This is a genomic window from Achromobacter sp. 46006 (assembly GCF_059761975.1).
Genome location: NZ_JCBANN010000030.1, coordinates 1 through 55,039, shown reverse-complemented (window position 1 = coordinate 55,039; position 55,039 = coordinate 1). Strand labels below are relative to the sequence as shown.

At 65.9% G+C, this 55,039-nt stretch carries 55 protein-coding genes, 1 tRNA gene and 1 pseudogene (1 of these 57 cut by a window edge); 31 read left to right on the top strand and 26 right to left on the bottom strand.

The annotated features are described in order from the left end of the window. Window positions 1-230, top strand: partial view of an antibiotic biosynthesis monooxygenase family protein gene (locus AC6LKG_RS15730; protein ID WP_175134831.1) — the 3' portion only. Its footprint begins 61 nt before the window's first position; the window shows 230 of its 291 coding nt (coding positions 62-291); the start codon falls outside the window, past its left edge; it ends in the stop codon at window positions 228-230. 3 nt (window positions 231-233) lie between these two features. Here the strand turns inward: AC6LKG_RS15730 and AC6LKG_RS15725 are convergent, their stop codons facing one another. The 4 genes from AC6LKG_RS15725 to AC6LKG_RS15710 all read right to left on the bottom strand — a co-directional run bounded on the left by AC6LKG_RS15725 (window position 234) and on the right by AC6LKG_RS15710 (window position 4,121). Further along, window positions 234-851: a 3'-5' exonuclease gene (locus AC6LKG_RS15725; RefSeq protein ID WP_498165683.1), complete on the bottom strand. Its 618-nt coding sequence runs from the start codon at window positions 849-851 to the stop codon at window positions 234-236. A 6-nt stretch (window positions 852-857) separates the two neighbouring features. Then, a complete protein-coding gene (locus tag AC6LKG_RS15720) occupies window positions 858-1,079 on the bottom strand; it encodes a DUF1653 domain-containing protein (protein ID WP_498165681.1) in 222 nt (73 codons plus the stop codon). 109 nt (window positions 1,080-1,188) lie between these two features. After that, window positions 1,189-2,658 (bottom strand): PAS domain-containing protein, encoded by a 1,470-nt coding sequence (locus AC6LKG_RS15715; protein WP_498165700.1) that lies wholly within the window; start codon window positions 2,656-2,658, stop codon window positions 1,189-1,191. Between the two features lie 380 nt (window positions 2,659-3,038). After that, on the bottom strand, window positions 3,039-4,121 hold the full coding sequence (locus AC6LKG_RS15710) for a GlxA family transcriptional regulator (protein WP_498165679.1): 1,083 nt from the start codon (window positions 4,119-4,121) through the stop codon (window positions 3,039-3,041). 124 nt (window positions 4,122-4,245) lie between these two features. Here AC6LKG_RS15710 and AC6LKG_RS15705 point away from each other — a divergent pair, with 124 nt between their 5' ends. From AC6LKG_RS15705 to AC6LKG_RS15685, 5 genes are read left to right on the top strand one after another with little or no spacing between them, the layout of a single operon-like run. Continuing rightward, window positions 4,246-5,301, top strand: coding sequence for an ABC transporter substrate-binding protein (locus AC6LKG_RS15705; protein ID WP_498165677.1), 1,056 nt, complete (start codon window positions 4,246-4,248; stop codon window positions 5,299-5,301). A 16-nt stretch (window positions 5,302-5,317) separates the two neighbouring features. Further along, on the top strand, window positions 5,318-6,367 hold the full coding sequence (locus AC6LKG_RS15700; RefSeq protein ID WP_498165675.1) for an ABC transporter ATP-binding protein: 1,050 nt from the start codon (window positions 5,318-5,320) through the stop codon (window positions 6,365-6,367). Further along, entirely contained in the window at window positions 6,364-7,212 is an 849-nt protein-coding gene (locus AC6LKG_RS15695; protein WP_498165674.1) for an ABC transporter permease, read from the top strand. Before AC6LKG_RS15700 ends, AC6LKG_RS15695 begins: the two co-directional genes overlap by 4 nt. Next, window positions 7,209-8,000, top strand: coding sequence for an ABC transporter permease (locus tag AC6LKG_RS15690; RefSeq protein ID WP_498165672.1), 792 nt, complete (start codon window positions 7,209-7,211; stop codon window positions 7,998-8,000). The genes AC6LKG_RS15695 and AC6LKG_RS15690 overlap by 4 nt, the downstream gene beginning before the upstream one ends. Window positions 8,001-8,039: 39 nt before the next feature. Next, a complete protein-coding gene (locus tag AC6LKG_RS15685) occupies window positions 8,040-9,053 on the top strand; it encodes a proline racemase family protein (RefSeq protein WP_498165671.1) in 1,014 nt (337 codons plus the stop codon). 88 nt (window positions 9,054-9,141) lie between these two features. On the opposite strand, the gene AC6LKG_RS15680 is transcribed toward AC6LKG_RS15685, so the two are convergent. Both AC6LKG_RS15680 and AC6LKG_RS15675 read right to left on the bottom strand, forming a co-directional pair. After that, window positions 9,142-9,483 carry an addiction module antidote protein gene (locus tag AC6LKG_RS15680; RefSeq protein ID WP_498165669.1) on the bottom strand — a complete coding sequence of 114 codons (342 nt, stop codon included), beginning with the start codon at window positions 9,481-9,483 and terminating at the stop codon, window positions 9,142-9,144. Further along, the gene (locus AC6LKG_RS15675; protein WP_498165699.1) at window positions 9,480-9,623 is read right to left on the bottom strand and encodes a hypothetical protein; all 144 of its coding nucleotides are present in this window, start codon (window positions 9,621-9,623) and stop codon (window positions 9,480-9,482) included. The genes AC6LKG_RS15680 and AC6LKG_RS15675 overlap by 4 nt, the downstream gene beginning before the upstream one ends. Between AC6LKG_RS15675 and AC6LKG_RS15670 the strand changes: the two genes are divergently transcribed. Together AC6LKG_RS15670 and AC6LKG_RS15665 are read left to right on the top strand one after the other, a co-directional pair. After that, the gene (locus AC6LKG_RS15670) at window positions 9,588-9,866 is read left to right on the top strand and encodes a hypothetical protein (RefSeq protein WP_498165667.1); all 279 of its coding nucleotides are present in this window, start codon (window positions 9,588-9,590) and stop codon (window positions 9,864-9,866) included. The two genes, AC6LKG_RS15675 and AC6LKG_RS15670, sit on opposite strands and share 36 nt — an antisense overlap. A gap of 222 nt (window positions 9,867-10,088) precedes the next feature. Then, on the top strand, window positions 10,089-10,529 hold the full coding sequence (locus AC6LKG_RS15665; RefSeq protein ID WP_054418651.1) for a CBS domain-containing protein: 441 nt from the start codon (window positions 10,089-10,091) through the stop codon (window positions 10,527-10,529). A gap of 33 nt (window positions 10,530-10,562) precedes the next feature. Here the strand turns inward: AC6LKG_RS15665 and AC6LKG_RS15660 are convergent, their stop codons facing one another. Next, a complete protein-coding gene (locus AC6LKG_RS15660; RefSeq protein ID WP_498165665.1) occupies window positions 10,563-11,327 on the bottom strand; it encodes a TSUP family transporter in 765 nt (254 codons plus the stop codon). Between the two features lie 289 nt (window positions 11,328-11,616). Between AC6LKG_RS15660 and AC6LKG_RS15655 the strand changes: the two genes are divergently transcribed. From AC6LKG_RS15655 to AC6LKG_RS15640, 4 genes are all read left to right on the top strand, one after another. Next, window positions 11,617-12,501: an FxLYD domain-containing protein gene (locus AC6LKG_RS15655; protein WP_498165663.1), complete on the top strand. Its 885-nt coding sequence runs from the start codon at window positions 11,617-11,619 to the stop codon at window positions 12,499-12,501. Continuing rightward, window positions 12,491-13,393, top strand: a complete 903-nt coding sequence (locus tag AC6LKG_RS15650; RefSeq protein WP_498165661.1) for an FxLYD domain-containing protein — start codon at window positions 12,491-12,493, stop codon at window positions 13,391-13,393. The genes AC6LKG_RS15655 and AC6LKG_RS15650 overlap by 11 nt, the downstream gene beginning before the upstream one ends. A gap of 331 nt (window positions 13,394-13,724) precedes the next feature. Next, on the top strand, window positions 13,725-16,316 hold the full coding sequence (acnB, locus tag AC6LKG_RS15645) for a bifunctional aconitate hydratase 2/2-methylisocitrate dehydratase (RefSeq protein WP_498165659.1): 2,592 nt from the start codon (window positions 13,725-13,727) through the stop codon (window positions 16,314-16,316). Window positions 16,317-16,543: 227 nt separating this feature from the next. Continuing rightward, entirely contained in the window at window positions 16,544-17,143 is a 600-nt protein-coding gene (locus AC6LKG_RS15640; RefSeq protein ID WP_498165657.1) for a transglycosylase SLT domain-containing protein, read from the top strand. Between the two features lie 60 nt (window positions 17,144-17,203). Here the strand turns inward: AC6LKG_RS15640 and AC6LKG_RS15635 are convergent, their stop codons facing one another. Then, the gene (locus AC6LKG_RS15635) at window positions 17,204-17,863 is read right to left on the bottom strand and encodes a thiopurine S-methyltransferase (RefSeq protein ID WP_498165655.1); all 660 of its coding nucleotides are present in this window, start codon (window positions 17,861-17,863) and stop codon (window positions 17,204-17,206) included. A gap of 341 nt (window positions 17,864-18,204) precedes the next feature. Between AC6LKG_RS15635 and AC6LKG_RS15630 the strand changes: the two genes are divergently transcribed. Next, window positions 18,205-18,750, top strand: coding sequence for a fasciclin domain-containing protein (locus tag AC6LKG_RS15630; RefSeq protein WP_498165653.1), 546 nt, complete (start codon window positions 18,205-18,207; stop codon window positions 18,748-18,750). A gap of 198 nt (window positions 18,751-18,948) precedes the next feature. Continuing rightward, window positions 18,949-19,743, top strand: coding sequence for a hypothetical protein (locus AC6LKG_RS15625; protein WP_498165651.1), 795 nt, complete (start codon window positions 18,949-18,951; stop codon window positions 19,741-19,743). Here AC6LKG_RS15625 and AC6LKG_RS15620 read toward each other — a convergent pair. Beyond that, window positions 19,741-20,524: pseudogene (locus AC6LKG_RS15620) on the bottom strand (YoaK family protein); the annotation flags it as partial. The gene AC6LKG_RS15625 and the pseudogene AC6LKG_RS15620 sit on opposite strands and share 3 nt — an antisense overlap. A gap of 183 nt (window positions 20,525-20,707) precedes the next feature. Next, entirely contained in the window at window positions 20,708-21,754 is a 1,047-nt protein-coding gene (locus tag AC6LKG_RS15615) for an aldo/keto reductase (RefSeq protein ID WP_498165650.1), read from the bottom strand. A gap of 319 nt (window positions 21,755-22,073) precedes the next feature. Between AC6LKG_RS15615 and AC6LKG_RS15610 the strand changes: the two genes are divergently transcribed. The 4 genes from AC6LKG_RS15610 (at window position 22,074) to AC6LKG_RS15595 (ending at window position 25,130) form a co-directional block, all read left to right on the top strand. Continuing rightward, window positions 22,074-23,018, top strand: a complete 945-nt coding sequence (locus AC6LKG_RS15610) for an AraC family transcriptional regulator (protein ID WP_498165649.1) — start codon at window positions 22,074-22,076, stop codon at window positions 23,016-23,018. 164 nt (window positions 23,019-23,182) lie between these two features. Then, window positions 23,183-23,746, top strand: coding sequence for a DUF3455 domain-containing protein (locus AC6LKG_RS15605; protein ID WP_498165648.1), 564 nt, complete (start codon window positions 23,183-23,185; stop codon window positions 23,744-23,746). An 89-nt stretch (window positions 23,747-23,835) separates the two neighbouring features. After that, window positions 23,836-24,405: a sigma-70 family RNA polymerase sigma factor gene (locus AC6LKG_RS15600; RefSeq protein ID WP_498165646.1), complete on the top strand. Its 570-nt coding sequence runs from the start codon at window positions 23,836-23,838 to the stop codon at window positions 24,403-24,405. Next, the gene (locus tag AC6LKG_RS15595) at window positions 24,402-25,130 is read left to right on the top strand and encodes an anti-sigma factor (RefSeq protein ID WP_498165644.1); all 729 of its coding nucleotides are present in this window, start codon (window positions 24,402-24,404) and stop codon (window positions 25,128-25,130) included. Before AC6LKG_RS15600 ends, AC6LKG_RS15595 begins: the two co-directional genes overlap by 4 nt. A 17-nt stretch (window positions 25,131-25,147) precedes the next feature. Here AC6LKG_RS15595 and AC6LKG_RS15590 read toward each other — a convergent pair whose 3' ends face one another. Then, on the bottom strand, window positions 25,148-26,293 hold the full coding sequence (locus AC6LKG_RS15590; RefSeq protein WP_498165643.1) for a sterol desaturase family protein: 1,146 nt from the start codon (window positions 26,291-26,293) through the stop codon (window positions 25,148-25,150). 259 nt (window positions 26,294-26,552) lie between these two features. Between AC6LKG_RS15590 and AC6LKG_RS15585 the strand changes: the two genes are divergently transcribed. The 3 genes from AC6LKG_RS15585 to AC6LKG_RS15575 all read left to right on the top strand — a co-directional run bounded on the left by AC6LKG_RS15585 (window position 26,553) and on the right by AC6LKG_RS15575 (window position 28,006). After that, a complete protein-coding gene (locus AC6LKG_RS15585) occupies window positions 26,553-26,777 on the top strand; it encodes an HP1242/YdcH family protein (protein WP_049075356.1) in 225 nt (74 codons plus the stop codon). Between the two features lie 263 nt (window positions 26,778-27,040). Continuing rightward, window positions 27,041-27,292: a BssS family protein gene (locus tag AC6LKG_RS15580; protein WP_498165641.1), complete on the top strand. Its 252-nt coding sequence runs from the start codon at window positions 27,041-27,043 to the stop codon at window positions 27,290-27,292. Window positions 27,293-27,403: 111 nt separating this feature from the next. Further along, window positions 27,404-28,006 carry a LysE/ArgO family amino acid transporter gene (locus tag AC6LKG_RS15575; protein WP_498165640.1) on the top strand — a complete coding sequence of 201 codons (603 nt, stop codon included), beginning with the start codon at window positions 27,404-27,406 and terminating at the stop codon, window positions 28,004-28,006. 22 nt (window positions 28,007-28,028) lie between these two features. On the opposite strand, the gene AC6LKG_RS15570 is transcribed toward AC6LKG_RS15575, so the two are convergent. Then, window positions 28,029-28,493, bottom strand: a complete 465-nt coding sequence (locus AC6LKG_RS15570) for a carboxymuconolactone decarboxylase family protein (RefSeq protein WP_498165638.1) — start codon at window positions 28,491-28,493, stop codon at window positions 28,029-28,031. Window positions 28,494-28,653: 160 nt separating this feature from the next. Further along, window positions 28,654-28,730: transfer RNA gene (locus tag AC6LKG_RS15565), tRNA-Pro, on the bottom strand. 101 nt (window positions 28,731-28,831) lie between these two features. Here AC6LKG_RS15565 and AC6LKG_RS15560 point away from each other — a divergent pair. Further along, window positions 28,832-29,194, top strand: a complete 363-nt coding sequence (locus AC6LKG_RS15560) for a hypothetical protein (RefSeq protein WP_498165637.1) — start codon at window positions 28,832-28,834, stop codon at window positions 29,192-29,194. On the opposite strand, the gene pstB is transcribed toward AC6LKG_RS15560, so the two are convergent. The 5 genes from pstB to ppk1 all read right to left on the bottom strand — a co-directional run bounded on the left by pstB (window position 29,170) and on the right by ppk1 (window position 35,658). After that, window positions 29,170-29,946 (bottom strand): phosphate ABC transporter ATP-binding protein PstB, encoded by a 777-nt coding sequence (gene pstB, locus AC6LKG_RS15555; protein ID WP_498165636.1) that lies wholly within the window; start codon window positions 29,944-29,946, stop codon window positions 29,170-29,172. The genes AC6LKG_RS15560 and pstB overlap by 25 nt on opposite strands. Before the next feature lie 47 nt (window positions 29,947-29,993). Continuing rightward, the gene (gene pstA, locus AC6LKG_RS15550) at window positions 29,994-30,851 is read right to left on the bottom strand and encodes a phosphate ABC transporter permease PstA (RefSeq protein ID WP_498165635.1); all 858 of its coding nucleotides are present in this window, start codon (window positions 30,849-30,851) and stop codon (window positions 29,994-29,996) included. Window positions 30,852-30,875: 24 nt separating this feature from the next. Continuing rightward, window positions 30,876-31,892 (bottom strand): phosphate ABC transporter permease subunit PstC, encoded by a 1,017-nt coding sequence (pstC, locus tag AC6LKG_RS15545; protein WP_498165634.1) that lies wholly within the window; start codon window positions 31,890-31,892, stop codon window positions 30,876-30,878. 140 nt (window positions 31,893-32,032) lie between these two features. Further along, a complete protein-coding gene (gene pstS / locus AC6LKG_RS15540; protein WP_498165632.1) occupies window positions 32,033-33,073 on the bottom strand; it encodes a phosphate ABC transporter substrate-binding protein PstS in 1,041 nt (346 codons plus the stop codon). A 509-nt stretch (window positions 33,074-33,582) separates the two neighbouring features. Continuing rightward, window positions 33,583-35,658 (bottom strand): polyphosphate kinase 1, encoded by a 2,076-nt coding sequence (gene ppk1, locus AC6LKG_RS15535; RefSeq protein ID WP_498165631.1) that lies wholly within the window; start codon window positions 35,656-35,658, stop codon window positions 33,583-33,585. A gap of 218 nt (window positions 35,659-35,876) precedes the next feature. Between ppk1 and ppx the strand changes: the two genes are divergently transcribed. Continuing rightward, entirely contained in the window at window positions 35,877-37,364 is a 1,488-nt protein-coding gene (gene ppx, locus AC6LKG_RS15530; RefSeq protein WP_498165629.1) for an exopolyphosphatase, read from the top strand. 164 nt (window positions 37,365-37,528) lie between these two features. Here ppx and AC6LKG_RS15525 read toward each other — a convergent pair whose 3' ends face one another. From AC6LKG_RS15525 to AC6LKG_RS15505, 5 genes are all read right to left on the bottom strand, one after another. Next, a complete protein-coding gene (locus AC6LKG_RS15525; protein ID WP_498165628.1) occupies window positions 37,529-38,332 on the bottom strand; it encodes a GNAT family N-acetyltransferase in 804 nt (267 codons plus the stop codon). A 217-nt stretch (window positions 38,333-38,549) separates the two neighbouring features. Then, window positions 38,550-39,893, bottom strand: coding sequence for a phosphoglucosamine mutase (gene glmM / locus AC6LKG_RS15520; protein ID WP_498165626.1), 1,344 nt, complete (start codon window positions 39,891-39,893; stop codon window positions 38,550-38,552). Next, window positions 39,890-40,735, bottom strand: coding sequence for a dihydropteroate synthase (gene folP / locus AC6LKG_RS15515; RefSeq protein WP_498165625.1), 846 nt, complete (start codon window positions 40,733-40,735; stop codon window positions 39,890-39,892). Before folP ends, glmM begins: the two co-directional genes overlap by 4 nt. Before the next feature lie 18 nt (window positions 40,736-40,753). Continuing rightward, a complete protein-coding gene (ftsH, locus tag AC6LKG_RS15510; RefSeq protein ID WP_498165624.1) occupies window positions 40,754-42,652 on the bottom strand; it encodes an ATP-dependent zinc metalloprotease FtsH in 1,899 nt (632 codons plus the stop codon). A gap of 228 nt (window positions 42,653-42,880) precedes the next feature. Continuing rightward, window positions 42,881-43,513, bottom strand: a complete 633-nt coding sequence (locus AC6LKG_RS15505) for an RlmE family RNA methyltransferase (protein WP_498165623.1) — start codon at window positions 43,511-43,513, stop codon at window positions 42,881-42,883. An 18-nt stretch (window positions 43,514-43,531) separates the two neighbouring features. Here AC6LKG_RS15505 and AC6LKG_RS15500 point away from each other — a divergent pair, with 18 nt between their 5' ends. Then, on the top strand, window positions 43,532-44,134 hold the full coding sequence (locus AC6LKG_RS15500; RefSeq protein WP_498165621.1) for a YhbY family RNA-binding protein: 603 nt from the start codon (window positions 43,532-43,534) through the stop codon (window positions 44,132-44,134). Between the two features lie 139 nt (window positions 44,135-44,273). On the opposite strand, the gene greA is transcribed toward AC6LKG_RS15500, so the two are convergent. Together greA and AC6LKG_RS15490 are read right to left on the bottom strand one after the other, a co-directional pair. Further along, the gene (greA, locus tag AC6LKG_RS15495; protein WP_498165619.1) at window positions 44,274-44,750 is read right to left on the bottom strand and encodes a transcription elongation factor GreA; all 477 of its coding nucleotides are present in this window, start codon (window positions 44,748-44,750) and stop codon (window positions 44,274-44,276) included. 260 nt (window positions 44,751-45,010) lie between these two features. Beyond that, the gene (locus tag AC6LKG_RS15490; RefSeq protein ID WP_498165618.1) at window positions 45,011-45,367 is read right to left on the bottom strand and encodes a hypothetical protein; all 357 of its coding nucleotides are present in this window, start codon (window positions 45,365-45,367) and stop codon (window positions 45,011-45,013) included. 96 nt (window positions 45,368-45,463) lie between these two features. Here AC6LKG_RS15490 and AC6LKG_RS15485 point away from each other — a divergent pair, with 96 nt between their 5' ends. Then, a complete protein-coding gene (locus AC6LKG_RS15485) occupies window positions 45,464-47,074 on the top strand; it encodes a methyl-accepting chemotaxis protein (RefSeq protein ID WP_498165617.1) in 1,611 nt (536 codons plus the stop codon). Window positions 47,075-47,149: 75 nt separating this feature from the next. On the opposite strand, the gene AC6LKG_RS15480 is transcribed toward AC6LKG_RS15485, so the two are convergent. Next, window positions 47,150-48,460 carry a solute carrier family 23 protein gene (locus AC6LKG_RS15480; RefSeq protein ID WP_498165615.1) on the bottom strand — a complete coding sequence of 437 codons (1,311 nt, stop codon included), beginning with the start codon at window positions 48,458-48,460 and terminating at the stop codon, window positions 47,150-47,152. 131 nt (window positions 48,461-48,591) lie between these two features. Between AC6LKG_RS15480 and AC6LKG_RS15475 the strand changes: the two genes are divergently transcribed. The 6 genes from AC6LKG_RS15475 (at window position 48,592) to AC6LKG_RS15450 (ending at window position 55,010) form a co-directional block, all read left to right on the top strand. Continuing rightward, window positions 48,592-49,014, top strand: coding sequence for a FlxA-like family protein (locus tag AC6LKG_RS15475; protein ID WP_498165614.1), 423 nt, complete (start codon window positions 48,592-48,594; stop codon window positions 49,012-49,014). A 144-nt stretch (window positions 49,015-49,158) separates the two neighbouring features. After that, window positions 49,159-50,484 (top strand): ABC transporter substrate-binding protein, encoded by a 1,326-nt coding sequence (locus AC6LKG_RS15470; protein ID WP_498165613.1) that lies wholly within the window; start codon window positions 49,159-49,161, stop codon window positions 50,482-50,484. 88 nt (window positions 50,485-50,572) lie between these two features. Further along, window positions 50,573-52,282: an ABC transporter permease gene (locus AC6LKG_RS15465; RefSeq protein ID WP_498165611.1), complete on the top strand. Its 1,710-nt coding sequence runs from the start codon at window positions 50,573-50,575 to the stop codon at window positions 52,280-52,282. A 16-nt stretch (window positions 52,283-52,298) separates the two neighbouring features. Beyond that, window positions 52,299-53,384: an ABC transporter ATP-binding protein gene (locus tag AC6LKG_RS15460; RefSeq protein ID WP_006385482.1), complete on the top strand. Its 1,086-nt coding sequence runs from the start codon at window positions 52,299-52,301 to the stop codon at window positions 53,382-53,384. 24 nt (window positions 53,385-53,408) lie between these two features. Further along, entirely contained in the window at window positions 53,409-54,317 is a 909-nt protein-coding gene (locus AC6LKG_RS15455) for a LysR family transcriptional regulator (RefSeq protein WP_498165610.1), read from the top strand. A 48-nt stretch (window positions 54,318-54,365) separates the two neighbouring features. After that, the gene (locus AC6LKG_RS15450) at window positions 54,366-55,010 is read left to right on the top strand and encodes a histidine phosphatase family protein (RefSeq protein ID WP_498165609.1); all 645 of its coding nucleotides are present in this window, start codon (window positions 54,366-54,368) and stop codon (window positions 55,008-55,010) included. Window positions 55,011-55,039 lie beyond the last annotated feature (29 nt).

Below are 55,039 nucleotides of genomic sequence, written 5' to 3'. Positions count from 1 at the left end.
GCGTGGCCCAGGCCCGGCCGCTGTTCCTGCGGGCCCGCGGCTGCCACGGCATGGAGTTGTACCGCAGCATCGAACAGCCGCAGCGCTATACCCTGGTGGTGGATTGGGAAACCGTCGAAAACCACATGGTGGATTTCCGGGAGTCCGTCGATTTCCAGGAATGGCGCAAGCTGGTGGCGGGCTTCTTCGTCGAGCCGCCCCAGGTTCACCACGAGCAAAAGGTGCTCTGAGGTTCAGACTGGCGCCAGCCGAGAGCTGGCCGCGAGCGCAACCGCCACGGTGGTGCGCACGTCGGCCAGGGCGCGGTGGGTGGGCTCGGAGGCGCCGACGTGCCTCGCCAGGACATCCAGTTTGTGCGACGGCAATTCAGGCCAGGCGCGCCGGGCCAGCGCCAGCGTGCAATGCGTGGCATTGGCGAACGGCAGGCCGGTCTGGCTGGCGGCCGCGGCCAGGAATCGGCGGTCGAACGAGGCATTGTGGAAAAACACCGGCAGGTCTTCGACAAAATCCAGGAAGGCCGCGAATGCCTGCGCCACGGGCACGCCCTGGCGGTCCACCTCGGCCTGCGTGATGCCGGTCAGGCGCGTGATGAAAGACGGCACGGCGGCGCGCGTGCGCACCACCTGCGCATACTCCCGCTGCGCCGCCCCCTCGGGCCCGACCCGGACCGCGGCGAATTCCAGGATTTCACATGATGCGGTGGAGAGTCCGGTGGTTTCCAGGTCGGCCACGATGAACGGGCCGCGCAGCGCGGCCAGCGCCGCCGACAGGGCGGCCGTGGATTTGGCCGCGCCACCAGTCGGTCCGGTCGCGCCTGCGGCCGGACGGGTACGGCGGTAATAGTAGGCCATGATCCGTCAAGCCGGCTGCAGCGCGGCGAAGCGCGGCGAGCCGTCGGCCAATTGGCCGAAGAACAACTCTGCTGGCCGCACCCACAGGCCGCGGGCATGCGGCCACAGATGCTCATAGACCACCATGGACGCGTCGGTCTCGGAATGGCGGGCCGTGTCGATATAGCGGTACAGGCCGCCCTTGTAATGGCGGTGGGTGGCAAGCGCCAACGCTTCGGATTCGGTCATGGGGGGCTATGAAAAACGCGGCCCGGGCCGGTAGGTTCCGACCCGGGCCGACGGGTTCTGACAAGACCGTATTTATAGCGCACTCGGACAGCGCGCGCCGCGCCGCCGTTCAATACCGCACATACTCCAATGCGGGCTTGGGAGGCATCGGCGTATTGGCCGCCGCCCGCGCCCGCACCGCTGGCGCCACGGGCTTGACCGCTGGCCGCAGGACCGGCGCGGCGCCATGCGCTTCGTGGGCGGCCTGCAAGGCAGCGGCGGCTTCGGCGGTCATCTGGGTAATATCCTCGGTCACTTCGCCCAGCTTGCCGGACTGCGCCAGCGACACTTCCACCACCTCACCCATGATCTCCGTGACCCGGCGCGACGAGGCCACGATGTCCTCCATGGTGGCGCCGGCCGACTGCACCTGCCCGGCGCCGCTCTCGATCTGCTCGACCGACATGGTTATCAGCCCTTTGATTTCCTTGGCCGCGGCGGCGCTGTTCTGTGCCAGGCTGCGCACTTCCGCCGCCACGACCGCGAAACCCTTGCCGTGCGCGCCAGCGCGAGCCGCCTCGACCGCGGCATTCAAGGCCAGGATATTGGTCTGGAAAGCGATGCCGTCCATCACGCCGATAATCTCGGAAATGCGCTTGGAACTGTCGGTGATCGCGCCCATGGTGCGCACCACGCCCCGCACGGTCTTGCCGCCCTCTTCGGCGACACGACAGGCATCCTGCGCCAGGGTATTGGCCTGCCCGGCGCGCTCGGCATTTTCCGTCAGGCCCTGCACCGCCACCCGCAGGGTCTGGGCGGCGGTAAAACGCCTGGTAATGTCGGTGGCGAACTTCACCACTTTGAATGGCCGGCCTTCGGCGTCGAAAATCGGGTTATAGCTGGCCTCGATCCAGACGTGGCGGCCGTTCTTGCCGATGCGCAGATACTGGCCGGTGTCGTGCTCGCCGCTGCGCAGTTTGCGCCAGAACTCCGCATAGGCCGCGCTGCGCGCTTCTTCGGGTAGCACGAACATGCTGTGGTGCCGCCCGAGGATTTCATCTTCGCGGTATCCCACCGCCTTCAAAAACAGGTCGTTGGCGCGGATAATGGTGCCATCCAACTCGAACTCGATAATCGCCTGCACTTTGGATATGGCCTCCAACTGACCCTCGGTGTCGGCCTGGCGATGCTGCTGCTCGGTAATGTCGGTGGCGTACTTGACCACCTTGAAGGCGCGCCCGTGCTTATCGAAAATCGGGTTATAGCTGGCCTGCAGCCAAACGTCGCTACCGTCCTTGCGCATGCGGCGATAACGCCCCGTGTCATGCGCTCCCTGGCCCAGCTTTTCCCAGAAAGCCAGGTAATCGGCGGCCTGGCGTTCTTCCGGCGCCACGAACATGCGGTGGTGCTGCCCCAGCACCTCGTCCAGTTCGTAGCCCATTGTGTCGAGGAAATTCTGATTGGCCATAAGGACATGGCCTTCGAGATCGAATTCGATCACGGCTTGGGCCTTGTGGATGGCCGCTATCTGTCCGTATAGATCCGCTTTCTGCATGCCACGCTCGGCGCGCAGCAGCCGTTTGAGGGTAAGCCATTGCATGTTGACGTCTCCCGCTGGGAATGGGACGAATTTGCTGAAACCGATGAAGAAACCAGTTGGCTTATCTGAAGCAGACTGCTGGCGCGTACTGGAAATCACGCCGTGCATGCCACGCCGCATGCACGCTTTGGCCTGCGATTCCGTCACCCCGTGGCGGCGGCAGGTCGACAATTGCAAAAAGAGAAAAATGTATCCAGTCGAAATTATTTAATCCCAAAAACGAGCTGCTCTCAATATTTTCCGTATCCGCTTTTCAAAAAAAAATCGAAGGCATGCCGTGCCCGGGCAATTCAGCAAAGATTCAACGACAGCATGAAGCCCGCTTCATGGCGAAAACCAGGGTTAATACGAATTAGGCCGAGCGCCAGATGGCGGCAGCGCTATGCGGGGAAAACGCTGATCTCGCCTTCGTGCCGCGCAGCGCGGCGCCCGTGGCTTTGTTGGTACTGGCGCGGCGATTGCCCGAAATGCGCGCGGAAATCACGCGAAAAATGCGCGCCGTCGGCAAATCCGCAGTCCAGCGCGATTTGCGTGATACTGCAGGCATTATTAAGCAATAGCCAACTGCCATATTCCAGCCGCAATTGGCGCTGGAAGGCCATGGGCGACATGCCCGTCGCCAGGCGGAAGGCTCTTTCGAGCTGGCGCCGTCCCACTCCGACGTAACGGGCAATGGCGTCCAGCGGCGGAGGGTTATCGATGCGCTGCTCGATGAAATGCGCCGCCTGGCGCACACGCAGGTCCTGAATTCCGGACAGATCGGTACGGAAATGTGCCTGCGGCACGCGTCCTGGTCGCGCGCCCTGCAGCATCATGTGGCGCATGGCCTGTTGCGCCTTGTCGCGACCGCAATGGCGCGCCACCAGATACAGCGCCAGATCGATGGCGGCGGTGGAGCCGGCGCAGGAAATCAGGTCGCCCTCGTCGACAAACAGCCGGTCGACCACCGCGCGGGTATGCGGAAAGCGTTCGCGGAATGCCTCCAGCACGTTCCAGTGGACGCAGACCGTGCGCGGCCCGATCACATCGGCCTGCGCCAGCGCGAAGGTGCCCGTGCAAATGCCCAGCAGCCGTACCCGCAGCGCCGCCGCCAGCCGCAGCCAGTCGCGCAAACGCTCGGGCATGCGGCCGCTGGAATAGTCATTGCCGCCGCAGACCGCGATGTAGTCGAACTGCGCCGGATCGTCGGGCAGGCCGGCTTCCACCTCGATCGCCAGTCCGGCGCTGGCGCAGCGCGGTTTGCCATCCCAGCTCATTACGCGCCAAGCGGTATGGATCTGGCGGCTGCGGCCGCCGTGGTCGCCAGCCAGCCGCAGGACGTCGACAAAACCGGCGAACGCGGCCAGCGTGAACTGGTCCAGCAGCACGATGCCGACGGTCAGGGCGGGTTTTCCCTGAGGCGGCAACACATCGCCGTCGTCATAGGAGAGCGGCGCGGACAGGGGGAGCGCGGCGGCGGTCATGACGCAATTATTCAAGTTTATGTCCCGCGCCTTCAAGCTCGTTTTCCCGAGCATCGCCCAAGATGCGCCTGTGGTACTTGAGTCAATGAATCGCGGATCGACAAATCTACAAGGGGAATCCGACATGGCAACAAACACCCGCAGCGCGCTGGGCGCGGCGGCGCTGGGCGCGGGGCTGCTCCTGGCTTCGCACGCGGCGCTGGCGCAGCAGCAGAAAATCACCGTCGCCTGGTACGGCGGCAACTGGGGCGACGCGTTCCGCGCTTGCGTCGCCGAGCCCTTCACCAAAGCCACCGGCGTCACCGTGGTGCCGGAGGTCGGCACCTCCACCACCACGCTGGCAAAGCTGCAGCAGCAGAAAACCGCGCCGACCATCGACGTCGCCTGGATGGACGGCGGCATCAGCGAACTGGCGCAGCAGGCCGGCGTGCTGGATGCGCTGGACCCGGCCGCCATTCCCCATCTGCAGAATGTCATCGACCAGGGCATCTACCGTGACGGCAATGCCGTGTTCGCGGTCAGCACCGGTTATTACTCGCTGGGCATCACCTACAACACCAAGGAAGTGACGCAGCCGCCGACCAGTTGGAAGGACCTTTGGAAACCCGAGTACGCCGGCGCGGTGGCGGTGCCTTCGCCCGCCAACTCGTCGGGCGTGCCATTCATCTTTTTCCTGGCGCGGGTCTGGGCGGTCGATCCGTCGAATCTGGCGCCGCTCTATGCCAAGCTGGCTTCGCTCGACACGGCGCTGTTCTTCGACAGCTCGGGCGCGGCCACCAACGCCTTCCAGAGCGGCGAAGCGGTGATCGGCGCGCATTTCAACGTCGGAGCCTGGGACTTGATCGACAAAGGCCTGCCTATCGGCTTCTCGGTCCCCAAGGAGGGAGTCTGGGCCACCGATGCCCGGCTGCACCTGGTCAAGGGCGCTCCCAACAAGGACGCGGCGCAGAAATTCATCGATACCGCCATGACCGCCGACGCCGCCGCCTGCCTGGCAAGCAAGCTGTATCTGGGCCCGGCGGTCAAGGATGTGCAAGTATCCAAGGAGGTCGCGCGCAAGCTGCCGTGGGGCGCGGAGGGCTCGGTCAAGAACCTCAGCCTGTTCGACTGGAACCTCATCAACGCCCGCCGCGCCGAGGTCACCGACGCGTGGAACCGGCAGGTTGCCCGCCAGCGCTGAGCAAGGTCCGCTTCCCATGTCCGCTTTGCTCACCATCGAAGGCGTGTCGATGCGCTTCGGCGCCTACCAGGCGCTGGATCGCATCGACCTGGCGATCCAGCAGGGAGAGTTCGTGGCGCTGCTGGGCCCCAGCGGCTGCGGCAAGACCACGCTGCTCAAGTCGATCGCCGGTTTCCTGCAGCCGGAATCGGGCCGCATCCTGATCGACGGCCAGGACGTCGGCCGGTTGCCGGCGCATCGCCGCCCGCTCAATACCGTGTTCCAGAACTATGCGCTGTTCCCGCACATGACGGTGCTGGAGAACGTCGCCTATGGTCCGCGGCGCCAGGGCGCCTCGAAGGCGCAGGCGGCCGAACGCGCCCGGGATGCGCTGGACATGGTCGGCCTGGCCGACTTCGGTCCGCGTTATCCACGCGAAATGTCCGGCGGCCAGCAGCAGCGCGTGGCGCTGGCGCGCGCCATCGTCAACCAGCCCAAGCTGCTGTTGCTGGACGAGCCGCTGTCGGCGCTGGACCTGAAGCTGCGCAAGCGCATGCAGCTCGAACTCAAGCATCTGCAGGCCCGTCTCGGCATCGCCTTCATCTTCGTCACCCACGACCAGGAAGAAGCGATGACCATGGCGGATCGCGTCGTGGTCATGCACGCCGGCCGCATCGAGCAGGTCGGCGCCGGCAGCGATATCTACCGCCAGCCGGCCACGCGTTTCGTCGCCGAGTTCATCGGCGATGCCAACTTCATCGCCTACACGGTGGCCGATGACGGCGCCTTGATGCTGGATACCCAGGGCCTGCGCGTGCCGCTCGCCCAACGCCCGGTGATGGCGCGCGGCCTGGCCGTGCTGCGGCCCGAAGACCTGAAGTTGTGCGGGCGCGCGGACGCCATGCTGACCGGCACCGTAAGCGACGTGATCAATGTGGGCAGCCACAGCATGATCCACGTCGACATCGGCGGCCAGACGCTGGTGGCGCGGCACGGCGGCCTCGCGCCGGGCGGCCTGCATGCCGGCGGCGAGGTGACGCTGGCGTTCGCGCCCGAACACCTGCACCTGATCGGCGGCCAGCCATGACGCGGCGCGCCTGGCTCTCTCCCGGCCTGTTGCTGGCGGCCCCGGTGCTGTTCTTTGCGGCCTTCTTCCTGGCGCCCCTGGCGGTGGTAGCGCTGGCCAGCGCCACTGGCGGTGCGGACGGCCTGACGCCGACGCTCGCGCAGTACACCAAGGTGCTGGCCGACCAGTACCACTGGGATGTGATCCTGGTGACGTTCCGGCTGGCCCTGTTCACCACCCTCGCCTGTCTGGTGCTGGGCTATCCGCTGGCCTGGTACCTGGTGCGCGTGGTGCGCTGGCAGGCCTGGCGCCGCGCCTGCGTGATCCTGCTGGTGGTGCCGCTGTTCACCAGCAATATCGTGCGCGCCTTCGGTTGGATGGTGCTGCTGGGCCGCAATGGGCTGGTCAATCAGGGCCTGCTGGCCACGGGCGCGCTCGACCGACCGATGCGCTTCATCGGCACCGAGCTGGGCATCCTGATCGGCATGGTCTACGTGCTGCTGCCGTTCGTGGTGCTGGCGGTCGGCAATGCGCTGGCGCGGGTCGATCCGGCCTGCGAGCAGGCCTCTGCCGACCTGGGCGCCAGCCCCGCAGCGACCTTCTGGCACGTGACCTGGCCGCTGACGCTGCCCGGCGTGGTGTCGGGCGCCATCATCGTCTTCACGCTGGCGGTCAGCGCCTACGTGACGCCGGCGCTGCTGTCGGGCGGCCGCGTCACGGTGCTGTCGATGCTGATCTTCCAGCAGTACAGCACGGTGTTCGATTTCCACTACGGCGGCGCGCTGAGCATGGTGCTGCTGGTCTTCACCCTGATCCTGGTGGCGCTGGCCAATCGCGCCGCCACCTTGCCGGGAGCCGCGCGATGATCGCCCGCCACCTGATCCGCCTGACCGCGCTGGCCGTGCTGGCCTATCTGGCGCTGCCGCTCGTGGTGATCCTGGGCGCGTCGTTCAGCGCCACGCCGTACCTGGCGTTCCCGCCGCAAGGCTGGACGCTGGAGTGGTACCGCACCTTGCTGGTCGAGGCCGGCTACATGGCCGCGTTCGCCACCAGCACGGTGCTGGCGCTGGCCGCCACGGTGGCCGCGGTGCTGCTGACGGTGCCGGCGGCGCTGGCGCTGGCGCGCTATGAATTCCCGGGCAAGGCCGCGCTGACCTCGGTGCTGATGTCGCCGCTGGTGCTGCCGCACATCGTGCTGGGCGCCGCGCTGCTGCAGTTCGGCGCGTACTTCGGCCTGACCCGCAGCTTCCTGTCGCTCCTGATCGGCCACGTCGTGATCATCGCGCCGTTCGTGCTGCGCTCCACCCTGACGCTGCTCACGCCGGAACAGCGCGCGCTGGAGGAAGCCTCGGCCGACCTGGGCGCCAACCCCTGGACCACATTCTTCCTGGTGGTGCTGCCGCAGATCCGGCCAGGCATCGTGACCGGTTCGATCTTCGCCTTCATCTCGTCGTGGATCAACGTGGAACTGTCGATTTTCAACACCACGGCGGACCTGAACACCATCCCCGTGAAGCTTTTCAATTACGTGCAATACACGATCGATCCGACCATCGCAGCCATATCGGGCGCCACGATCGTGGCCGCGGTCGTCGCCATCGTGATCCTGGATTTGACCGTCGGGCTGGACATGCTGTCCGAACGCGGCAAATAACTTTCCTCTTCCCCATATCTACCGCCTGGAGTCACTGTCATGCGCAAGCAAGACGCGTTCGATGTCATCTATACCCATACGGAAGGCGAGCCCCTGTGCATCGTCCACAGCGGCATTCCGTACCCCGCCGGTTCCACCATCCTGGAAAAGCGCGCGTTCCTGGAACAGCGCTACGACTGGCTGCGCAAGGCGCTGATGCGCGAGCCGCGCGGCCACAAGGACATGTTCGGCGTGTTTCTGACGCCGCCGTCCAGTCCTGAATACGACGCAGGCCTGATCTACATCGACGGCACCGAGTACTCGCACATGTGCGGCCACGGCACCATCGCGGTCAGCATGGCCATGGTGGCCAACGGCCTGGTGCCGCGCGGCAAGGACGGCATCACTCGCATCCGCTTCGAAACCACCGCCGGCCTGGTGGTATCGGAAGTGGCCTCGGAAGGCGACAACGTGCTGTGGACGCGCTTCGAGAACGTGCCGGCCTACGTTGCCGCGCAGGACATCCCGGTGGAGCTGCCCGGCTACGGCAAGCTGTCGGCCGACATCGTGTGGGGCGGCAATTACTTCGGCATCGTCGACCTGTCGAACTGCGACCTGCGCATTTCGCCGGACAACGGTACCGAGCTGTCGCGCATGGGCCTGATCGTGCGCGACCAGCTCAACGCGCGCCAGCGCATCCAGCACCCGACCGAATCGCACATCAACAACCTGAACTTCATTACGTTCTGGCACCAGCCGACGATCGAGGGCGCGTTCTACAAGAACGTGCACGTGTTCAGCGCCGGTCAGCTCGACCGCTCGCCCGGCGGCACCGGCACCAGCGCGATGATGGCCATGTTCGAGGCGCGCGGCAAGATGGGCCTGAACCAGCCGATCAAGTCCGAAGGCCTGCTGGGCAGCGGCACCTTCGAAGGCTGCCTGCTGGGCGAGGTCGACCTGAACGGCACCCGCGCGGTGCGGCCGACGGTGAAGGGCACGGCCAGCATCCTGGGCACGGCGCGCTGGGTCATCGACAAGAACGATCCGGTGGGCGCAGGGTTCCTGATCCGCTGAAGACACGGAGCGGCCGGCGCGGGCCGGCCGCTCACCCCGCGTTCGTCGAAAGACAGGGCCAGAGGAATGGCTCAAAGGCCTTGTGGTATCAGGCCTTCAGCGGGGTGCCCGCCGGCACCACGGACAGCCGCATGCCCACGGCATGCAGCACGGCCAACAATGTCTTGAGCGTTGGATTTCCCTGAGGCGAAAGCGCACGGTACAGGGCCTCGCGCGAGATGCCCGCCGCCGCCGCGACGGCGGCGACGCCGCCATAGGCTTGCGCCACGTCGCGCAACGCCAGCAGGCCGGCGGCGCGATGATCCGGATGGTCCAGTTCTTCCAGCGCCGCCTTCAGGTATTCGACCGCGAAATCGTGGTCCGCGCGCAATTCAGCGATGGTCTCCGCAGCATGGGAAACCGATGCGATGTCAGTGTGGCGATTGTTCATGCCTGTCTCTGCTTCCAGTCCGCCCAATAACGCCAGGCCAGTTCGATGTCACGCCGCTGCGTGGCTTTCGCGCCCCCGGCCAGCAACACGATCAAGCGAGCGCCATGCCTGCCGGCATAGACGCGATAACCCGGACCGATATCCAGACGAAACTCGATGACGCCGTGGCCGACAGCCCGTCAATCACCCAGGAGCCCGGCGCCGATCCGCTTCAGGCGCACTTCGATCCACGCGCGCGACCTGGCGTCACCGAGTTCGCGCAACCACACGCCGAATGGCGATATGCCTTGCACAGTCACGTAGCGCCGCAACTCAATTGTCGCAACGGTCAAGGTGTAGCTTATAAACTACAGAAAAATTCCCAGGCAGGCAATCGGCTTTGACCATGAACGGAAAATATCGGAATCAAATGACATGGCGCGATGATCCCGCCCTCGGCCCCGTCCACGCTATTGTGGCTGACCGCAACGGTGAGGCACGCGAACTTGCGGCAATCCCGTCGCCGGGCTTAGGATGGAGCTACGGCCAGACCGTGCGCCGGCGCCAGGCGTCCGGCGCGGGCTCGGGCCGGCGCTTGAACCTTGCCAGCGATTCGGGAGCACATCGTGAAGAAAGTTGCTGAGATTCTCAGGGAAAAGGCCAACCCGCCCGTCGTGACCGTCTCGCCGGACTCGTCCGTGTACGACGCCATCAAGACCATGGCCGAACGCAGCATCGGCGCCGTGGTGGTGGCGGACGGCGACGAGGTGCTGGGCATGCTCACCGAGCGCGACTACGCCCGCAAGATCGTGCTGCAGGATCGCTCCTCGCGCACCACCAAGGTCCGCGAGATCATGACCGACTCGGTCTTCTACGTGCGCCCGGAAGACACACGTGAACACTGCATGGCGCTGATGACCGAGCGCCACTTCCGCCACCTTCCCGTCATCCAGGACAAGAAACTGGTGGGTCTGGTGTCCATCGGCGACCTGGTCAAGGACGTCATGAGCGAACAGAAGTTCATCATCACCGAACTCGAGCGCTACATCTCGGGCGAACACGGCTGAGCGCCCGCGCCAGCGGCGGCGGATTCCTCGCGGCTAACCCACCGCGAGGAGCCGCGATGCAGGCACGACCAATCCCAATCCAGCCGCCAGCAGCAGCACGAACACCATCCGCTTGACGGTCTTCATCGACCCGGCGGTGGCATAGCGGCGCGCCACCCAGGTGACGCCCACGACGACCGGCAGGGCCTGCAGGCTGAGCCAGAACGAAGTCGACATGAAAGTGCCCTGCCCCGTTACCAGCGCCAGCCGTACCACGGCATTCAGCGAAAACAGCACCAGCAGGCTGTTGCGGATGGATGCCAGCGGCAGTGGCTGACGATACAGGTGGTAGACCATGGGCGGCCCGGCGCTGGAAAACAGGCCGCCCAGCACGCCCGACACCCCACCGAAGAACAGGAATGACGCGCGCGACGACAGCCGCGCCAAGGGCTGGGTGCGCGCCACCAACAGCACGGCGCAGGCCATGATGGTGATACCCAGCAGCAACTGCAGCAACACCGCCATGGCGCCGCTGATCCAGGCCAGCGCGGCCACGCCCAGCGTCACGCCGGCCAGGCTGCTCGCCACGGCCGGCGCCATCAATGGCCAATTCACCTGCGGCTTGGCACGGGCCAGGGTGACCCCCGCATTGACCAGCGACAGGACGCTGACCACGTTGGCCACGTCGGACACCGACGCCAGTTGGAACACCCCCGACAGGCCCAGCAGCACCAGGCCGAAAGCGAAACCCGTCATGGTCTGGGCGTAGGTCGCCAGCGCCACGCAGGCGAGGAACAACACGTGTTGGAAGATACTCATGCTGAAGGCTGAGCCTGACCTGCCTCGGCTCGGCCCCGCCGCGGCAGAGGGCGGCCAGGAGCGGAACGACTGGGGAACGGCGTATTCAAGGGGCATTCGACGCCGGCGATGATAGCATCGGCGGGGCGGCGACCGGTCGATCTGATATACATTCTGTAATAATCAGAAGCGCTCATGCACCCCATGGTCAGCGCCCCGCCGCTATCCTTGCCGCCCAGTATGCCCGCCGCGCCCGGCCAGGCCGCGCCATCCCGGCGCCACCTCGCAAGCGGGCTGTCCGTCCCCACGCATGACGCCCAAACAGACCACGATCAATACGGTGACGCTGACCTGCTCGACCTGCGGCAGCGCCCAGTTCACCAAGCTCGACACCAACGAATACCAGTGCAGCCATTGCCACGCCGTCACGCTGGTCGAGGACAACGTGGCCCAGCGCCTGGAGAAGATCCTGCGAGGCATGCAGCAGCCCGCGCCTGCCGCCAAGCTGCAGCCGGGCGCCGTCATCGCAATCGTTCTGGTGGTGCTTGCAGCCATCCTTGTGCCGATCACCGCCTCGCTGTTCAACAGTGGTTCCTCGACGCGCTCGCCTTCGCGCCCGGCGCCGCCTCCCATCGATGCCGCGCTGGTCAAGCTGACCGACGTGCAGGAAGTGCGTGCGCGCGGCCGCAGCCAGTTGGTGATGCTGATGCGCAACGAGACCGGCAAGAAGATCGACGCGCCGCGCGTCACCGCCACGTTCTACCAGGACGAGCTGACGCTGTCCTCCGCCTCGGGTTCGCCGATGGCGCGCACCCTGCTGCCCGGTGAATACACGCCGGTGACGATTTCCCTGCCCGATACCGCCTACAGCCGCTACACCCTGAAACCGGCCACGCCCTCGCTGGCGCACAGCAGCGCCCGCGAGGTCGCCGCCGACAAGGTGCAGTTGGTGCGCAACGACGGCGCCTACCGCTTGGTGGGCCTGCTGCGCAACAAGGGCAGTATCGCCGCCAGCAGCACCCAGGTGACAGTGATGCTGTACGACGAGGACGGCAAGCTGATCGGCACCGGCAATGGCTACGGTTCGGCCAGCCCGCTCGCCCCCGGCGCGCTGACCTCGTTCGACGTGCGCTGCGACATGCTGGCCGAAGGCAAGGTCGGCTCCTACGATTACATGGTGCAAAGTGAAGGCTGACCGCTCCCCCGCGCGCGCCCTGTCGCGGCCGGCCCGGGCCGGGCTGGTGCTGATCATCGTCGCCGCTGGCGGCTACGCCCTGGCCAAGTACAACGGGCTGCTGCCCTGGGACGCGCCCAAGGCCGTGCAGGCCGCGCCGGCGCCTGCCGCCTCGGCCCCGGTTCCCGCAGGCCCCGCCAGCAGCCGCATCGTGCGTGTCAGCCCCGCCACCCCCCGCATCATCGACGGCGTGCGATTGAGCACGGCCGAACTGCTCGATCCGGACTTCGCCTTCTTCGATCCGGCGGCACTGACCTTGTCGCCGCCACGCCGCCTGCTGGACGAGATCGAGCGCCCGTTGCTGCTGGCCGAGGTGGTCAACCGCAGCGACAAGTATGTGGCGCTGTCGCCCGGAATGGAAATCTCCGTGTTCGACGGCTCGCGCCCCCTGCGGCTGCGTCAGGAATGGTCGCTGCCGGCCATGCTGTACCCCGGCGAGCGCATTCCGGTGCTGCTGAACGGCGAGAACTTCGAACGCTTTACCGAGGTCAAGACCGACTGGAAGCCGGCCAAGCGCGCGGCCCTGCCCGGCACCCGGCCAACGCTGGACATCAGCGTCGAGAACACCGAGGCCGGCATCGGCACCGGCACGCTGAATTTCACCTATCGCTATCGCTACAAGTACGTTACGGTGCACGGCCGGGTACGCAACACCGACAGCGCCGAAATCGACAACGTGAAGGTCTGGGTCAGCCTCTACGACGCCCAGGACAGGCTGACCGGCGCGCGCTATTCGGAGCTGCGCCTGCCCAAGCTCAAGCCGGGCGAAAGCGCCCCATTCCAGCTCGATGTCAAGCAGTACGGCGCCAACTTCGCCCGCGTGGGCGTGGCGTACGACGCCAAGGCCAACTGATCCCGCGCCCGGCGGTCCGCCCGGCCGCCCGCCGGCGCCTTCTCATTTATCTGCGCGGGCCTGCGTCAGCCAGGCGCGAACGGCGGGCCGGCAGCCGCGCCCGCGACAGCCCCGCAGCAGCCTCGCAACGGCGAACCGGGCCTTGAATCGACCCCGTTTCTGTCCTAGTGAAGCGCCCCGCTCCTCGCCCGCCCTCGCACGGCGTGGCCCGCAGGCAACGCCTATCGACACAAGTCTTATATAAGATATAAGACATTTGCTAGCGGCCCCCTCTTCCCTCTACAATTCCGGCCACAACCCTTCTTCCAACCCGACTTTGAGCAGGCCTCACATGCTGGATACTTATCGCCAACACGTTGCCGAACGCGCGGCCCTGGGGATTCCCCCGCTGCCCCTGACGGCAAAACAAACCGCTGAACTGATCGAACTGCTGAAGAACCCGCCCGCGGGCGAAGAGCAGAACCTGGTCGATCTGCTGACCCACCGTGTTCCGGCCGGCGTGGACGATGCCGCCAAGGTCAAGGCCTCGTACCTGGCCGCCGTGGCCCTGGGCAGCGAGGCTTGTGCCCTGATCAGCCGCGCCAAGGCGACCGAACTGCTCGGCACCATGCTGGGCGGCTACAACATTGGCCCGCTGATCCAACTGCTCGACGACCAGGAAATCGGCACCATCGCCGCCGACGCCCTGAAAAAGACCCTGCTGATGTTCGACGCCTTCCATGACGTGAAGGAAAAGGCCGACAAGGGCAACGCCAACGCCAAGTCCGTGCTGCAGAGCTGGGCCGACGCCGAATGGTTCACCAGCCGCCCCGAGCTGCCCGAAAGCCTGACCATCACGGTCTTCAAGGTGCCGGGCGAAACCAACACCGACGACCTGTCGCCGGCCCCGGATGCCACCACCCGCCCCGACATCCCGATGCACGCCCTGGCGATGCTCAAGAACAAGCGCGACGGCGCCGCCTTCGAGCCGGAAGAAGACGGCAAGCGCGGCCCGGTCAAGTTCATCGAATCGCTCAAGGAAAAGGGCCACCTGGTCGCCTACGTCGGCGACGTGGTCGGCACCGGCTCCTCGCGCAAGTCGGCCACCAACTCGGTGCTGTGGTTCACCGGCGAAGACATCCCCTTCGTGCCGAACAAGCGTTTCGGCGGCGTGTGCCTGGGCAACAAGATCGCCCCGATCTTCTACAACACCATGGAAGACGCCGGTGCCCTGCCGATCGAACTCGACGTTTCCAAGATGGAAATGGGCGACGTGGTCGAACTGCGCCCCTATGAAGGCAAGGCGATCAAGAACGGTGAAGTCATCGCCGAATTCGAAGTCAAATCCGACGTGCTGTTCGACGAAGTGCGCGCCGGCGGCCGCATTCCGCTGATCATCGGCCGTGGCCTGACCGCCAAGGCGCGCGAAGCGCTGGGCCTGGCCCCGTCGACGCTGTTCCGCCTGCCCAAGGACCCGGCCGACACCGGCAAGGGCTTCTCGCTGGCCCAGAAGATGGTCGGCCGCGCCTGCGGCCTGCCGGAAGGCCGCGGCATCCGCCCGGGCACCTACTGCGAACCGAAGATGACCTCGGTCGGCAGCCAGGACACCACCGGCCCCATGACCCGCGACGAACTCAAGGACCTGGCCTGCCTGGGCTTCTCGGCCGACCTGGTGATGCAGTCGTTCTGCCACACCGCCGCCTACCCCAAGCCCGTGGACGTCAAGACGCACCACACGCTGCCCGAGTTCATCAGCACCCGCGGCGGCGTCTCGCTGCGTCCGGGCGACGGCGTGATCCACTCGTGGCTGAACCGCATGCTGCTGCCCGACACCGTCGGCACCGGCGGCGACTCGCACACCCGCTTCCCCATCGGCATCTCGTTCCCGGCCGGCTCGGGCCTGGTCGCCTTCGCCGCCGCCACCGGCGTGATGCCGCTGGACATGCCGGAATCGGTGCTGGTGCGCTTCAAGGGCAAGCTGCAGCCCGGCGTCACGCTGCGTGACCTGGTCAACGCCATCCCGCTGTACGCCATCAAGCAGGGCCTGCTGACGGTCGCCAAGCAAGGCAAGAAGAACATCTTCTCCGGCCGCATCCTCGAAATCGAAGGCCTGCCCGACCTGAAGGTCGAGCAAGCCTTCGAACTGTCGGACGCCTCGGCCGAGCGTTCGGCCGCCGGCTGCTCGGTGCGCCTGAACAAGGAACCGATCATCGAGTACATCAACAGCAACATCGTGATGCTCAAGTGGATGATCGCCAACGGCTACGAAGACGAGCGCACGCTGGGCCGCCGCATCAAGGCGATGGAAGCCTGGCTGGCCAATCCCCAGTTGCTGGAACCGGACGCCGACGCCGAGTACGCCGCCGTCATCGAGATCGACCTGGCCGACGTGCACGAGCCCATCGTGGCCTGCCCGAACGACCCGGACGACGTCAAGACGCTGTCGGAAGTCGCCGGCGCCAAGATCGACGAAGTGTTCATCGGCAGCTGCATGACCAACATCGGCCACTTCCGCGCGGCGTCCAAGCTGCTCGAAGGCAAGCGCGACATCCCGGTCAAGCTGTGGGTGGCCCCGCCCACCAAGATGGATGCCACGCAACTGACCGAGGAAGGCCACTACGGCGTGTTCGGCACCGCCGGCGCCCGCACCGAAATGCCGGGCTGCTCGCTGTGCATGGGTAACCAGGCGCAGGTCCGCGAAGGCGCGACGGTGATGTCCACCAGCACCCGCAACTTCCCGAACCGCCTGGGCAAGAACACCAACGTGTACCTGGGTTCGGCCGAACTGGCCGCGATCTGCTCGAAGCTTGGCCGTATCCCGACCAAGGACGAGTACATGGCCGACATGGGCGTCATCAACAAGAGCGGCGACCAGATCTACCAGTACCTGAACTTCGACAAGATCGCCGACTACAAGGACGTGGCGGACGTGATCGAGGTGTAAGCCTCGCCACGCAGGCGCACCCGTGACACGGCCCCGGAGCGATCCGGGGCCGTTTTCGTTGGCGCGGCCGCCGGCTTGCGCCAGACGGTGAATCGAACCCTTTTCTCCCACCTGGCGTCCGAAATCCGGGGACGGAACTTTCCCAGCGATACGTTTTCATACAATCACTGCAATCCGTGACAAACCAGACGTAACCGCCGGCGACCGGCACCAGGAGAAGACCGCCCATGACACGGCTCTTGATGCCGCTGCCGCTGCTGACCGCGCTGGCCGGCTGCGCCACCGCGCCACCGTCGAATCCCGAGAACATCTGCGCCATCTTTCGCGAAAAGCCGGACTGGCACGACGCCGCGCTGAAGGTGCAGAAGAAATGGGGCACGCCGGTGCAGGTGCCAATGGCCATGATGTACCAGGAATCCAGCTTCAAGCAGGACGCGGTGCCACCGCGTTATTACTTCCTGGGCATCATCCCGTGGGGCCGGGTCAGCTCCGCTTACGGCTACGCCCAGGCCAAGGACGAGACCTGGGCCGACTATAAGAAGGACGCCGGCGGCTGGGGCGCCAGCCGCGACAATTTCGCCGATGCGCTGGATTTCATGGGTTGGTACATGAACAAGAGCCAGCGCCTGAACGGCATCTCCAAGTGGGACGCCTACGGCCAGTACCTGAACTACCACGAAGGCTGGACCGGTTATCGCAACCGCAGCTATGACCGCAAGGCGTGGTTGAAGACAGTGTCGAAGAAAGTGCAGGCGCGGGCCGACAAGTTCGCCAGCCAGTACAAGCGCTGCGAAAAAGACCTGACTCGCGGCGGCTGGTTCTTCTGATCGTGCCCGCGCCGCGGCGCGCTCATTGCCAGCGCGGCGACCCGCGCCGGGCGGTGCGCCTCAGGCCTGCGCGCCCAAGCGGTAGACCACCGTGTCGAGCCGGCTCACGCCACGCTCGGCGAATTTGGGTTCCTTGGCCAGGATGTCGCGTCGGTCGATGATGACTGCCGGCGACACGCCGTTGAAAAGGCTCCGCATTTCCGTATCGACCACCGCGAATGGCGGCCCGTCCATTTCGTCCTGCGGATAGTCCAGTGTGATCAGCAGGCCGCGATAGCCCGGCGCCAATTGCCCGTAGACATGGCGCACGTATTCGCCCCGCATCTGCGCGGGCAGCGCGACCAGCGCGGCGCGGTCGTAGGCCCCGACGCAATGAGACAGCAGCGGCGCGTCCAGCTTGAAGATGTCGCCGCAGATGATCTCGATATTGCCTGCCACATAATGCCTACCGTAGGCGCTGTCGTGGATGACCGGCTTGAGTTCGTTTTCGACGAAGAACTGCTCGACGGCCAGTTGCGACAGTTCCACCCCCAGCACCTGGTAGCCCTGGGCCGCCAGCCAGACCATGTCCAGCGACTTGCCGCACAACGGCACCAACACCTTGCCGCCAGCGGGCACCGAAAGCGTCGGCCAGTATTTCTGCAACAGCGGCGTCACGCGCGTTTGATGAAAATGCGTGCGCCCATCGCGCCAGCGTTCCAACCAGAATTCCGCGTCCATGTTTGTTCTTGTCCTCCGGAAAAAAGCGTGATTCGCGGCGCGGACCACGCGCCGATGCGCGGCCTGCTGCGCCACCTCCCGATACTACCTGCCCGCTGCCGGACCTACGTTGCGAACAAGCGCCCGAAAGGCGTGTTTACCGGAAACCCGCGGCGAACGCGCCGCCACTCGGCTTCGGCCAACCCATTGTAGTGACCCGGCGGCGCGATGCCGGGCGCCGCGCCGGCCGGGCTGGGCAGGCCCGCGCCGCCACCCTAGGGTTTATCCCAAGGACATCCGCGCATCCATTGGCTGCGCCGTCCCGTATCTGCTAGCGACGGCCAACGAAAAAGGAGATCGTCATGAAATTGCTAGCTTCGATTGCCATTGCCAGTTCCGCCCTGACCCTGTCCCCCACCTTCGCGGCCGATGTCATGGTCGGCGGACAGCCCATGCTGCCCAGCAAGACCATCGTCGCCAACGCGCTCAACTCCGCCGACCACACCACCCTGGTGGCGGCGGTAAAGGCCGCGGGGCTGGTGGATACGCTGCAGGGCAAGGGGCCTTTCACCGTCTTTGCCCCGACGAATGCCGCCTTCAACAAGCTGCCGGCCGGCACCGTCGACACCCTCGTCAAGCCGGAAAACAAGGCCACGCTGACCAAGATCCTGACCTACCACGTGGTGCCGGGCAAGCTGGACTTCGACGCGCTGGCCGCCAAGGTCAAAAAGGGAGGCGTGACCGAACTGGCCACAGCCAGCGGTGGCAAGCTGTGGGTCATGATGAATGGCAAGCACAACCTCATCGTCAAGGACGAGAAAGGCGGCACCGCCAACATCAGTACCTATGATGTCTACCAGTCCAACGGCGTGATCCACGTGATCGACAGCGTGCTGATGCCCAAATGAGCCCCGCCTCCCCGAGGGCCGGGCCGCAGGGCCTGGCCATCGGAAGGCATGGCAGCCCGGCCCGGCCGTGAAGCCGGGCTTTTCCGTTGCCGCGGCGGTGGGCTTGGTTTCGGGATATCGTAAGGGGCCGCGCCGCCTTGCGGGGCCGCATCCGGCAATGGCCGGCGCCGACTCCCTAGGCCCCTTGGAGACCGCCCCATGCCGCCCCTGCCCACCGATCCGGCCGCCCCCGAAGACAGACGCGCGTCCGCGCCACGCCGTGGATTCACGCTGGCCCTGGCGGCGCTGGCCTGCACACCGCTGCGTCTCGCGGCCGCGGCTCCGAATGAGCGCGACGCCATCGTCCGCCAGGTATTCCAGGAAGACCCGGCGCGCCTGCGCTACGGCGCGGACCACGCACGACTGATGCGCGGTCTGGGCGTGATCTGGATTCCCGTGGAGTCCGGCGCGCCCGGCATCGAATTCGAACATCCGCTGGGAGACAGGGACACCGTTGGCGCCGCAATGACACTGCTGGGCACCGCCGACAGACGCCTGGCGACAAGGCGCCTGGCCGAGGTGTGCCGGCTGCTGCCTGCCTATGTGCGCACGGGCGGCCCCCTGGCGCCCGGCCGCTATGCCTTACCCGCCCAGCGGCGCGCGGCCTTCGATTTCCCCGACAGCGGTGTCGACGCCCAGGGTCATTTCCAGTTGCGCGGTGAACACCTCGCCCTGCTGTGCGCGGCGAACTGGCGCGAGGCAGGCCAGCGTGAATTGGAGGCGGTGCTGCGCGAAGGCGATGCCTACTGGCCCTTGCCTTTCATCGACGGCAAGCGCCCATACGGCGACAGCAGCCATTACCAGATCGACATGGCGCGGCTGCTGGGGCAGCCCTATCCCGTGGATGCCAAGGGTTACGCCGTTACGGACCCCGCCCGGGACGCCCGCCTGCAACGCCTGCATTGGCAGACGGCCGCCGCGTTGCAAGTCGTGCTGGCGTACGCGCGCGCCTGACCGGGCCGCCGATCGCCCCGCGCTATGGCCTCGCCAGGAACTGGCGGATGTCGTCGGCCACCGGCACCGCCGCCAGGATCAGCAGGCACAGCGCGAGCGGCAGCGTCGAACCGAAACCGTAGTGATAAAAGGAATAAGCGCCCACCACGCCGCCCGTGAAGAACAGCGACACCATCGCGCTCAGCACGATCAGCTTGCCGCGATCGGCGCGCACCGGCGCGGTGCCGGCATTGTCGTCGTGGGCCAGGTTCCAGTAGAACAATTTGCCAAGTTCGATGCCGATATCGGTGACCATCCCGGTCACGTGGGTCGTGCGGATCTCGGACTTGGAAACCTTGGTGATCATCGCGTTCTGCAAACCCATGATGTAGCACAACAGCATCACGGTGGCAGGCACATAGAACCAGCGCAGGTTCTCCAGGTTCGCCCCCAACAGTCCGAACGCCAGCAGCAACAGGGCCTCAAGCACCAGCGGCAGGGCGAACTCGCTGGCCAGGTGCGAGCGCCGCCCGAAATTGATCAGGGAGGCCGAGGTCGCCGCGCCCGCCAGGAACGACAGCAACGCGGCCAGCCCCTGCGTCACCACGGCCACGCTACCCAGCACCATGTGATCGGCCATCATCGAAACGATGCCCGACATGTGCGAGGTGTACTGCTGCACGGCCAGGAAGCCGCCGGCGTTGACCGCGCCAGCGACGAAGGTGAGGAAATAGGCCAGCCGCCGGTTGGCCTGCGGCGTGCGGCTGACGGCGGTGAGCTGGCGCAGGAAGGGAATGGCCATGGCGGCGCTAGGGCTACGCGAAACGGATGCCGGGCAGCGGCGCGGCGCGCAATGCGCGGCATACGGAAGCTCCCGGAAAAAAGGCGCGGCTGGCTGGCCACGCCCGGTTCCAGGATTCTAACCGCCCGGCGGACCGGCGGCAGCGGCAATCGCCGCCGCGGCGCTTTCCCGGCCCGAATCCGCTTACGTCGCGTCGGATTCACGCAGTTGCTGGCGGCGGAACTCGCCCTGGCGCGTGAACATCCACCCCGGATATTCCGGCGGCAAGGCGCTGACCTTGTCCAGCGCCGCCAGTTCTTCCGCGTCCAGGCGAATGGCGCTGGCGGCGAGATTGTCGTCCAGTTGGTCGACGCGCTTGGCGCCGATGATGACGCTGGTGACCGCCCGCTGGTGCAGCAGCCAGGCCAGGGCCACCTGCGCCACCGACACGCCGCGCGCCTCGGCCACCTGGCGCAGCACATCGATGCTGTCGAAGGCGCGCTCGCGGTCGACCGGCGGGAAGTCGAACTGGGCGCGCCGGTCTCCGGCGGCCGCCTGGCTATCGCGGTGGTATTTGCCGCTGAGCAGGCCGCCCGCCAGCGGGCTCCACACCATCAGGCCGACGCCTTCGCTTTGCAGCATGGGTACGATCTCGCGTTCCAGGTCGCGGCCGGCGATGGTGTAGTAGGCCTGCAGCGATTCGAAGCGGGCCAGGCCCAGGCGCTCGGCGATGCCCAGCGCTTTCACGATCTGCCAGGCCGCCCAGTTGGACACGCCGACATAGCGCACATGCCCGTGCTGCACCAGGTTGTCGAGCGCGCGCACCGTTTCCTCGATGGGCGTCGCCGGATCGAAGCCGTGAATCTGGTAGAGGTCGATATGGTCCAGTTGCAGGCGCGCCAGGCTCTTCTTGACGCCTTCCATGATGTGAAAGCGCGAGTTGCCACGGGCATTGACGCCGGCGCCAGTCTGCCCGAACACCTTGGTGGCGATGACCACATCGTCGCGCGCCACCTTCAGGTCGCGCAGCGCCTGCCCGGTGATAGTCTCGGAACGCCCTTCCGAATACACGTCGGCAGTATCGATGAAATTGACGCCAGCCTCCAGGGCACGCCCCACCAACCGGTTGGCGTCCTCCTGCTGCAGCGCGCCGATCTTGCTCCACAGCTCGCCTTCGCCGCCGAAGGTCATGGTGCCCAGGCAAAGTTCCGAGACGAACAGACCGGTATTGCCGAATTTCTTGTACCGCATGATTGCACTCCTTCCAGGGCGCGGCGCCCCGCCGGCCCGGGATGGGGAGGCGTCGGCGCACAGCTGGGATGGGCACAGTATGCGGCGCGCCGACGGCGGCCGGCGATGCTTGATCCTGCCCTTTTTTTGCCCGATTCTCCGGCGCGCCCCTCCCTCCGTCAGTGGCGCGCCCGATCCTCCATATTTTTTGCCTATTTCTCCGCATTCCAGACGCACCGCCACGCACGTATCCCTGCCTGGGTCTACACTCGACAGCGCCTGATCCTCCGGCGACCCGCCCGCCACGCGCGCGCACGGCCGCCTTGCCCGGAGCCCCGCCATGTCTCCCGCCTCCACAGATACCCCCACGCCTCCGACCGCCGTTTTCGAGCCCGCCCGACACGAACTGCTGTGCCTGCTCGAGCGCATGACCGGCACGCTGGAGGGCTCGCTCGACACGCCCATCGAGGGCCTGTACCTGCACCGCATCTCGCAGCCGACCGGCCCCAAGCCTGCCCTGCAGAAGGCGGCGCTGGCAGTCATCGCGCAAGGATCCAAGAGGGTCCTGATCGGTGACGAGGCCTACGAGTACGACCCGTTCCACTACATGATCTCGTCGGTCGACCTGCCCGTGGTGGCCAAGGTCTCGGTGGCCAGCCCGACCCTGCCCTACCTGGGACTGCGGCTGGACCTGAACCCGGAGGAAATCACCGCCCTGATCAGCGACGAGAACCTGCCGCCGCTGGTGCCGGCGGAGGCCGCGCGCGCGATGTGCGTCAATCCGCTGGGCGGCGCGCTGCTGGACGTGGTGCTGCGCCTGCTGCGGCTGCTGGATACGCCGCGCGACATCCCCATCCTGGCGCCAATGATCAAGCGCGAGCTGCTGTACCGCCTGCTGATGAACGGCCAGGGCATGGTGCTGCGCCAGACCGTGCTGCAGGACAGCCAGCTCAACCGCGTGGCCAAGGCTATCCGCATCCTGCGCGACAACTACGCCCAACCGCTGCGGGTCGAGGAAATCGCCCGCGACGTGCACATGAGCGTGTCGTCGCTGCATCATCACTTCAAGCAGGCCACCGCCATGAGCCCGCTGCAGTACCAGAAGCACCTGCGGCTGCAGGAGGCGCGCCGGCTGATGCTGACCGATGACGCCGGCGTAGCGCTGGCCGCGCATGCGGTGGGCTACGAAAGTTCGTCGCAATTCAGCCGCGAATACAGCCGCCTGTTCGGCGCGCCCCCCTTGCGCGACAAGCAGCGCTGGAAGGACGAGGCGCTGGCGGCCTGATCCGGCGGCGGCGCGCTCCACGCCGGGGGCTATGCAAGCCCCCCTGGACCCATCGCGATTTTTTCATCCGCCCTGCATCCAAATGCGTTTCCCGCGTGTAGTACCTGCAACGACGCACATCCCGTGTGTCGTTGCAGACAGATCCCCACCGCAGGAGACCGCTCATGAAGACCCGACGCATCGCCGGCCGCTCGGCCGCCCAATTGTTCGCCGTCGCCACGCTGGCCGCCGGCGCCACGCTCGGCCAGTCCCAGGCCATGGCGTATTCGCAAGACATGCTGCCTGCAAGCGTGCAGGTGCCGGCCGGCCACAAGGTCGCCTGGGAAACCGTTGGCACCGGTGAGGTCACCTACGAATGCCGCGCCAAGGCCGATGCCAAGGACCAGGCGGAATGGGTCTTCGCCGGCCCCAAGGCGGTATTGAAAGACCGCCAGGGCAAACAGGTCGGCAGCTACTACGGCCCGCCCGCCACCTGGGAAGCCGCGGATGGTTCCAAACTGACCGGCACCCAGGTCGCCGTCGCGCCGGCCGGAGCGGGCAATCTGCCCTATCAATTGGTCAAGGCCAATCCCGCCATGGGCAAGGGCGCGATGACCGGGGTCGCCTATATCCAGCGCACCGCGCTCAAGGGGGGCGTCGCGCCGCAGGCGCCTTGCACCAGCGCCACGCTGGGGCAACGCAGCCAGGTCGCCTACCAGGCCGACTATATCTTCTGGAAGGCTGACTGAATCCGGGCGCGATCCGCGCGGCGGAACTCCGGTAAGATGTCCCATCCGCCGCCCGGACCGTGCCCGGGCCAATCTCCCCGACCGCGAGCATGCCGAACAGACCTGCCCCGGATTTCGATTACGAAGCGGCCCTCAGGGAGTGCGCGGCCGGACGCCGGCCGGCACTGGAGGCCCTCTATCGCCAGGAGGGCGCCCGCCTGCTGGGCGTGGCCCAACGCATCCTGGGCGATCGCGCGCGGGCTGAAGACATCGTGCACGACGCCTTCGTCAATATCTGGAAGCAGGCCGCCACATTCGAGGCCGCCCGCGGCTCGGCGCGCGGCTGGATGTACAGCGTGGCTCGCAACCTGGCACTGAATGCCGCGCGCGATGGCCGCCGCGAGACCGGCGTGGACGACGACACCGCGGCCGCGCTCGATATCCGCGACTCGATGCAGGCGTGGCACGACACCCGCGATGCCTTCGACTGGCGCGAAAGCGCCGGCCGCATCGGCCCGTGCCTGGAACAGCTTGAACCGGTGCGCCGCAACTGCCTGCTGCACGCCTACGTCGAGGGCCTGTCCCACAGTGAAATCGCGCAACGCCTGGAGGCGCCCCTGGGCACGGTAAAGGCCTGGATCAAGCGCAGCCTGAAGGCGCTGAAGGAATGCCTGGCATGAACGCGCAACCCGACACCCCGGAAGGCATCGACGAACTGGCGGGCGAATATGTACTGGGCACCTTGCCCGAGAAGCGCCGGCGCGAGATCGAAAGCCGCCTGCCCAACGACGCCGCGCTGCGCGCCGCGGTGGCGAGCTGGGAAGACCGGCTGCTGCCGTTGGCCGCGCTGGCCGCGCCCGTGGAACCATCGCCCGGCCTGTGGCCGCGCATCGCCTCCACCCTCGACACACGCCAGGCGGGTCCGGCGCGCGCGACTGGCCCGGCTCGTGCGCGACTCTGGGACAACCTGGCATTCTGGCGCGCCGCCGCCTGCGGCCTCGCCGCGGCCCTGGTCCTGACGGTCGCCACCCAGGCCTTGCGGCCAGCCGAGGCGCCGGCCACGACGCAGTACATGGTGGTGCTGGTGGCACCGCAATCGCAGACGCCGGGTTGGGTGGTCCAGGCCCGGGCCGGCCAGCGCGAGGTGCAACTGGTGCCGCTTGCCACGATCCAGGTGCCCCCTGACCGCGCCCTGGAGTTCTGGACCAAGGCCGACGGGTGGGCGGGACCGGTATCGCTGGGACTGGTCAAGCCTGGTGAACCGGTGCGCATTCCGCTGCAACAATTGCCCCCGCTGGAACCGAACCAGCTATTTGAACTGACACTGGAGCCCGCCACCGGCTCGCCGGTAGGCAAGCCCACCGGACCGATCCAGTTCATCGGCCGCGCGGTGAAGGTGATGTAGCGGCCGCGGCCTGCTTCTTACTTCTTGCGGAAGGGGTAAGCCTGCTGCGCCAGGAAGGTGCCGGGCATGTCGTTGTCGAGGATGCCGTAGTTTTCCGGCAGGCGCTTGCCCGTGCCGCGCACCGCCGTGCCGAGCAGGTAGTCGATGAACGACAGATGCGCCGCGTAGTTCTTGTCGATCGCCTCGGTGTCGGACGAATGGTGCCAGTGATGGAAGTCGGGCGTCACGATCACGTAACGCAGCCAGCCCCACGGCAGCTTGACGTTGGAGTGGATCAGCACGGCCTGGAACCCCACGATGATGATGTAGGCATCCAGCACCGGCTTGGAAAAGCCGAGCGCGAACAACACCCCCAGCACCGCCACCCGCGTGATCAGCAGCTCGATGATGTGCAGGCGCGAGCCCGCCAGCCAGTCGAGCGTGCGGGTACTGTGGTGGACGGCGTGGATGCGCCACAGGAACGGCACCTCGTGGTACGCGCGATGCGCGGCGTATTGCACCAGGTCGGCCACCAGCACCGCCAGGAACAGTTCGGCCAGGTAGGGCAGCGACTGGATCGCCTGCTGCAACGGCTCGTAGGCGGCCCACGAGAACAGCCGGTGCACGAAGAAGTTGATGCACAGCAGCACCGCGCCCACCGACAGGTGGTTGAACAGGAAGTGCTTCATGTCCACCTGCCATTCGCCGCGGAACACCGGTTGGCCCGGATACAGCGGGAACAGCTTTTCGAAGATGATGAACACGGTGCTGGAGGCCAGCAGGTCGAGGATGAACCAATCCAGGCCCAGGTAGGGATGGTCGCCGGTGTTGGAGCTCGTCACCACGACCTGGCTGCCGCCGGCGGCCACCGCGATGCACACGAGCACGAACGCAGCGATGTTGAGCCAGCGCTGGCGGCCGAACACGATATTGGTCAGCGCGATGGTGCCCGAGGCCAGCAACGCCGTGAACAGCAGCGTGCGCATCGCATCCACGCTATAGAACGAGCGCAACTCGGGCGTGGTCAGGTACGCCGGGAAGTGAAACGCCAGCACCCCCAGCACAGACAGGATCGCCAGGAACAGCGCAATCACGCCGGTGATCATCCCGGTACCGGGATGAATGCGTCCGTCCTGCTTGAACAAATCCAGGACCTGACGATAGATGGGCACACGCTGATTCATTGCATTTTGATGGCAGACCGCACAGGCAGGCGAGTGTATATCCGCCCCCAAAAAGCAATGCAACCAAACGTGAAATTATGCGACCAGGAGAACTCCCGCCTGAAGCACCCTTGCGTGGCGTCAAATCCGGGCGCCGGCCATCCTCCCGGCGGGTTGACTTTGACGAGCCGTTGCGATGTCATGGAACCGACAGCTCATTTGCGGGGCGGCCCCCCGGCCCCGCGCAGCCCCCCTCAACCGGATCACGCAAGAGGCCGTCATGTTCCCTGAGTACCGTCAACTGATCACCCGCCTGAAAGCCGAGAACGGACATTTCTCGGCCCTGTTCCAGCGCCATAACGACCTGGACCAGGAAATCAAGAACATGGAGGCGGGCATTGTGCCGGCCTCGGACACCAGCGTCGAAGTCCTGAAAAAGGAAAAACTGCTGCTCAAGGACAAGCTGTACAGCCTGCTGCGCGCGGCGGACCAGAACGCCGGCTGACCCGCACGCTGCGTCCGCGCAAGGCGCCGCATTCGCGGCGCCTTTTTGTTGGCCGATGGCACGACCGGCGCCCACGCGACGGACAGGCAGGGGCCGGCCGATACGCCGCGCCAACCTCCCTCCAAACGTTATCCTGTCCGATAAACCTCCCAGCACGGCTGTTTTCGACGCCGACACCACGCGGCCACTTGCTGACCAAAAGCTGAATACATAAAATCAAGCGCGCCGGCCTGTTGCCGGACACGCATAGAGGGCGGAGCAAGGTGCAAGACAGAGACTTCAAGGCAGGCGAAGCGGTATCGCCAGTGACCGGTTGGGCCATGATGCCGCTGGTGGAACACGACTCCCTGCTGCTGCGGCTCGATTTCCTGGCGGAACCGTCGTCCGCCGCCTCGGCGCGCAGCGGACGGGGCCGTGTCTATGCCGTCACCTCCGAACAGTTGCAACTGCTGCTCGACTCGCTGCGGACCCAGCTCGACAAGCTGCAGCCCGGGCCCGCCGGCCCCCGTCACTGAGCTTCGCGGCACCCTGGCACGAATTCAGCGCTGCTAAGGATGGGTTAGCAGCTTTAGATTTTCTAACTCGCTGGCAACCACTAGCCTGTCGTCCTTGCCACGAGGTACGACATGACCAGCGCCTTCTTTCCCGGTTTTCTCCTCAGCCTGAGCCTGATTCTCGCGATCGGTGCGCAGAACGCCTTTGTGCTGCGCCAAGGCTTGCGCCAGGAACACGTCTTTGCGGTGTGCCTGGTCTGCGCCGTGTCGGACGCGGTACTGATTGCGGCCGGTGTCGCGGGATTCGGGCTGGCCTCGGATGCGTTGCCTTGGCTGGCGCCGGTTTTGCGCTATGGCGGCGCCCTGTTCCTGCTGTGCTATGCGATCCGCAACTGGCATTCGGCGCTGCGATCCCCGGGCAGCCTGACGCCGTCCACGCGCGCGGCCGCCGGCCTGGGCACCACCCTGGCCACCTGCCTGGCCTTCACCTGGCTCAACCCGCACGTATATCTGGACACCGTGGTGCTGCTGGGATCCGTCTCCCGCCAGTACGATGGTCGCGAGACTGCCTTCGCGCTGGGAGCGATGAGCGCCTCGTTCCTGTTCTTTTTCACGCTGGGCTTTGGCGCCCGCCTGCTACGGCCTGTGTTCACCAGTCCGGGCGCATGGCGAGTGCTGGATGCCCTGGTCGGAACCGCCATGCTGGCCCTTGCACTGCGACTGCTCTGGCCCTAGCGCCGGGCCGGCGCCCGCGCCGTCAGGCCGCCACCGCCTGCCTGACCGCGGTAGGCACGTTGCGGAACGTGACCCCGAGGCGATTGAAGGCATTCATCAATCCGATCGCGTAGGTCAGGTCGGCCAATTCCTTGTCGTCGAATGCGGCCGCGGCGGCTCCGTAGTCCGCGTCCGGCACGCCCGTGTCGGCCACCCGCGTGACGCACTCGGCCCAGGCCAGCGCCGCCTGCTCGCGCGCGCTGAACAGCGCGCCGGCTTCGCGCCAGACCGGCACCAGCACCAGCTTGTCCACCGCCACGCCCTGCTTGAGCAAGTCCCGCGAATGCATGTCGATGCAGTAGGCGCAGCCATTGATCTGCGAGACGCGCAAATAGACCAGATTGATCAACGTTTCCGGCAGGCCGCACTGGCGCAGATAGGCGTAGACCGCGCCATAGGCTTTGTAGCCTTCGGGGGCGGCATGGCTGTAGTCGAGGCGTTGTTGCATGGTGCATCCTGATGTTGTGGCTGTGGAAGACACCATGCTGCATGCGGACGGCGCTTTCGGGTAGAGCCAAGAAACAGGTTGCGTGCTGGGCCATCCGGCAGGCACTGGGGCCCAATGACAAAGGCCTTACAGAGCAATCTCTGTAAGGCCTTGGTTTTATTGGTCGGGGCGGCGGGATTCGAACTCGCGACCCTCTGCTCCCAAAGCAGATGCGCTACCAGGCTGCGCTACGCCCCGAGGGACGCAACTATACCAGATACCGGGCTCCCGCCGCACGGAAGCGGCCGAGACTCGGACGCCGACACCGCCCGGCGCTCCTCTGATTGACGCCTATATATTTGAAGCATAAATTAATTTGCATCCCGCGAGGACGCAAAGACCATAACGACATTCATCGGGAATTCCATGGCACATGCCGCTACTCCGTCCGCCTGGGCCGCGCCCGCGCGCACCACTTATACCGTGCTGTTCGTCTGCTGGCTGACCATCCTGTCAAGGGCTATGACGTCGGCGTCATGGGCGCGGTGCTGCCCGCCCTGGCTGACGACAAGAGCTGGAACCTGACGTCGCTCGAACTGGGCATGCTGGGCAGCTATGCGCTGGCCAGGAACTTCATCGCGTTCTCGTGCGCGGCGGTACTGGCGGCGTTGTTCGTGGTCCTTATTCCGCGGCGCGATCAGCCGAAACGGCCGGTGATGTAGTCCTCGGTTTCCTTGCGCGACGGCTTCACGAAGATCTGGTCGGTCTGGCCGAACTCCATCAACTCGCCCAGGTACATGTAGGCCGTGAAGTCCGAACAGCGGGCGGCCTGCTGCATGTTGTGGGTCACGATGACGACGGTGTAGTCGTTCTTCAGTTCGGCGATCAGTTCCTCGATCTTGGCGGTCGAGATCGGATCCAGCGCCGAACACGGCTCGTCCAGCAGCAGCACTTCCGGCTTGATGGCCACGCCGCGCGCGATGCACAGGCGCTGTTGCTGGCCGCCCGACAGGCTGTTGCCGCTCTGGTTCAGCTTGTCCTTCACTTCGTTCCAGAGCGCGGCCTTGCTCAGCGCCCATTCCACGCGCTCGTCCATCTCGCCCTTGGACAGGCGCTCGAACAGGCGCACGCCGAAGGCGATGTTGTCGTAGATGCTCATGGGGAACGGCGTGGGCTTCTGGAACACCATGCCGACCTTGGCGCGGATCAGCGAGATGTCCGTCTTGGCGGTCAGCAGGTTCTCGCCGTCCAGGATGATCTCGCCCTCGGCACGCTGGCCCGGGTACAGCTCGAACATGCGGTTGAAGGTGCGCAGCAGCGTCGACTTGCCGCAGCCCGACGGGCCGATGAAGGCGGTGACCTTCTTCTCCTGGATCGACATGTTCACATTGCGGATCGCATGGAACTTGCCGTAGTAGAAGTTCAGGTTCTTGACCTCGATCTTGTTCTTGACGGCGGTAGCGGTGTTTTCCATTTGGTTTCCCTAGATCCGGCGCGGCGGACGCGCCGGCAAAGCGATCTTTACTTGCGGAACATGTTGCGGGCGATGATGTTGATGCCCAGCACCAGCAGCGTAATCAGGGTGGCGCCGGCCCAGGCCAGGTTGTTCCAGTCCTTGAAGGGGCTGGCGGCGTATTGGTAGATCACGACAGGCAGGTTGGCCATCGGGCCGTTCATGTTGGTCGACATGAACTGGTTCGACAGCGCGGTGAACAGCAGCGGCGCGGTTTCGCCCGAGATGCGGGCAATCGCCAGCAGCACGCCGGTGATGATGCCGGTCTTGGCGGCGCGATAGCACACCAGGGTGATCATGCGCCACTTGGGGCAACCCAGTGCCGCGGCGGCTTCGCGCAGGCTGTTGGGCACCAGCAGCAGCATGTTGTCGGTGGTGCGCACCACCACCGGGATCACCAGGATCGACAGCGCGATGGCGCCGGCCCAGCCCGAGTAGTGCCCGACCTGTGCCACGTACACGGCGTAGATGAACAGGCCGATGATGATGGACGGCGCCGACAGCAGCACGTCGTTCAGGAAGCGCGTGGCTGGCGCCAGCCAGCCGCGCTGGCCGTATTCGGCCAGGTAGGTGCCGGCCAGGATGCCGACCGGCGTGCCGATCAGCGTACCCACGCCGGCCATCATCACGCTGCCGAAGATGGCGTTGACCAGGCCGCCGGCCTGCCCCGGCGGCGGCGTGATCTCGGTGAAGAGCGTCAAGGACAGCGCCGGCGCGCCCTTGAACAGCAGGGTCAGGATGATCCAGAACAACCAGAACAGCCCAAACACCAGCGTGCCCAGCGAGATGGTCAGCATGACGCGATTGACCACGCGACGGCGGCGATACACGCCATTCTGCATATTGAGTACGGAGACAGCAGCCATGATCTTTTCCTTGTGCGGCGCAGGTCAGCTACGCTTGCCTTCATTGGCCGACAGGCGGACCAGCAGCATCTTGGCGAGCGCCAGCACGATGGTGGTGATGAGGAACAGGATCAGGCCCAATTCCAGCAGCGCCGACTTCTGGATGCCGCCCGCTTCATTGAATTCGTTGGCCAACGCCGAGGCGATCGAGTTGCCCGGCGAGAACAGCGAGCCAGACCATTTGAAGGCGTTGCCGATGACGAACGTCACCGCCATGGTTTCGCCCAGCGCGCGTCCCAGGCCCAGCATGATGCCGCCGATGACGCCCGACTTGGTGAACGGCAGCACCACGCGCCACATCACTTCCCAGGTCGTGCTGCCCAGGCCGTAGGCCGATTCCTTCAGCATGGCCGGCACCAGCTCGAACACGTCGCGCATCACCGCGGCGATGAACGGGATGATCATGATCGACAAAATCAGGCCGGCGGTGAAGATGCCGATGCCGAATGGCGGCCCCGCGAACATGCCGCCGATGATCGGCACGCTGCCCAGGGTGGCGATCAGGAAAGGCTGCACGTACTGCTGGAACACCGGCACGAAGACGAACAGGCCCCACATGCCGTAGATGATGGACGGAATCGCCGCCAGCATCTCGACCGCGGTGCCCAGCGGGCGGCGCAGCCAGGTCGGCGACAGTTCGGTCAGGAAGATGGCGATGCCGAACGACACCGGCACCGCGATGACCAGGGCAATGGCCGAGGTCAGCAGCGTGCCGATGATGGGAACCACCGCGCCGTAGCTTTGCTTGACGGGATCCCAATCGTTCAGCCACAGGAACGACAGGCCGTACTTGGCCAGCGTTTCACGGCTGCCGTAGATCAGGGATACGAGGATCGCCGCCAGCAGGATGAACACCAGGAAGGCGAACAGGCGGGTCAGGTTCTTGAACAGCGCATCCATCAGCGCGTTGTTGTTTTGCTTCATAGGCGAAGGCGTGCCGGTAGTCACGGAGTCCGCCACGCTGGGCGAAAGCGGCACACTATTATCCATTACCGCGCTCATGGATGGACTTTCCTTAGGAAACCTTGGGGGAAACTACGATTGGGCCCCGGGGGGACCCGCCCCGCCATCCGACAAGCCGGACAGCAGGGCAGTTGGCCGATGCTGGCGCGCGGCCGGGCCGCCGCGCCAGGCACCCGCTTTTACTTCCAGACCGGCTTGCCGTCGGCGGCCTTGACTTCGCCCCAGGCGGCGCGGATTTCCTTGGTCACGGCGTCCGGCAGCGGCACGTAGTCCATGGCTTCGGCCGACTTGGCGCCGTTCTTGAAGGCCCAGTCGAAGAAGTCCAGCACGGCCTTGCCCTGCACCGGCTTGTCCTGCTTCTTGTGCAGCAGGATGAAGGTGGCGGCGGTCACGGGCCAGGAATCGGCGCCCGGCTCGTCGGTCAGCACCACGCCCATGCCCGGCGCGCTCTTCCAGTCGGCGTTGGCGGCGGCGGCGGCGAAGGCCTTCTGCTCCGGCTGGACGAACTTGCCGGCCTTGTTCTGCAACTGCGTCCAGGCCAGCTTGTTCTGCTTGGCATAGGCGTATTCGACGTAGCCGATCGAGTTCTTCAACTGGCCGACGTAGGCGGCGACGCCTTCGTTACCCTTGCCACCCTGGCCCACGGGCCACTTGACGGCCTTGCCTTCGCCGACTTGTTCCTTCCACTCCGGCGACACCTTCGACAGGTAGTTGGTCCAGCCGAAGGTGGTGCCCGAACCGTCCGAACGGTGCACGACGATGATGTCGGCCGACGGCAGCTTCAGGTCGGGGTTCATCGCCTTGATGGCGGCGTCGTCCCACTTCTTGATCTTGCCCAGGAAGATGTCGCCCAGGACCTTGCCCGACAGCTTCAGCTTGCCCGGCTCGATGCCGTCGATATTCACCACGGCCACGGTGCCGCCGATGACGGCCGGGAATTGCAGCAGGCCGTTCTTTTCCAGGTCGGCTGCCTTCATGGGATCGTCCGAGGCGCCGAAATCGACGGTCTTGGCGATGATCTGTTGCTGGCCGCCGCCCGAACCGATCGACTGGTAGTTCACGGCATTGTTGGTCGCGGCCTTGTAGTCCGACGCCCACTTGGCGTAGATCGGGTACGGGAACGAAGCGCCGGCGCCGGTCACATCGGCGGCCTGGACGGCGAAAACGGCGGCGCTCAGCGCGACGCCCAGGGATACTTGTTTGAAGACACGTTTGAACATCTTGGTTCCTTCTGTGCTCGTTAGAGGAGTCTTTGGCAGGCTTTCCACTGCCTGTCTTTCAGCGACCCTCGCATGTTAGAAGCCCAACGTGACAAGATAGTGACAGTCATATACCCCCCCCCGAGGCGCGTAGCGCCTCCCCCCCAGGGGGGCGCCGGTGGCGGACCGGCGGAGCCGGATCCGCGCGGCCTGGCTTGCGAGGGTGGTGCCCTGGGTGGTGGTTTTCTGACGGTGATGAGGGTTCGGGACGGATGGTTTGGCTCGGGGGGCGCCGGTGGCAGACCGGCGGAGCCGGATCCGCGCGGCCTGGCTTGGGAGGGTGGTGCCCTGGGTGGTGGTTTTCTGACGGTGACGAGGGTTCGGGACGGATGGTTTGGCTCGGGGGGCGCCTGCGTCGAGCGGCCTGGCTTTGTCCGGCGGATATTGGGGACGGATAGAAAAGGCCCCGCTGGGCGGGGCCTTTTCCGGTTCCGCGTCGCCTACCGCGGAAGGGGTAAGGACGGGCGAGGCTACACGCCCAGCTTCTGCATCAGGTACTGGTGCAGGTTGAAGGGCTCGCGGCGGCTGCGCACGCGGACGTAGTCGCCGTCGGCCTGTTGCTGCCAGGCCAGTTGGTTGTCGCGCAGGGCAAAGGTGAAGGCTTCGTCGATGACGCGCTTCTTGAGCGTCTTGTCGTAGATCGGGAAGGCGATTTCCACGCGGCGGAAGAAATTGCGGTCCATCCAGTCGGCCGACGACAGATACACCGTCTCGGCGCCTTCGGCATAGAAATAGAACACGCGCGAGTGTTCCAGGAAGCGGCCGACGATGGAACGCACCCGGATGTTCTCTGACAACCCCGGCACGCCGGCGCGCAGCGCGCACACGCCGCGCACGATCAGGTCGATCTTCACGCCGGCCTGGCTGGCCTTGTAGAGCTCCTCGATGATCTGCTCTTCCAGCAGCGAGTTCATCTTGGCCATGATGCGCGCACGCTTGCCGGCCTTGGCGGCGCGCGCCTCGGCGCGGATCAGCGCCACCATGCCGTCATGCATGGTGAACGGCGACTGCATCAGCGACTTGAGCGCGCGGCGCGCGCCCAGGCCGGTCAACTGCGCGAACACCTTGTCCATGTCTTCGCACAGCTTGGGATCGGCGGTCAGCAGGCCGAAATCGGTGTACAGGCGCGCAGTGCGCGGGTGATAGTTGCCGGTGCCCAGATGGGCGTAGCGGCGCAGCCGGCCCTTTTCGCGCCGCAGTACCACCGCCATCTTGGCATGGGTCTTGTGCGCCACCACCCCGTAGACCACGTGCGCCCCCACCTCTTCCAGCTTGGAGGCCCAGTTGATGTTGGTCTGCTCGTCGAAGCGCGCCATCAGCTCCACCACCACCGTCACTTCCTTGCCGGCGCGCGCCGCGGCCAGCAGGATCTTCATCAGCTCGGAATCCTCTCCGGTGCGGTAGATGGTCTGCTTGATGGCCATCACGTCCGGGTCGAGCGCGGCGGCGGTCAGGAAGTCAATGACCGGCTGGAACGACTGGTACGGATGGTGCAGCAACCTGTCCTGTTCAGCCACCGCCTCGAACAGCTCGGCAGGCTTGTCGCCGACCCGGTCGAACGGCGCCGGAACCGGCGCGCGGTAGTCGGGGAACAGCAGGTCGGGCCGGCTGGGCGAGTTGCACAATTGCATCAATCGCGACAGGTTGACCGGCCCGGGCACCCGGTAGGTGTCCTCGGGCTTGAGCGAGAATTCGCGCTGCAGGAAGGTTTCCAGTTCGACCGGCGTCAGCTTGTCGATTTCCAGGCGCACGGCGGCGCCGAAGTTGCGCTGCGACAACTCGCCCTGCAAGGCGTGGCGCAGGTTGGTGACCTCCTCTTCGTCCACGAACAGGTCGCTGTTGCGCGTCACCCGCCACTGGTAGCAACCCAGCATTTCCAGGCCCGGGAACAGCTCCCCGACGAAGGCGCGCAGCAGCGAGGTCAGCAGGATATAGCCTTCCGGATGGCCGGACAGCTCCTGCGGCATCTTGATCAGGCGCGGCAGCGCGCGCGGCGCCTGCACCACGGCGATCGAGGCCTGGCGGCCGAAAGCATCGGCGCCCGACAGCGAGACGATGAAATTGAGGCTCTTGTTGTAGACCCGCGGGAACGGGTGCGCCGGGTCCAGTCCGATCGGCGTCAGCAGCGGCATGACATCGCGGTTGAACACCTCGCGCGCCCACTCCTGCTGTTCGGCATTCCATTCAGACGCATGGTGCAGCGCGATGCCCTCCGCCTGCAATGCAGGCAGGATGGCGTCGTTCAGCAGGGCGTACTGGCGCCCCACCAGTTCGTGCACCGCCTGCTGGACGTTCTCGAAGGCCTGGTCCGGCGTCATGCCGTCCGGCCCCACCAGGTTGGGCGACTGGCGCTGCTGCTCTTTCAGGCTGGAGATGCGGATCTCGAAGAACTCATCCAGGTTGGAACTGACAATGCAAACGTAACGCAGCCGCTCGAGCAAGGGAGTCGTGGGGTTCTCCGCCATCGCCAGCACGCGTTCGTTGAACTTGAGCAGCGACAATTCGCGATTCAGGAGCAAGGGCTCGGCGGGCGGACGTGAGGGCATACGGGATTCCATACGTTGGGGAGCGTAGCGTTTTACTGCAAACAAATGACGATTCCATGACATCGCGGCATATACGTAGCGTACGACAAAACCGGGACGCATGGGACATCGTCTCGCGCCGCCAATGCCCTGATCCATAAGCGAAAACCCGCAGCGGCCGGCGCTGTCACATGGGGTCTCTATAATCAGGCCACCCTACAGCCATTATCACCAGCCGCATGGATCAACTTCTGGCCGCCGTGGACCTCGGGTCCAACAGCTTCCGCCTCTCCATCGGACGCATCGTCCAACAGGACGGTACGCCCCAGATCTACCAGATCGACCGCCTCAAGGAAACCGTCCGGCTCGCCGCCGGGCTGGACACCGAAAAACGCCTGGGCGACGAAGCGATCGAACGGGCCATCGCCGTGCTGGGACGTTTCGGCGACCGCCTGCGCAGCTTCCATCCCAACCGGGTGCGCGCGGTGGCCACCAACACCTTCCGGGTGGCGCGCAATACCCGAGACTTCCTGCCGCGGGCCGAAGCCGCCCTGGGCTTTCCCATCGAAGTCATCGCCGGGCGCGAAGAGGCCCGCCTGATCTTCTCGGGCGTGGTGCACACCCTGCCCCCCTCTCCCAACAAGCGCCTGGTGATCGACATCGGCGGCGGCTCCACCGAAGTCATCATCGGCAAGGGCCACGAGCCCGGCCTGATGTCCTCGCTCTACATGGGCTGCGTCAGCTACAGCCGCCAGTTCTTCTCGGACGGCATCGTCGATGCCCACCAGATGAAACAGGCCGAGCTGGCCGCCCGGCGCGAAATCGAAGTCATCGCCAAGCAGTACCGCAAGACGGGCTGGAAGGAAGCCTACGGCTCGTCCGGCACCGCCAAGGCGCTGTTCGCCATTCTCACCGAAGGCGGCATGTCGGATCGCGGCATCACCCGCGCCGGCCTGAGCAAGCTGAAAGACCGTATCGTGCGCGCCGGCCGTGTCATCCCGTCCGAGCTGCCGGGCATCAAGATCGAACGCGCCGACGTGCTGCCGGGCGGGCTGGCCATCATGAGCGCGCTGTTCGACGAACTCGGCATCGACGTCATGCATACCGGCGACGGTGCGCTGCGCCTGGGAGTGCTGTACGATCTGCTGGGCCGCGACGACGAGCACGACAAGCGCGACGAATCGGTGCGCCAGTTCATGAAGCGCTACCACGTCGACGTCAACCAGGCGCGTCGCGTGCACCACGCCGCCCTCAGCCTGTTCGACGCGATGATGCCGGAAGGCCCGGAACGCGCCGAGCTGCGCGCTGCCCTGGGCTGGGCCGCGGACCTGCACGAAGTGGGCCTGTCGATCGCCCACAACGCCTATCACAAGCACACTGCCTACGTGCTGGAAAACGCCGACATGCCGGGCTTCTCGCGCGCCGACCAGCAGTTGCTGGCGCTGCTGGCGCTGGGGCACCAGGGCAAGCTGGGCAAGCTCGAACCGCTGGTGCGCAACCGCGCCCAATGGATGGCCATCCTCAGTCTGCGCCTGGCGGTGCTGCTGTTCCGCCGCCGCGGCGAAATCGAGCCCCTGCCGCTGACCGCGTCCATGCGCAGCGACTCGATCGTGGTGCGGGTGAACCGCGACTGGCTGGCGCAGCATCCGCTCAGCGATTTCACGCTGCGCGCGGAAGAAGCGGAATGGTCCAAGGTCGGCTTCTCGTTCCAACTGCTCGAATTCTGAAAACGACAAGGCCCCGGAGTGATCCGGGGCCTTGCGCCAAAGAACCAGGCGCTAGAACGGCGACAGGTCGGTCTGGCGATCGAGCTGCTTGAGCTCCAGACGGAAAGGCCGCGTGGCCCGCCGTATCAATCTGATCTTCATACGGCGGAACAGGCGGCGCATGATCAGCGCTGCCCGTTGGCGGCGGGCTGGTCGAGGCCGAAATGGCGGCGGTAACGCTCGTCCATCCCGTCCATCTTCAGCAGCACCGGAAAATCGGCAGCATTGAAATCGGGATCCCATGCCGGTTCGCCGCACACGGTGGCGCCCAGCTTAAGGTAACCCTTGATCAGCGGCGGCACGCGCGCCGGCAGGGTGCTGTTGAGCTTTTCCACCGGGTAGCGGTGCAGCGGCGTCACGTGCGGCTGGCCTTCCTTGGGCAACTGCTTGGAAATGGTGCGCCACACTTCGGCGGCGGTGACGCCGTCGTCGCGCAGGCTGACGCTGGCGCAGCCCAGCACGTATTGGTAACCGCCACGGCGCAGGTATTCCGCCAGGCCCGACCACAGCAACATGATGACCGCGCCATTGCGGTAGTCGGCGTGGGTGCACGAACGCCCCACTTCCACCAGCTCGTCGTGGATGGCGCCCAGGCCAGACAGGTCGAATTCGGATTGCGAGTAATAGCCGCCGGCCTCGCGTGCCTTTTCGGGCGTAAGAATCCGGTAGGTGCCCACGACACGGCCGGTATCGAGCTCGCGCACCATCAGGTGCTCGCAGAAGGGATCGAAGCGGTCGTGCTCGATTCCGTCCTGGGCATCCGGGAAGACCGCACCCATGTCTTCGGTGAAGACGTCGTAGCGCAGGCGCTGGATCTGTTCAATTTCCTCGGCCGTGCGCGCCAGGCCGACCACCAGCACCCTCGCGGCGGGGCCGGTCCACGGTTCTGCGGCATTACGGCTTGGGTTGATGCGTGCTAGTTCCAGCATTGCGCGAAGCTCCTAGAGAGTCCAGTCAGTGTGGACGCCCTGTATGTCAAAGACTTGACCAATATGTTACGTGACTATGAAGTTTAGTTCGGAGCAATGCGGCCCAATTCCCGCAAAGCTCGACAAAACTTTACAAATCAATACGCAATGTTCACAAACAATGGCCATTCATCGCAAAACAATGAATGGCCATGTTCGATCGGGGCAAAAAAAGACGTTATCCCAAGCTGGCCGCCAGCTTCTCGGCAGAGGAGACGGCCAGGGCTTCATCCTCTGCCTCGACCATCAGGCGCAGCTTGGGCTCGGTGCCGGAAGCGCGGATCAGGATACGGCCACGGCCGCCCAGCTCAGCCTCGACAGCCTGGCGCGCCGCGGTCAGGCCGGCATGGGTTTTCCAGTCCTGGCCCGGCGCCAGCGGCACGTTGATCATCTTCTGCGGATACATGCGCAGGTCCTGGACCCACTCGGCCATCGTGGCCTGGTTGCGCCGCAGCGCGGTCAGCACCTGCAGCGCCGCCACGATGCCATCGCCGGTGGAATGGCAATCCAGGCACAGCAGGTGGCCCGAACTCTCTCCGCCATACAGCCAGCCGCGCGCCTGCATCTGCTCGAGCACATAGCGGTCGCCCACATTGGCGCGTTCGAAACCCACGCCCAGGCGTTGCAGCTCGCGCTCGAAGCCGAAGTTGGTCATCAGCGTGCCAACCACTCCGTCGACCTTGCCGCGCTGCATGCGCTCGCGCAGGATGGCGTAGAGCAGTTCATCGCCGTTGTAGATGCGGCCGTCACCGTCCACCATCTGCAACCGGTCGGCGTCGCCATCCAGGGCGATGCCAAGCTGGGCGCCGCGCGCCTTCACTTCCTTGGCCAGCAGTTCCGGGTGCAGCGCGCCCACGCCCTTGTTGATGTTGAAGCCATCCGGATGCACGCCGATGGCGTGCACTTCGGCGCCCAGTTCGCGGAACACGTGCGGCGCGATGTTGTAGGCGGCGCCATGGGCGGCGTCCACCACGATCGCCATGCCGTTCAGGTCCAGGTCGTTCGGGAAGGTGCTCTTGCAGAATTCGATGTAGCGGCCCTGGGAGTCCGACATGCGGCGCGCACGCCCCAGCCCTTCGGAGCTGACGCAGCCCAGCGGCTCGTCCAGCGCGGCCTCGATGGCAGCCTCGATCTCATCGGGCAGCTTCATGCCCTGGGCCGAGAAGAACTTGATGCCGTTGTCCTGATAGGGATTGTGCGAGGCGCTGATCACGATGCCGGCGACCAGGCGCAGCGCGCGGGTCAAGTAGGCCACGGCGGGAGTGGGAATCGGGCCGGCCAGCAGCACGTCGATGCCCGCGGCCGACAGGCCGGCTTCCAGCGCCGATTCCAGCATGTAGCCGGAAATGCGGGTGTCCTTGCCGATCACGACCTGCGGGCGGCTGCCGCCGCGCACCGCGTGCTCGCGGGCCAGCACGCGGCCGGCGGCGTAGCCCAGGCGCAGGGCGAATTCAGCGTTGATCACCGGGCCGCCGACTTCGCCGCGCACCCCGTCGGTACCAAAATACTTGCGTTGAGTCATGAATTGATTGCTCCTTGTTCGGCCGCCTGCCAGACCTTGAGCGCGTCGACCGTGGCCGCCACATCGTGCACCCGCACGATGGAGGCGCCGCGGGCCACACAGGCCAGGGCGGCGGCAATGCTGCCAGCCAGACGGTCGCCGACCGGCCTGCCGGTGGCCTGGCCGATCATGTTCTTGCGCGACAGGCCGATCAGCAATGGATAACCGCCGCTGCGCAGGCTGGAGAGCCGGCGCAGCAACTGGAAGTTCTGGTCGGCGGTCTTGCCGAACCCGAAACCGGGGTCCAGCACGATACGTCGGGGGTCGACCCAGGCGGCGCGCAGCTTTTGCGCCCGCGATCCCAGGAAGAGCCCGATTTCACCGATCAGGTCGGAATATTCGGGCGGCGTCGCCTGCATGGTGCGCGGTTCGCCTTTCATGTGCATCACGCACAGCCCGCAACGCGATTGCGCCACCGCCTCGATGGCCCCGGGCTGCCGGAAGCCGTAGATGTCGTTGATCATGTCGGCGCCGGCGTCGAGCACGGCGCGCATGACCTCGGGCTTGAAGGTATCGATGGACAGCGGCACGCCGCAATCGCGCAACGCCTCGATCACCGGCAGCAGCCGGTCGAGCTCGTCGGCGACGGACACCGGCTCGGCGCCGGGCCGCGTAGACTCGCCGCCCAGGTCGAGGATGTGGGCGCCCTCCGCAATCAATTGGCGCGCGTGCGCCACCGCGGAATCGGTATCGTCGTGTTGGCCCCCGTCGGAAAACGAGTCCGGCGTGACATTGACGATCCCCATGACAAGCGGGCGCTCGAGATCGAACTCGAAGCGCCCGCAAAGGAAGTTATTCGCCATAAATCAGGACGAAGAACCTCAGACGGCGGCTGCCGTGTTGCCGCCGGCGGCCAGCCCGGTCGGCGGCGTGTCCGACGTATCGGACGGGCCTTGCGGCGTCTTCGGGGGACGCGGCGGACGGCCCTCGATGATGTCGTCGATCTGGTCGGAATCGATGGTTTCCCACTCGAGCAGCGCGGCGGTCATGGCCTCGACCTTGTCGCGGTTGTCTTCGAGGATCTTGCGCGCAACGCCATACTGCTCGTCGATGATGCGGCGGATCTCGGAGTCCACCTTCTGCATGGTGGCTTCGGACATGTGCGTGGTCTTGGTCACGCTGCGGCCCAGGAAGACCTCGCCTTCGTTCTCGGCGTAGACCATCGGACCCAGTTCGTCGGTCATGCCGTAGCGCGTGACGATGTCGCGGGCGATGGCCGTGGCACGCTCGAAGTCGTTCGAGGCGCCGGTGGTCATCTGGTTCATGAAGAGCTCTTCGGCGATACGGCCGCCGAACAGCACCGCGATGGTCGACAGCAAGCGGCTCTTGTCCATGCTGTAGCGATCGCTCTCGGGCAACTGCATCGTCACGCCCAGCGCGCGGCCGCGCGGGATGATGGTGACCTTGTGGACCGGATCGGTCTTGGGCAACATGCGGGCGACGATGGCATGGCCGGATTCGTGGTACGCAGTGTTCTTGCGTTCCTCTTCGGGCATGACGATCGAGCGGCGCTCGGCGCCCATGATGATCTTGTCCTTGGCCTTTTCGAAGTCCGACATGTCGACCGTACGGCCGTTGCGGCGCGCGGCGAACAGCGCGGCCTCGTTGACCAGGTTGGCCAGGTCGGCGCCAGAGAAGCCCGGGGTGCCGCGCGCCAGGATGGTGGCGTCGACGTTGGGCGACAGCGGCACCTTGCGCATGTGGACCTTCAGGATCTGCTCGCGGCCGCGAATGTCGGGCAGCGGCACCACGACCTGGCGATCGAAGCGGCCCGGGCGCAGCAGCGCCGGATCCAGCACGTCGGGCCGGTTGGTGGCGGCGATCACGATGACACCCTGGCCCGACTCGAAGCCGTCCATTTCGACCAGCATCTGGTTCAGCGTCTGCTCGCGTTCGTCGTTGCCGCCGCCCAGGCCGGCGCCACGCTGGCGACCGACCGCGTCGATTTCGTCGATGAAGATGATGCAGGGCGCATGCTTCTTGGCGTTCTCGAACATGTCGCGCACGCGGGCCGCGCCCACGCCGACGAACATTTCAACGAAGTCCGAACCGGAGATGCTGAAGAACGGCACCTTGGCTTCGCCGGCGATGGCCTTGGCCAGCAGCGTCTTGCCGGTACCGGGCGAACCGACCATCAGCACGCCACGCGGGATGCGGCCGCCCAGCTTCTGGAACTTGCTGGGGTCGCGCAGGAAGTCAACCAGCTCCTGGACGTCTTCCTTGGCTTCATCGCAGCCGGCGACGTCGGCGAAGGTGATCTGGTTGGTGTTCTCGTCTAGCATGCGGGCGCGCGACTTGCCGAAGCTGAACGCGCCGCCCCTGCCGCCGCCCTGCATCTGGCGCATGAAGAACACCCATACGCCGATCAGCAGCAGCATGGGGAACCAGGAGACGAAGATGCTCATGAGCAGCGACTGCTCTTCGCGCGGCTTGCCCGACACCTGCACGCCGTACTTGAGCAGGTCTGAAACCATCCAGAGGTCGCCCGGCGAGGTCAGCGTGTAGGGACGGCCCGCGTCCGGGGTGACGTAGAGCACGTCGCCGCCGGGGCCGCCTTGCACGTCCACCTTGCGGATACGGCCCGCCTTGGCGTCGTCCATGAACTGCGTGTAGGTCACGCCGTCCTGGGTCTGCGCGCGTCCGTCGAACTGCTTGAAGACCGTGAATAGCACCAGGGCTATCACCATCCAGACGGCGACTTTCGAAAATGAATTATTCAAGGTCGATCTCCTGCTTTCGATTCCGACCGGCGACCGCGCACCCGCATATGGCACAGTCACAAGTATGTCAATAGCCCATTCTACCCTGTCGGACCGGGTTGCGTCCTGGGAAGGGGCGGGCCGCTAAGTTACGTCTGATTCGTGATTTTTCTGGTCTGGGTCTCGGCAGGCCGGCCACGGTCGGGCCGGTAGGTTCTTGTGACACCGGGGCACGGGCCCCGGCGTGGGCTATTTCAGATCGCGGGCAACCAAAAAGGTTTCGGAGGACTTGTCCCGCGACGCCTTCGGCTTGCGCTCGACCACCCGTTTGAAGTGCCGCTTGTAGGACTCCACGATCTGCGAAAAGCCGGTTCCGTGGAATGCCTTGACGATCAGCGCCCCATTGGGCTTGAGGTGGGCGAGTGCGAATTCCATCGCCAGTTCGCACACATGCTCGATGCGCGCGGCGTCGGCGATACCCACCCCCGACAAGTTGGGGGCCATGTCGGAAATTACAAGGTCCACCGCCCGCGATCCAACCAGATCCTCCAGTTGTTTCAAGATGTCATCCTCGCGGAAGTCGCCCTGGATGAATTCGACCCCGGCCACCGGCTCCATGGGCAGCATGTCCAGGGCGATGATGCGCCCGTCCACCACCCCGCCCGGTCCGGCCAGGCGCTCGCGCGCCACCTGCGACCAACTGCCGGGGGCCGAGCCGAGATCGACGACCAGGTCGCCGCGGCGCAGCAGCTTCTCGGTGTCGAGAATCTCGATCAGCTTGAAGGCGGCGCGGGCCCGGTAGCCCTTCTGTTGCGCCATCTTCACATAGGGATCGTTGATGTGCTGGTGAATCCAGTCTTTGGAGAATTTATTCTTGGCCATTACCGTACAATTCCACGCATGCCTATATTAGAACTTACCTCTCGTGAGCGCAGCGACCTTCGGTCCGCCGCCCACCCCCTGCGCCCCGTCGTCCTGATCGGCGACAACGGCCTGACCGAAGCCGTGCTCAAGGAAATCGACCTGGCACTCACTTCCCACGGTCTGATCAAGGTCCGGGCCGGCGGCGACGATCGCGAGGCCCGCGAGGCCATGCTGTCGACCATCTGCGAGACCCTGTCCTGCGCCCCGGTGCACCACCTGGGCAAGACCCTGATCCTGTTCCGCCCGCTGGCCGGCAACATCAAGCCCGCCGCGCTGGCCGCCACCGAGCCGGAGCGCCCCGCCAAGCGCCGCGCCTCCGAGCCGCACACGCCCAAAAAGCTGGCTGCCGAAGGCAAGACCCTGGCCAAGCGCCCGCGCCGCTCGGAAACCGAAGAGCCCAAGCCGAAGACGCGCTTCGTGCCGCAGGACCAGCTCAACAAGAATGGCAAGCCGATGCGTCCCAGCAACAAGAAAACCGTCGCCGGCAGCCATGGCATTCCGCGCCGCGCCGGCAGCGCCCTGAGCCTGCGGGCCGGGGCACGCAGCGGCACCAGCCGCAAGTCGTCGCCCAAGCGCTAGCGCCGCCGCCGGGCACAAAAACGGGCGCTTTACGCGCCCGATCCACCATAGCGTCCCGCGATATCGCCGGAATCCTGCCGGATGCCCGATTCGGTCCAGGCTATGGTGTTTTGCTGATTTTACCGCTCAGGAGCTGGCGTCAGATGTAACGCACGCTCAGGACTTCATACTCGCGAACGCCAGCCGGGGCCTTGACCTCGACCACATCGCCTTCGCTTTTGCCGATCAGCGCGCGCGCCACCGGGCTCGACACCGAAATCAGATTCGACTTGATGTCGGCCTCGACGTCGCCGACGATCTGGTAGGTCACGCGGTCGCCCGAATCCAGGTCTTCGATATCGACGGTGGCGCCGAACACGGCACGACCTTCGGCTTCGAGCGCCGACGGATCGATCAGGTGGGCATTGGAAAGCGTGCCTTCAAGCTCGGCAATCCGGCCCTCGATAAAACCCTGGCGCTCGCGAGCAGCGTCGTACTCGGCATTTTCCGACAGATCGCCCTGCGCGCGCGCTTCGGCGATAGCGTTGATGACGGCGGGACGTTCCACGGTTTTCAGCCGCTGGAGCTCTTCTTGCAAGCGCTCGGCCCCGCGCACGGTCAAAGGAATGGCAGACATGTCGTTTCCCAAACAAAAGTAGAAAACGCCCCCGACGGAGCGTTCTCGGTGTGAAGGTCTTGGACCTGACGCATGGGCGCCGTCGGAAGCGGACTGGGACGGGCAACGCCAGGAACGGAACGGCCAGGGACGAGCCAAGCTGAACCCGATGGATCCCCTTGCGCCCGCTCGGGCCGGCCCGCCGGACGAATGCGGCAAGCTGCGACCAAAACAAAACCCCGGCTCGGGTCGGAACCGGGGCAATCAAGTTCCTATTGTGGTCAAAGTCCGCGGGAATTGCAAGCGGCCGGAGAAAACGGTGTTTTCGGCGCATTTCGCCGCTGTAACCCGCTAAAACCCGTCGATTCCGCATGCCTTTGCGGCGTTGCATAAAAGACACTTGGCGCCGCCGGTAAACCCGGCGGCTCGGGTTTGCCGGCAGGCTTTATGTAAAAACGCCATATTGCGTTCAATAAAAAAGGTATAACCGAAAAAACTGGCTCATTAATAACAATTAAATACATGCCGGCATGCACCGGCATATTCCTGTTTGCAAGCGAAGGAATGCGCGGACCGGCCATTTTCGGCCACCGCGCACAGCGATTGAGTGTGCGTGTTGCAAGGTTGTGCGGGCGCATCGCAGTCATCCGGCGCGACGCCCGCCCCGCCATCGCGGCGCTCCATGGGCACAGGCCCGCGCCCGCGGCGGAACGCGTTCAGGAACGGGAGCTGCCATGCTGCAAAAACTGAAAGTCCGTACGGGCATGATGCTGGTGCTGGCCTGTTTTGTAATTACCCTGGCACTGGCTTGCGGCTTGAGCTGGATTAATGCCGAAAGCAGCGTGCGTGAAATCGAAGAGCTGAATAATGTGGCCGTGCACCAGGTCGATCCGCTGCATGAGGCAAATGCCGCCTTGCTGCGCGCCCGGCTGGCGCTGGGGGCCGGACTGGCGGATCTGCAGGCGGGCAGCGGCGGCCAGGCCACGACGTCGGCCGAGAGCCACTTGCAACTGGCCCGCGAACGCTTCACCCGCTACATGGCCGTGCCCAAGAGCGAGCGCGGGCAGGAACTGGCGCAGATCCTGCAGGGCAGCTTCAACGCCTACGTGGCGGTACTGGACGAGCTGGACGCAGCCCTCAAGCAAGGCACGCTCGCCCGCTACCAGCAGGGCGCGACGCGGCTGCCGCAGGCCGATGCCGCGTTCGCCAGAGACACGCACGCCTTCCTGGCACGGGTCCAGGAGCGCAGCGATGGCGTGCTGGCACACTCGCAACAAACGTATGCCACGGCTCGGCTGTCGGCCGCGGTGCTCTTGTCCGCCGCGCTGCTGCTGGCGCTGCTGTGCTGGGCCTTCATCCGGCGCGGCGTGCTGCTGCCGTTGCAGGACGCGGGCCGCCATTTCGACCGTATCGCCGCGGGCGACCTGACCCAGCGGGTGGAGAGCCGCTCGAACAACGAGATAGGCTTGCTGTTTTCGGCCCTGCGGCGCATGCAGGATGGCCTGACCCGTACGGTGACGACGGTGCGCCAGGGCGTGGAAGAGATCAACGTCGGCGCGGCCGAGATCGCCGCCGGCAATGCCAATCTGTCGACCCGCACCGAAGAGCAGGCCGCGGCACTGGAGGAAACCGCCTCGACCATGGAAGAGCTGGCCGCCACCGTCAAGCAGAACGCCGACAATGCGGCCCAGGCCAACCAATTGGCGGCGGTGAGCATGGAGGTGGCGCAGCGTGGCGGCCATACGGTGGGTCAGGTCGTGGCCACCATGCAAGGCATTTCGGACAGCTCGCGCCGCATCGCCGAGATTGTCTCGGTGATCGACGGCATCGCTTTCCAGACCAATATCCTGGCGCTCAACGCCGCGGTGGAGGCGGCCCGGGCGGGCGAACAGGGCAAGGGTTTCGCGGTGGTGGCCGGCGAAGTGCGCACCTTGGCACAGCGCGCCGCCCAGGCGGCCAAGGAAATCAAGACGCTGATCGAAACCTCGGTCGATACGGTCGCGGCCGGCTCCTCGCAGGTCGCGGCCGCCGGACAGACGATGGACGAAATCGTGACCTCGGTGCAGCGCGTGGCCGACATCATGGGCGAGATCTCGGCGGCCTCGGCGCAACAGGCCGGCGGCATCGATCAGGTCAGCCTGGCCGTATCCCAAATGGACGAGGTCACGCAGCAGAACGCGGCGCTGGTGGAACAGGCATCGGCCGCTGCCTCGGCGATGGAGGAGCAGGCGCGGCGCCTGGCGGAAGCGACCTCGGTGTTCAAGACCCAGTCGGGCCAGGTGATCGAGGCGGCGCCGCTGCGGGTGGATGGCAGGACCCCGGCGTCGCGGCTGTCGCGCTCCTGATGTGCGCGGCCGGGCAAATGGCCGCGCCGCGGCGGCAGTGAGGCCCCGGGGCCTGCCTTGCGGGCTGGCCCCGCCCTACTTTTTGCGGCGCAGCAACGCGTACAGGATGATGGCGCCGAAGGTCGCGGTGCCGATGCCGCCCAGCGTGAAATTGCCCAGCTTGACGGTGAAATCGCCCGCGCCCAGCACCAGCGTGACCGCGGCCACGATCAGGTTGCGGTTGTCGCTGAAGTCCACCTGGTTGACGACCCAGATGCGGGCCCCGGCAATGGCGATCAGGCCGAAGACCACCACCGACATGCCGCCCAGCACCGGCGCCGGAATGGTCTGGATCAGGGCGCCGAACTTGGGCGAGAAGCCCAGCACGATGGCGATCAGCGCGGCGATCACGAACACCAGCGTCGAATAGATGCGGGTCACCGCCATCACGCCTATGTTCTCGGCGTAGGTGGTGACACCCGTGCCGCCGACCGCGCCCGACACCATGGTGGCCACGCCGTCGCCGACGAAGGCGCGGCCCAGGTAGCGATCCAGGTCCTGGCCGGTCATGGCGCTGACCGCCTTGACGTGGCCCAGGTTCTCGGCGACCAGGATGATGGCCACCGGCACGATCAGGCCCATGGCCTCGGCCTTGAAGACCGGCGCGGCGAAATGCGGCAGTCCGAACCAGGCGGCGGCGGCCACGGCCGAGAAGTCCATTGGCTTGCCCAGGCCCATGCCGTTGGCGAGGATCGCATACACCACGCAGGCCAGGATCAGGCCGACCAGGATCAGCAGGCGCTGCACCATGCCCTTGGTGTAGACGGCGATGCCGCCCACGCACAGGATGGTGACGATAGCCATGGCGCTGTCGAAGCCGGAGGCGCCCATGGCGCCCTTGGCGGCGATCGGCGCCAGGTTCAGGCCGATCACCGCGACCACCGCCCCGGTCACCACCGGAGGCATCAGGGCGTCGATCCAATTGGCGCCGCCGCCGGCGCGGCCGTTGGCGATCCAGACGAGCACGCCGATCAGGGTGTAGGCCAGGCCGCAGGCAATGATGGCGCCCAGCGCCACGCCGATATTGGCGTTGGCGCCGCCGCCGGCATAGCCGGTGACGGCGATCACGCCGCCGATGAAGGCGAAGCTGGACCCCAGGTAGCTGGGCACGCGCCCGCCCACGAACAGGAAGAAAATGAGGGTGCCGATGCCGGACATCAGGATCGCGACATTCGGATCGAAGCCCATCAGCAGCGGCGCCAGCACGGTGGAACCGAACATCGCCACCACGTGCTGCGCGCCCATGGCCACATTCTTGGGCCAGGACAGGCGTTCGTCGGGCGCGATGATGACGCCCGGCTCGGCGTCGTCCGCCAGGCGCCAGCGCGGAAAATAGGAATTGGACATGGAATCCCCGGGAGTGATTGGTGTGAGCGGGCGCCAGTGTAAAGGGGGCCGGGAACAGGCGGCAACTTAAGTTCCCCGCCGCCATGCCGTATTAGTGGAAACCCCAGTCAATCCTCTCCCGGGAGACCTCCATGGCCATTGATTCCATCAGCGGCACCTCGCGCATCGGCAGCATGGCCGACCTATGGGCACAGAAGATCCAGGCCAACAAGGATGCCAAGGACGACAACAAGGGCGTCACCGTCACCCCCGACGGCAAGATCCGCGTCACCAATGCCGGCGCGATGAAGGTCGGCCAGGCCGAGGAAACCGAATCGTCCGACAACGACGACCACTACACCCGCCAGATCAAGGAACTGCAGCGCCAGCTCAAGCGCGTCATGGAGCAGATCGCACGCGTGCGCGACAGCAATGCGTCGGCGGAACAGAAGGCCACCCAGTTGCAGGCGTTGAACGGTCAGGCGCTGCAGATCATGAACCAGATCCAGCAGGTGATGAACGAAAAGATCAAGGCGATGGCCAAGGCGAACGGCGGCGTGTCGGCCACGGCCTAAGCGGCCGCCCCAGGCCCGCGCGATCGCGCGGGTTCTCCCGAATGCCCGCCACACTGATGGCGCGCATCAAAATTTGTGATTGGACTGGCGGCGCATGCAGCCGCTAAGGTCTCCGGACAAATCAAAAAACCACGGAGACAAACCATGCATGCAATGCGCACAGCCCTTGCAGGGGCGCTGCTGGCCGCCTGCGCCGCACCCGCCCTGGCGGGCACCGTCACGGTGATCACGTCGTTCCCGAAAGATTTGACCCAGGCCTACAAGACCGCATTCGAGAAGGCCAACCCCGGCATCACGCTGGAGATCCTCAACAAGAACACCGTATCCGGCATCGCCTATGTGCGCGAAACGCCGGCCGGCCAGCGTCCGGAAGTGTTCTGGGCCAGCGCTCCCGATGCCTTCGAGGTGCTGGGCCGCGACAAGCTGTTGGCAAAGTCTTCCGACGTGGCCAACAAGGACGTGCCGGACAAGATCGGCAACTATCCTATCAACGACCCGGGCGGCATGTACCTGGGCCAGGCGCTGGCCGGCTACGGCATCGTCTACAACACGCGCTACATCAAGGCGCACAAGATTCCCGCGCCGGTCGAGTGGAAGGATCTGCTGGCGCCACACTGGTTCGGCCACCTCGGCATCACCTCGCCGTCGCGCTCGGGCACCATGCACCTGACGGTCGAGACCATTCTGCAGGGCGAGGGTTGGGACGACGGCTGGAACACGCTGCTGCGCATGTCGGGCAATAGCAGCACCGTGACGGAACGTTCTTTCGGCGTGCCGGATGGGGTCAACAATGGCCAGTTCGGCGCCGGGCCGGTGATCGACTTTTTCGGCCTGTCGAGCAAGTATTCGAAGTTCCCGGTGGAATTCGTCTATCCCTCCGAGACCGCCATCGTGCCGGCCAACATCGCGTTGATCGACGGCGCCAAGAACACAGAGGAAGGCAAGAAGTTCATCGCCTTCACGCTGAGCCAGGCTGGCCAGGAATTGCTGCTGGAACCGAAGATCTCGCGCCTGCCGGTGCTGCCGTATTCGGCGCTGGGCGGCAAGGTGCCGCCGGGTTATCCCGACCCGGCAGAGATCGCGCGCCGCAGCAAGGTGCAGTTCAACGCCGACCTGTCGCAGACGCGCTATTACGTGGTGCAGTCGCTATACGACCAGACCGTCACGTTCCGCCTGAAGGAATTGCAGGCGGCGACCAAGGCCATCTACGACGCCGAGGCCAAGCTCGGCGACAAGGCCAAGAGCGGCAAGCCGGCCGAACTGCTGGCGCAGGCCCGCAAGCTGGCCTGGGCGCCCCTGGTCGACGGCAAGCAGGCCGCCGATCCCGAGTTCCTGAAGATCTTCAGCGGCAACAAGAAGGACGCCGCGGTCAACCAGCAGATAACCAAGCTGGAAGGCGAATGGAATGGCATGGCCAAGAGCAATTATGAACAGGCCGTGAAGCTGGCGCGGGAAGCCGCGGCGCTGTAGCGCCTGGCTCGCGTCGGACGGGGGGCTCGCCCCGTCCGGCCGCCGCCCCGCCGCGGGCGGCCTGTCTTGAAACATTACGGGAATCTCGATGAATCTTCCGGGCCATTCACGCCTGCCCGCCGGCCCCGTGCTGGCCGCGCTCCTGGTGCTGGGTTTCCTGGCGCTGTTCCTGGCCGTGCCGGTGGGCACGGTGTTCTACAGCGCCTTCGTCAATGCCGACGGCGGCTTCACCATCGGCCACTTCGGCGCGTTCTTCAACCAGCCGCTGATGCTGGAGGCGTTCTTCAACAGTCTCTACGTGGCGGGCTGGTCGGCGCTGCTGGCCTCGCTGATCGCGGTGCCGCTGGCGTACTTCACGGTGCGCTTCGACTTCCGCGGCGCGCTCATCATCCAGACGCTGGGGGTGCTGCCGTTGATCATGCCGCCCTTTGTAGGCGCGGTGGCGATGCAACTGATCTTCGGCCGCTCGGGCAGCGTCAACCTGCTGCTGAACGACTGGCTCGGCTTCACCATCCCGTTCATGGAGGGCCTGAACGGGGTCATCTTCGTCGAGGCGCTGCACTACTTCCCGTTCATCCTGATGAACCTGGTGGTGGCGCTGCGCAACATCGACGGCGCCATGGAGGAAGCGGCCTTCAACCTGGGCGCGCGCGGCTTCCGGCTGTTCCGTCGCGTGATCTTCCCGCTGGCGCTGCCGGGCTATGTGGCCGGCGCCTCGCTGGTGTTCGTGAAGGTGTTCGACGACCTGGGCACGCCGCTGGTGCTGGGCACCACCAACATGCTGGCGCCTCAGGCCTATCTGCGCATCACGCAGGTGGGGCTGGAGGACCCGCTGGGCTATGTGATCAGCGTCATCATGATCGCCTTCTCGATCCTGGCGCTGTGGCTGTCGGCGCGGGTGCTCAAGGGCCGCGACTACTCGACGCTGCAAAAGGGCGGCAACTCGATCCAGAAGCGCAAGCTGCGGCCAGCCGAAAGCGTGCTGGCCTATGGCTGGATCATCCTGGTGCTGATGCTGGTGCTGTCACCGCACATGGGGGTGCTGCTGCTATCCCTGGCGAGCGTCTGGAGCTTTGCGCCGCTGCCCGACGGCTACACACTGGCGCACTACAGCGCGGTGTTCAGCGAGTCGCAGGGCATGATCGCCAACACCCTGCTCTACTGCGGCCTGGCGGCGGGCGTGGACGTGATCCTGGGCACTGCCATCGCCTACCTGATGCTGCGCACCCGGCTGCCCGCGCGCCAGTGGCTGGACTTCCTGGCCTCGGCCGCGCTGGCCATCCCCGGCATCGTGCTGGCCATCGGCCTGCTGCGCACGTTCCGCGGCGTGGAGATCCCGGGCACCGGCACGCTGCTGACCTCCTCGTGGATCATCATCATGATCGCGTACTCGGTGCGGCGGCTGCCTTACGCCTTGCGCTCATGCGTGGCCGCTTTGCAGCAGATCAACGTATCGCTGGAGGAAGCGGCGCAATCGCTGGGCGCGACCCGGATGCGTACCATCCGGCGGGTGGTGGTGCCGTTGATGGCCGGGGGCATGCTGGCCGGCTTCGTCACCAGCTTCGTGACCGCCGCGGTGGAGCTGTCGGCCACCATCATGCTGGTCACCAAGGACAGCCAGGCGCCGATGAGCTACGGCATCTATCTGTACATGCAGAGCGCGGCGGGCCGGGGGCCGGGCGCCGCGCTGGGCGTGCTGGCGGTGGCTGCGGTCGCCATCGGCACGTATGTCTCGCATTTGCTGGTGGAACGCGCCCAGGCGCGCCAGCGCCCGGCGCGTCACGACGAGACGGCCTGAATCAAGGGGAATCGACATGAAGAAAGTCAGCGTTGAATGTCGCAACATCCGGCTGTCGTATGGCAAGACCGAGGTGCTCAAGGACGTCAACATCCACATCGAACCGGGCGAGTTCTTCGCCCTGCTGGGGCCGTCGGGCTCGGGCAAATCCACCCTGCTGCGCCTGATCGCGGGCTTCAACCGGCAGGACGCCGGCCAGTTGCTGGTGGACGGCAAGGACATCAGCGCCATCCCGCCATGGGACCGCAACATCGGCATGGTGTTCCAGAACTATGCGCTGTGGCCGCACATGACGGTGTGGGACAACGTCGCCTTCGGACTGGTCGAGCGCAAACTGCCTCGCGAGCAGATCCGCGCCAAGGTCGAGGCCGCGCTGGAGCTGGTGGGCCTGTCGCAATACGCCCGCCGCCGTCCCAACCAGTTGTCCGGCGGCCAGCAACAGCGCGTGGCGCTGGCGCGCACCATCGTGATCGAACCGCAGGTGCTGCTGCTGGACGAGCCGCTGTCCAACCTGGACAAGAAGCTGCGTGTGCAGATGCGCCAGGACCTGCTGAGCCTGCAGCGGCGGCTCGGCATCACTACCATCTTCGTCACCCACGACCAGGAAGAGGCCATGACCACCGCGGACCGCATGGCGGTACTGGACCACGGTGTGGTGCAGCAGATCGGCGCGCCCAGCACCCTGTTCGACTATCCGGTGAACCGCTTCGTGGCCAACTTTGTCGGCACCATGAACGTGCTGGAGGGCGAGGTACGCGAGCGCACCAGCGGCAGCGTGGTGCTGGCGGTGGAAGGCGTGGGCGATCTGCACCTGCCACTGGCGGCCGAGGCGCCGGCGGCACAGCGGCTGGCGGCGAGCTTTCGGCCGCACACAGTGCAGATCGAGATGGCCGACGGGCTGGGCGATGCGCGCTACGTGTGGCTGCCGGGCGTGGTGGAAAGCAGTGAGTTCCTGGGCGAATTCACCCGCTACCAGGTGCAGATCGGCGAACAGCGTCTGACCGCCGACCAGTCTCACCTGGCGGGGCTGTCGCCGTTCCCGGTCGGCGCGCCGGTGTCGATCGGACTGGAGCCGACCCAGGTGCGGCTGCTTGCCGCCTGAGCCCGCTTCCCCTACAAAGGCGGCATGGAAATCTATCAGATCCGCGCCTTCGTCACGGTTGCCCGGCTGGGCAACCTGACGCGGGCCGCCGAAGCGCTGTCGCTGACCCAGCCGGCCGTGACCGCACAGATCAAGGCCCTGGAACAAAGCCTGGGCGTGGCGCTGTTCGACCGCAGCGGAGGCAGGCTGGCCTTGGCCAAGGCCGGCGAGATGCTGCTGCCCACGGCCGAATCGCTGCTGGTGCTGGGCGCGCAATTCAAGTCGGAAGCGCAGCAGCTGCAGGGCAGCCTGCAAGGCGTGGTGGAACTGGGACTGCCCAGCGAAAAGCCCGACTTCCTGCGACTGGGCGAGCTGGCGGCGGCCATTACCCAGCGGCTGCCCCTGATCGAATTGAAAACGCAGATCCAGCCCACCGCGGTGCTGGCCGAACAGGTCAGCACCGGCAGGCTGCCGGCCGCGCTGACCATCGCCGCGCATCCACCGCGCGGCGTGCTGTGGCTGCCGCTGCGCAGCGTGCGCTACCGCATCGCGCTGCCAACCGAGCACGCCACGGTGCTCAAACGCGGCGGCTGGCGCGAGGTGGCGCAATTGCCATGGCTGGACGGACCGGCCGGCAGTCACACGCATCTGTTGCTGCGCGACATGTTCGAGCGCCACGGGCTGGCGCCGCGTATCGCCATGCAGAACGAGGACCAGGCCAACCTGGAAGCGCTGGTGCGAGCCGGCGCCGGCTGCGCGCTGCTGCGCGAGGAAACCGCGCTGGCCGGCGCGGCCTCGGGCGACTTCATGGTGTGGGGCCAGGCCCGCGCCGACGCGCTGCTGGGCTTCATCCTGCCTTATGAACGCGCTAGCGAGCCCGCGCTGGTCGCGTTAAGCTCGATCATTCAAGCCATTTGGAAGCCGCGCGCCCCGGTCGCGTCCGAGCCGGCCTGAGCAGGATCCTGCCATGCGCGCCCTTCCCCCAATCGAATCGACACCGCAATGACTGAAATCTGGTTCATCCGCCACGGCGAAACCGACTGGAACCGCCAGCGCCGCCTGCAAGGCTGGCAAGACATTCCCCTGAACGAGTTCGGCCGCAACCAGGCCGGCCTGCTGGCTTCGCGCCTGCGCGAAGACGCGCGCAGCACGCCGATCGACGCGATCTACAGCAGCGACCTGCAACGCGCCCACGCCACCGCCACGCCGGTCTCGGAACAACTGGACCTGCGCGTGCGGGTCGAGCCCGGCATCCGCGAACGCGGTTTCGGCGTGTTGGAAGGGCTGGACCTGGACCGCATCGACGTGCTGGCGCCGGAAGCCGCGGCCGCCTGGCGCAGCCGCGACCCGCTGCGCGCGCTGGACGGCGGCGAGACACTGGGCCAGTTCCAGGCTCGCGTCATTGCCACGGTCGACGACGTGGCCCACCGCCATGAAGGCGAACGCATCCTCATGTTCACCCACGGCGGGGTGCTGGACATCATCTGGCGCCACGCCAGCGGCGTGCCGCTGCACGCGCCGCGCGACGCGGCGCTGCTGAACGTCAGCATCAACCGCGTCGGTGTGCGCGGCCGTCAATGGGAAGTGCTGGATTGGGGCGACGTGGATCACGTGGACGCTGAAGTCGGCAACGACGTCGTGCCATGATGGCAGGGGCCTGGGCGCAGCCCGCGCCC

Coding starts and splice junctions, on each gene's coding strand:
- AC6LKG_RS15725 (WP_498165683.1), bottom strand. CDS start 851: ATGGCCTACTATTACCGCCGTACCCGTCCGGCCGCAGGCGCGACCGGA.
- AC6LKG_RS15720 (WP_498165681.1), bottom strand. CDS start 1,079: ATGACCGAATCCGAAGCGTTGGCGCTTGCCACCCACCGCCATTACAAG.
- AC6LKG_RS15715 (WP_498165700.1), bottom strand. CDS start 2,658: ATGCAATGGCTTACCCTCAAACGGCTGCTGCGCGCCGAGCGTGGCATG.
- AC6LKG_RS15710 (WP_498165679.1), bottom strand. CDS start 4,121: ATGACCGCCGCCGCGCTCCCCCTGTCCGCGCCGCTCTCCTATGACGAC.
- AC6LKG_RS15705 (WP_498165677.1), top strand. CDS start 4,246: ATGGCAACAAACACCCGCAGCGCGCTGGGCGCGGCGGCGCTGGGCGCG.
- AC6LKG_RS15700 (WP_498165675.1), top strand. CDS start 5,318: ATGTCCGCTTTGCTCACCATCGAAGGCGTGTCGATGCGCTTCGGCGCC.
- AC6LKG_RS15695 (WP_498165674.1), top strand. CDS start 6,364: ATGACGCGGCGCGCCTGGCTCTCTCCCGGCCTGTTGCTGGCGGCCCCG.
- AC6LKG_RS15690 (WP_498165672.1), top strand. CDS start 7,209: ATGATCGCCCGCCACCTGATCCGCCTGACCGCGCTGGCCGTGCTGGCC.
- AC6LKG_RS15685 (WP_498165671.1), top strand. CDS start 8,040: ATGCGCAAGCAAGACGCGTTCGATGTCATCTATACCCATACGGAAGGC.
- AC6LKG_RS15680 (WP_498165669.1), bottom strand. CDS start 9,483: ATGAACAATCGCCACACTGACATCGCATCGGTTTCCCATGCTGCGGAG.
- AC6LKG_RS15670 (WP_498165667.1), top strand. CDS start 9,588: ATGCCTGCCGGCATAGACGCGATAACCCGGACCGATATCCAGACGAAA.
- AC6LKG_RS15660 (WP_498165665.1), bottom strand. CDS start 11,327: ATGAGTATCTTCCAACACGTGTTGTTCCTCGCCTGCGTGGCGCTGGCG.
- AC6LKG_RS15655 (WP_498165663.1), top strand. CDS start 11,617: ATGACGCCCAAACAGACCACGATCAATACGGTGACGCTGACCTGCTCG.
- acnB (WP_498165659.1), top strand. CDS start 13,725: ATGCTGGATACTTATCGCCAACACGTTGCCGAACGCGCGGCCCTGGGG.
- AC6LKG_RS15640 (WP_498165657.1), top strand. CDS start 16,544: ATGACACGGCTCTTGATGCCGCTGCCGCTGCTGACCGCGCTGGCCGGC.
- AC6LKG_RS15635 (WP_498165655.1), bottom strand. CDS start 17,863: ATGGACGCGGAATTCTGGTTGGAACGCTGGCGCGATGGGCGCACGCAT.
- AC6LKG_RS15630 (WP_498165653.1), top strand. CDS start 18,205: ATGAAATTGCTAGCTTCGATTGCCATTGCCAGTTCCGCCCTGACCCTG.
- AC6LKG_RS15625 (WP_498165651.1), top strand. CDS start 18,949: ATGCCGCCCCTGCCCACCGATCCGGCCGCCCCCGAAGACAGACGCGCG.
- AC6LKG_RS15615 (WP_498165650.1), bottom strand. CDS start 21,754: ATGCGGTACAAGAAATTCGGCAATACCGGTCTGTTCGTCTCGGAACTT.
- AC6LKG_RS15610 (WP_498165649.1), top strand. CDS start 22,074: ATGTCTCCCGCCTCCACAGATACCCCCACGCCTCCGACCGCCGTTTTC.
- AC6LKG_RS15605 (WP_498165648.1), top strand. CDS start 23,183: ATGAAGACCCGACGCATCGCCGGCCGCTCGGCCGCCCAATTGTTCGCC.
- AC6LKG_RS15600 (WP_498165646.1), top strand. CDS start 23,836: ATGCCGAACAGACCTGCCCCGGATTTCGATTACGAAGCGGCCCTCAGG.
- AC6LKG_RS15595 (WP_498165644.1), top strand. CDS start 24,402: ATGAACGCGCAACCCGACACCCCGGAAGGCATCGACGAACTGGCGGGC.
- AC6LKG_RS15590 (WP_498165643.1), bottom strand. CDS start 26,293: ATGAATCAGCGTGTGCCCATCTATCGTCAGGTCCTGGATTTGTTCAAG.
- AC6LKG_RS15585 (WP_049075356.1), top strand. CDS start 26,553: ATGTTCCCTGAGTACCGTCAACTGATCACCCGCCTGAAAGCCGAGAAC.
- AC6LKG_RS15575 (WP_498165640.1), top strand. CDS start 27,404: ATGACCAGCGCCTTCTTTCCCGGTTTTCTCCTCAGCCTGAGCCTGATT.
- AC6LKG_RS15570 (WP_498165638.1), bottom strand. CDS start 28,493: ATGCAACAACGCCTCGACTACAGCCATGCCGCCCCCGAAGGCTACAAA.
- pstB (WP_498165636.1), bottom strand. CDS start 29,946: ATGGAAAACACCGCTACCGCCGTCAAGAACAAGATCGAGGTCAAGAAC.
- pstA (WP_498165635.1), bottom strand. CDS start 30,851: ATGGCTGCTGTCTCCGTACTCAATATGCAGAATGGCGTGTATCGCCGC.
- pstC (WP_498165634.1), bottom strand. CDS start 31,892: ATGAGCGCGGTAATGGATAATAGTGTGCCGCTTTCGCCCAGCGTGGCG.
- pstS (WP_498165632.1), bottom strand. CDS start 33,073: ATGTTCAAACGTGTCTTCAAACAAGTATCCCTGGGCGTCGCGCTGAGC.
- ppk1 (WP_498165631.1), bottom strand. CDS start 35,658: ATGCCCTCACGTCCGCCCGCCGAGCCCTTGCTCCTGAATCGCGAATTG.
- ppx (WP_498165629.1), top strand. CDS start 35,877: ATGGATCAACTTCTGGCCGCCGTGGACCTCGGGTCCAACAGCTTCCGC.
- AC6LKG_RS15525 (WP_498165628.1), bottom strand. CDS start 38,332: ATGCTGGAACTAGCACGCATCAACCCAAGCCGTAATGCCGCAGAACCG.
- glmM (WP_498165626.1), bottom strand. CDS start 39,893: ATGACTCAACGCAAGTATTTTGGTACCGACGGGGTGCGCGGCGAAGTC.
- folP (WP_498165625.1), bottom strand. CDS start 40,735: ATGGCGAATAACTTCCTTTGCGGGCGCTTCGAGTTCGATCTCGAGCGC.
- AC6LKG_RS15505 (WP_498165623.1), bottom strand. CDS start 43,513: ATGGCCAAGAATAAATTCTCCAAAGACTGGATTCACCAGCACATCAAC.
- AC6LKG_RS15500 (WP_498165621.1), top strand. CDS start 43,532: ATGCCTATATTAGAACTTACCTCTCGTGAGCGCAGCGACCTTCGGTCC.
- greA (WP_498165619.1), bottom strand. CDS start 44,750: ATGTCTGCCATTCCTTTGACCGTGCGCGGGGCCGAGCGCTTGCAAGAA.
- AC6LKG_RS15490 (WP_498165618.1), bottom strand. CDS start 45,367: ATGCGCCCGCACAACCTTGCAACACGCACACTCAATCGCTGTGCGCGG.
- AC6LKG_RS15485 (WP_498165617.1), top strand. CDS start 45,464: ATGCTGCAAAAACTGAAAGTCCGTACGGGCATGATGCTGGTGCTGGCC.
- AC6LKG_RS15480 (WP_498165615.1), bottom strand. CDS start 48,460: ATGTCCAATTCCTATTTTCCGCGCTGGCGCCTGGCGGACGACGCCGAG.
- AC6LKG_RS15475 (WP_498165614.1), top strand. CDS start 48,592: ATGGCCATTGATTCCATCAGCGGCACCTCGCGCATCGGCAGCATGGCC.
- AC6LKG_RS15470 (WP_498165613.1), top strand. CDS start 49,159: ATGCATGCAATGCGCACAGCCCTTGCAGGGGCGCTGCTGGCCGCCTGC.
- AC6LKG_RS15465 (WP_498165611.1), top strand. CDS start 50,573: ATGAATCTTCCGGGCCATTCACGCCTGCCCGCCGGCCCCGTGCTGGCC.
- AC6LKG_RS15460 (WP_006385482.1), top strand. CDS start 52,299: ATGAAGAAAGTCAGCGTTGAATGTCGCAACATCCGGCTGTCGTATGGC.
- AC6LKG_RS15455 (WP_498165610.1), top strand. CDS start 53,409: ATGGAAATCTATCAGATCCGCGCCTTCGTCACGGTTGCCCGGCTGGGC.
- AC6LKG_RS15450 (WP_498165609.1), top strand. CDS start 54,366: ATGACTGAAATCTGGTTCATCCGCCACGGCGAAACCGACTGGAACCGC.